55 protein-coding genes, 2 tRNA genes, 1 other RNA gene, 2 riboswitches and 2 other annotated features (1 of these 62 running past the window's edge) are annotated in these 57671 nt (G+C 42.1%); of the genes, 35 read left to right on the top strand and 23 right to left on the bottom strand.

All coding sequences use genetic code 11. The annotated features are described in order from the left end of the window. The 5 genes from rpsF to VK080_RS07685 all read right to left on the bottom strand — a co-directional run. Positions 1-182, bottom strand: a 182-nt coding sequence (rpsF, locus tag VK080_RS07665) for a 30S ribosomal protein S6 (RefSeq protein ID WP_324224182.1), incomplete at its 3' end; no start/stop codon positions are given. Positions 183-581: 399 nt separating this feature from the next. Next, positions 582-1682, bottom strand: a complete 1101-nt coding sequence (gene ychF, locus VK080_RS07670; protein ID WP_324224183.1) for a redox-regulated ATPase YchF — start codon at positions 1680-1682, stop codon at positions 582-584. A gap of 332 nt (positions 1683-2014) precedes the next feature. After that, positions 2015-2212, bottom strand: a complete 198-nt coding sequence (locus tag VK080_RS07675) for a DUF951 domain-containing protein (RefSeq protein ID WP_324224184.1) — start codon at positions 2210-2212, stop codon at positions 2015-2017. Positions 2213-2226: 14 nt separating this feature from the next. Beyond that, a complete protein-coding gene (locus VK080_RS07680; RefSeq protein WP_324224185.1) occupies positions 2227-3129 on the bottom strand; it encodes a mechanosensitive ion channel family protein in 903 nt (300 codons plus the stop codon). Between the two features lie 336 nt (positions 3130-3465). Next, positions 3466-4491, bottom strand: coding sequence for a hypothetical protein (locus VK080_RS07685; RefSeq protein WP_324224186.1), 1026 nt, complete (start codon positions 4489-4491; stop codon positions 3466-3468). Positions 4492-4576: 85 nt separating this feature from the next. Between VK080_RS07685 and yyaC the strand changes: the two genes are divergently transcribed. Continuing rightward, positions 4577-5170, top strand: a complete 594-nt coding sequence (yyaC, locus tag VK080_RS07690; protein WP_324224187.1) for a spore protease YyaC — start codon at positions 4577-4579, stop codon at positions 5168-5170. 260 nt (positions 5171-5430) lie between these two features. On the opposite strand, the gene VK080_RS07695 is transcribed toward yyaC, so the two are convergent. The 12 genes from VK080_RS07695 to rpmH form a co-directional block, all read right to left on the bottom strand. Beyond that, a complete protein-coding gene (locus VK080_RS07695) occupies positions 5431-6135 on the bottom strand; it encodes a DUF554 domain-containing protein (protein WP_324224188.1) in 705 nt (234 codons plus the stop codon). A gap of 282 nt (positions 6136-6417) precedes the next feature. Continuing rightward, positions 6418-7572: an aminotransferase class V-fold PLP-dependent enzyme gene (locus VK080_RS07700; RefSeq protein ID WP_324224189.1), complete on the bottom strand. Its 1155-nt coding sequence runs from the start codon at positions 7570-7572 to the stop codon at positions 6418-6420. 86 nt (positions 7573-7658) lie between these two features. Continuing rightward, positions 7659-8498 carry a ParB/RepB/Spo0J family partition protein gene (locus tag VK080_RS07705; protein WP_324224190.1) on the bottom strand — a complete coding sequence of 280 codons (840 nt, stop codon included), beginning with the start codon at positions 8496-8498 and terminating at the stop codon, positions 7659-7661. Beyond that, a complete protein-coding gene (locus VK080_RS07710; RefSeq protein WP_324224191.1) occupies positions 8479-9252 on the bottom strand; it encodes an AAA family ATPase in 774 nt (257 codons plus the stop codon). The genes VK080_RS07705 and VK080_RS07710 overlap by 20 nt, the downstream gene beginning before the upstream one ends. 282 nt (positions 9253-9534) lie before the next feature. After that, complete coding sequence (gene noc / locus VK080_RS07715) at positions 9535-10395, bottom strand: nucleoid occlusion protein (protein WP_324224192.1); 861 nt, start codon at positions 10393-10395, stop codon at positions 9535-9537. A 459-nt stretch (positions 10396-10854) separates the two neighbouring features. Continuing rightward, positions 10855-11571, bottom strand: coding sequence for a 16S rRNA (guanine(527)-N(7))-methyltransferase RsmG (gene rsmG / locus VK080_RS07720; protein ID WP_324224193.1), 717 nt, complete (start codon positions 11569-11571; stop codon positions 10855-10857). A 23-nt stretch (positions 11572-11594) separates the two neighbouring features. Beyond that, complete coding sequence (gene mnmG / locus VK080_RS07725; RefSeq protein ID WP_324224194.1) at positions 11595-13481, bottom strand: tRNA uridine-5-carboxymethylaminomethyl(34) synthesis enzyme MnmG; 1887 nt, start codon at positions 13479-13481, stop codon at positions 11595-11597. 76 nt (positions 13482-13557) lie between these two features. Further along, positions 13558-14934, bottom strand: coding sequence for a tRNA uridine-5-carboxymethylaminomethyl(34) synthesis GTPase MnmE (mnmE, locus tag VK080_RS07730; RefSeq protein ID WP_324224195.1), 1377 nt, complete (start codon positions 14932-14934; stop codon positions 13558-13560). Between the two features lie 504 nt (positions 14935-15438). Then, positions 15439-16053 carry an RNA-binding cell elongation regulator Jag/EloR gene (gene jag, locus VK080_RS07735; RefSeq protein ID WP_324224196.1) on the bottom strand — a complete coding sequence of 205 codons (615 nt, stop codon included), beginning with the start codon at positions 16051-16053 and terminating at the stop codon, positions 15439-15441. Further along, positions 16050-16814: a YidC family membrane integrase SpoIIIJ gene (gene spoIIIJ, locus VK080_RS07740; protein WP_324224197.1), complete on the bottom strand. Its 765-nt coding sequence runs from the start codon at positions 16812-16814 to the stop codon at positions 16050-16052. The genes jag and spoIIIJ overlap by 4 nt, the downstream gene beginning before the upstream one ends. Positions 16815-17010: 196 nt before the next feature. Next, entirely contained in the window at positions 17011-17355 is a 345-nt protein-coding gene (rnpA, locus tag VK080_RS07745; protein ID WP_324224198.1) for a ribonuclease P protein component, read from the bottom strand. A 65-nt stretch (positions 17356-17420) separates the two neighbouring features. Next, a complete protein-coding gene (rpmH, locus tag VK080_RS07750) occupies positions 17421-17555 on the bottom strand; it encodes a 50S ribosomal protein L34 (protein ID WP_324224199.1) in 135 nt (44 codons plus the stop codon). Positions 17556-18118: 563 nt separating this feature from the next. Between rpmH and dnaA the strand changes: the two genes are divergently transcribed. From dnaA to gyrA, 7 genes are all read left to right on the top strand, one after another. After that, positions 18119-19471 (top strand): chromosomal replication initiator protein DnaA, encoded by a 1353-nt coding sequence (gene dnaA, locus VK080_RS07755; protein ID WP_324224200.1) that lies wholly within the window; start codon positions 18119-18121, stop codon positions 19469-19471. A gap of 184 nt (positions 19472-19655) precedes the next feature. Further along, positions 19656-20792: a DNA polymerase III subunit beta gene (gene dnaN, locus VK080_RS07760; RefSeq protein ID WP_324224201.1), complete on the top strand. Its 1137-nt coding sequence runs from the start codon at positions 19656-19658 to the stop codon at positions 20790-20792. Positions 20793-21223: 431 nt separating this feature from the next. After that, a complete protein-coding gene (gene yaaA / locus VK080_RS07765; RefSeq protein ID WP_324224202.1) occupies positions 21224-21448 on the top strand; it encodes a S4 domain-containing protein YaaA in 225 nt (74 codons plus the stop codon). Positions 21449-21463: 15 nt separating this feature from the next. Then, positions 21464-22576, top strand: a complete 1113-nt coding sequence (gene recF, locus VK080_RS07770; protein WP_324224203.1) for a DNA replication/repair protein RecF — start codon at positions 21464-21466, stop codon at positions 22574-22576. Positions 22577-22591: 15 nt separating this feature from the next. Continuing rightward, positions 22592-22870, top strand: coding sequence for an extracellular matrix regulator RemB (gene remB, locus VK080_RS07775; protein ID WP_324224204.1), 279 nt, complete (start codon positions 22592-22594; stop codon positions 22868-22870). Between the two features lie 131 nt (positions 22871-23001). Further along, positions 23002-24909 (top strand): DNA topoisomerase (ATP-hydrolyzing) subunit B, encoded by a 1908-nt coding sequence (gene gyrB / locus VK080_RS07780; protein WP_324224205.1) that lies wholly within the window; start codon positions 23002-23004, stop codon positions 24907-24909. A gap of 318 nt (positions 24910-25227) precedes the next feature. Continuing rightward, the gene (gene gyrA, locus VK080_RS07785) at positions 25228-27717 is read left to right on the top strand and encodes a DNA gyrase subunit A (RefSeq protein WP_324224206.1); all 2490 of its coding nucleotides are present in this window, start codon (positions 25228-25230) and stop codon (positions 27715-27717) included. Positions 27718-27894: 177 nt separating this feature from the next. Here gyrA and VK080_RS07790 read toward each other — a convergent pair whose 3' ends face one another. Then, the gene (locus tag VK080_RS07790; protein ID WP_324224207.1) at positions 27895-28878 is read right to left on the bottom strand and encodes a YaaC family protein; all 984 of its coding nucleotides are present in this window, start codon (positions 28876-28878) and stop codon (positions 27895-27897) included. A 223-nt stretch (positions 28879-29101) separates the two neighbouring features. Between VK080_RS07790 and guaB the strand changes: the two genes are divergently transcribed. The 13 genes from guaB (at position 29102) to proC (ending at position 42616) form a co-directional block, all read left to right on the top strand. Beyond that, complete coding sequence (gene guaB, locus VK080_RS07795; RefSeq protein WP_324224208.1) at positions 29102-30568, top strand: IMP dehydrogenase; 1467 nt, start codon at positions 29102-29104, stop codon at positions 30566-30568. A gap of 159 nt (positions 30569-30727) precedes the next feature. Continuing rightward, the gene (locus VK080_RS07800; RefSeq protein ID WP_324224209.1) at positions 30728-32071 is read left to right on the top strand and encodes a D-alanyl-D-alanine carboxypeptidase family protein; all 1344 of its coding nucleotides are present in this window, start codon (positions 30728-30730) and stop codon (positions 32069-32071) included. 74 nt (positions 32072-32145) lie between these two features. Further along, positions 32146-33030 carry a pyridoxal 5'-phosphate synthase lyase subunit PdxS gene (gene pdxS, locus VK080_RS07805; protein ID WP_324224210.1) on the top strand — a complete coding sequence of 295 codons (885 nt, stop codon included), beginning with the start codon at positions 32146-32148 and terminating at the stop codon, positions 33028-33030. A gap of 15 nt (positions 33031-33045) precedes the next feature. Continuing rightward, a complete protein-coding gene (gene pdxT, locus VK080_RS07810) occupies positions 33046-33636 on the top strand; it encodes a pyridoxal 5'-phosphate synthase glutaminase subunit PdxT (protein ID WP_324224243.1) in 591 nt (196 codons plus the stop codon). A gap of 32 nt (positions 33637-33668) precedes the next feature. Then, positions 33669-33887: a binding site (T-box leader), on the top strand. 52 nt (positions 33888-33939) lie between these two features. Then, positions 33940-35214 (top strand): serine--tRNA ligase, encoded by a 1275-nt coding sequence (gene serS / locus VK080_RS07815; RefSeq protein ID WP_324224211.1) that lies wholly within the window; start codon positions 33940-33942, stop codon positions 35212-35214. 192 nt (positions 35215-35406) lie between these two features. Further along, positions 35407-35513, top strand: a riboswitch (SAM riboswitch). An 80-nt stretch (positions 35514-35593) separates the two neighbouring features. Further along, a riboswitch (SAM riboswitch) is annotated at positions 35594-35700 on the top strand. Positions 35701-35771: 71 nt separating this feature from the next. Then, positions 35772-36803: a methionine ABC transporter ATP-binding protein gene (locus VK080_RS07820; RefSeq protein ID WP_324224212.1), complete on the top strand. Its 1032-nt coding sequence runs from the start codon at positions 35772-35774 to the stop codon at positions 36801-36803. After that, a complete protein-coding gene (locus VK080_RS07825; RefSeq protein WP_324224213.1) occupies positions 36793-37443 on the top strand; it encodes a methionine ABC transporter permease in 651 nt (216 codons plus the stop codon). The genes VK080_RS07820 and VK080_RS07825 overlap by 11 nt, the downstream gene beginning before the upstream one ends. A gap of 52 nt (positions 37444-37495) precedes the next feature. Next, a complete protein-coding gene (locus VK080_RS07830) occupies positions 37496-38311 on the top strand; it encodes a MetQ/NlpA family ABC transporter substrate-binding protein (RefSeq protein WP_324224214.1) in 816 nt (271 codons plus the stop codon). A 57-nt stretch (positions 38312-38368) separates the two neighbouring features. Next, positions 38369-39583, top strand: coding sequence for a M20 family metallopeptidase (locus VK080_RS07835; protein WP_324224215.1), 1215 nt, complete (start codon positions 38369-38371; stop codon positions 39581-39583). A 56-nt stretch (positions 39584-39639) separates the two neighbouring features. Further along, positions 39640-39732, top strand: a tRNA-Ser gene (locus VK080_RS07840). Positions 39733-39957: 225 nt separating this feature from the next. Next, positions 39958-40464, top strand: coding sequence for an RNA polymerase sigma factor (locus VK080_RS07845; protein ID WP_324224216.1), 507 nt, complete (start codon positions 39958-39960; stop codon positions 40462-40464). Next, positions 40451-41266 carry a hypothetical protein gene (locus tag VK080_RS07850; RefSeq protein WP_324224217.1) on the top strand — a complete coding sequence of 272 codons (816 nt, stop codon included), beginning with the start codon at positions 40451-40453 and terminating at the stop codon, positions 41264-41266. The genes VK080_RS07845 and VK080_RS07850 overlap by 14 nt, the downstream gene beginning before the upstream one ends. Positions 41267-41501: 235 nt before the next feature. Then, positions 41502-41717, top strand: a binding site (T-box leader). Positions 41718-41800: 83 nt separating this feature from the next. Further along, positions 41801-42616 (top strand): pyrroline-5-carboxylate reductase, encoded by an 816-nt coding sequence (gene proC / locus VK080_RS07855; RefSeq protein WP_324224218.1) that lies wholly within the window; start codon positions 41801-41803, stop codon positions 42614-42616. A gap of 131 nt (positions 42617-42747) precedes the next feature. Here the strand turns inward: proC and VK080_RS07860 are convergent, their stop codons facing one another. The 3 genes from VK080_RS07860 to VK080_RS07870 form a co-directional block, all read right to left on the bottom strand. Then, the gene (locus tag VK080_RS07860; RefSeq protein WP_324224219.1) at positions 42748-43086 is read right to left on the bottom strand and encodes a hypothetical protein; all 339 of its coding nucleotides are present in this window, start codon (positions 43084-43086) and stop codon (positions 42748-42750) included. Between the two features lie 178 nt (positions 43087-43264). After that, a complete protein-coding gene (locus VK080_RS07865; protein ID WP_324224220.1) occupies positions 43265-43948 on the bottom strand; it encodes a deoxynucleoside kinase in 684 nt (227 codons plus the stop codon). A 12-nt stretch (positions 43949-43960) separates the two neighbouring features. Further along, positions 43961-44608 carry a deoxynucleoside kinase gene (locus VK080_RS07870; protein ID WP_324224221.1) on the bottom strand — a complete coding sequence of 216 codons (648 nt, stop codon included), beginning with the start codon at positions 44606-44608 and terminating at the stop codon, positions 43961-43963. A gap of 189 nt (positions 44609-44797) precedes the next feature. Between VK080_RS07870 and VK080_RS07875 the strand changes: the two genes are divergently transcribed. The 4 genes from VK080_RS07875 to VK080_RS07890 all read left to right on the top strand — a co-directional run bounded on the left by VK080_RS07875 (position 44798) and on the right by VK080_RS07890 (position 48801). Next, positions 44798-44869 (top strand) — tRNA-Arg (locus VK080_RS07875). A gap of 88 nt (positions 44870-44957) precedes the next feature. Then, a complete protein-coding gene (locus VK080_RS07880; protein WP_324224222.1) occupies positions 44958-46184 on the top strand; it encodes a dicarboxylate/amino acid:cation symporter in 1227 nt (408 codons plus the stop codon). Between the two features lie 221 nt (positions 46185-46405). Next, on the top strand, positions 46406-48121 hold the full coding sequence (gene acsA, locus VK080_RS07885; RefSeq protein ID WP_324224223.1) for an acetate--CoA ligase: 1716 nt from the start codon (positions 46406-46408) through the stop codon (positions 48119-48121). A gap of 164 nt (positions 48122-48285) precedes the next feature. Then, positions 48286-48801, top strand: coding sequence for a type 1 glutamine amidotransferase domain-containing protein (locus VK080_RS07890; protein WP_324224224.1), 516 nt, complete (start codon positions 48286-48288; stop codon positions 48799-48801). Positions 48802-48845: 44 nt separating this feature from the next. On the opposite strand, the gene VK080_RS07895 is transcribed toward VK080_RS07890, so the two are convergent. Together VK080_RS07895 and VK080_RS07900 are read right to left on the bottom strand one after the other, a co-directional pair. Then, positions 48846-50135: a glycoside hydrolase family 18 protein gene (locus VK080_RS07895; RefSeq protein ID WP_324224225.1), complete on the bottom strand. Its 1290-nt coding sequence runs from the start codon at positions 50133-50135 to the stop codon at positions 48846-48848. A gap of 63 nt (positions 50136-50198) precedes the next feature. After that, a complete protein-coding gene (locus VK080_RS07900; protein WP_324224226.1) occupies positions 50199-50732 on the bottom strand; it encodes an isochorismatase family cysteine hydrolase in 534 nt (177 codons plus the stop codon). Between the two features lie 66 nt (positions 50733-50798). On the opposite strand from VK080_RS07900, the gene tadA reads away from it, so the two are divergent. The 10 genes from tadA to tmk all read left to right on the top strand — a co-directional run. After that, the gene (gene tadA / locus VK080_RS07905) at positions 50799-51260 is read left to right on the top strand and encodes a tRNA adenosine(34) deaminase TadA (RefSeq protein WP_324224227.1); all 462 of its coding nucleotides are present in this window, start codon (positions 50799-50801) and stop codon (positions 51258-51260) included. Positions 51261-51422: 162 nt separating this feature from the next. Next, positions 51423-51688: signal recognition particle sRNA large type (ffs, locus tag VK080_RS07910), an RNA gene on the top strand. A 303-nt stretch (positions 51689-51991) separates the two neighbouring features. Continuing rightward, complete coding sequence (gene dnaX / locus VK080_RS07915) at positions 51992-53683, top strand: DNA polymerase III subunit gamma/tau (protein ID WP_324224228.1); 1692 nt, start codon at positions 51992-51994, stop codon at positions 53681-53683. 26 nt (positions 53684-53709) lie between these two features. Next, positions 53710-54027: a YbaB/EbfC family nucleoid-associated protein gene (locus VK080_RS07920; protein ID WP_324224229.1), complete on the top strand. Its 318-nt coding sequence runs from the start codon at positions 53710-53712 to the stop codon at positions 54025-54027. Positions 54028-54111: 84 nt separating this feature from the next. After that, the gene (recR, locus tag VK080_RS07925; protein ID WP_324224230.1) at positions 54112-54708 is read left to right on the top strand and encodes a recombination mediator RecR; all 597 of its coding nucleotides are present in this window, start codon (positions 54112-54114) and stop codon (positions 54706-54708) included. Between the two features lie 15 nt (positions 54709-54723). Continuing rightward, the gene (locus VK080_RS07930) at positions 54724-54942 is read left to right on the top strand and encodes a YaaL family protein (RefSeq protein ID WP_324224231.1); all 219 of its coding nucleotides are present in this window, start codon (positions 54724-54726) and stop codon (positions 54940-54942) included. A 70-nt stretch (positions 54943-55012) separates the two neighbouring features. Then, positions 55013-55279, top strand: a complete 267-nt coding sequence (locus VK080_RS07935) for a pro-sigmaK processing inhibitor BofA family protein (protein WP_324224232.1) — start codon at positions 55013-55015, stop codon at positions 55277-55279. Between the two features lie 199 nt (positions 55280-55478). Then, a complete protein-coding gene (locus VK080_RS07940; protein ID WP_324224233.1) occupies positions 55479-55670 on the top strand; it encodes a sigma factor G inhibitor Gin in 192 nt (63 codons plus the stop codon). A 448-nt stretch (positions 55671-56118) separates the two neighbouring features. Beyond that, positions 56119-57558 (top strand): aminotransferase class I/II-fold pyridoxal phosphate-dependent enzyme, encoded by a 1440-nt coding sequence (locus VK080_RS07945; protein ID WP_324224234.1) that lies wholly within the window; start codon positions 56119-56121, stop codon positions 57556-57558. A gap of 14 nt (positions 57559-57572) precedes the next feature. Next, a protein-coding gene (gene tmk / locus VK080_RS07950) for a dTMP kinase (RefSeq protein ID WP_324224235.1) crosses the window boundary here: on the top strand, positions 57573-57671 show its beginning. It continues 534 nt past the right edge of the window; 99 of the gene's 633 nt are visible here — the first part of the coding sequence; the start codon lies at positions 57573-57575; its stop codon lies off the right edge, out of view.

Here is a 57671-nt window from a genome sequence, read left to right on the forward strand (position 1 = left end):
ACATAGTAGCCATCACGATAGTCGTTGATTTCATATGCAAGGCGTCGCTTGCCCATTTCATCAACTTTTTCAATTTCCGCCCCGTTATCTGTCAGCACTTTGCTGAAACGCTCAATTAAGCTGTTTTGAGCTTCCTCTTCCATGTCCGGGCGGATGATATACATGATTTCGTATTTTCTCATCCGTTACACCTCCTTTTGGTCTTAGCGGCCCTTTTACTGTGAAAAGAGCAAGGAGTAATATTGTTTTCATTACTCACAGTGCTGTATTATATCAAAATACACCCTGAAAAACAAGCATTCGAGAGATCCTGATTTGTTATACACATTCATATTTACATACCTTGATGCTTTTTCCCTTGCAGTTGACATACATGTGCTTTCCGCGGGTAACGGTTCAGCCTCGGCCAATACGAAACTGATACAAAGCTGTTGCAACAGGACGTGACCCTTATTAGTCTTTGTTCGTTAACGTTCGCTGTAGGGTCTTCACACTGTTGCTTTCCCCCGGAATCTACGTATGCGCCGCCCCGCCAGCCAAATAAAAACCTAACGCTGTATATGTTGGAAAAACAGCCTGATTTAAACATTAAACCTAAAATGAATGACATCACCGTCCTGAACGACGTAATCCTTGCCTTCCAGACGGACTTTGCCTTTATCCCGTGCATTGGCCATTGATCCGGTTTCCATCAGATCTTCATAGGAAACAGTTTCTGCCCGGATAAAACCACGTTCAAAGTCCGAATGGATGATACCTGCTGCCTGTGGTGCTTTTATCCCTTTTTGGAATGTCCAGGCACGCACTTCCGGTTCACCTGCTGTAAAATAGGTTCCGAGCCCCAATAACTGATAGGAAGCTTTGATAAGCTGATCAAGACCAGATTCTGCTATCCCTAAATCATCCAGAAACATTTCCTTTTCTTCCGGATCCAGTTCAGCAATCTCCTCTTCTATTTTAGCGCAGACCACAATCACTTCCGCATTTTCTTTAACTGCATATTCCCTTACTTTTTGTAAGTCTTCATTTTTATCCGGATCCGCCACATCGTTTTCACCCACATTTGCAGCATACAATGCAGGCTTGCTCGTCAAGAGGTGTAAGTTTTTCACCATTTTCCATTGATCATCGGAAAATTCCAACGCCCGGACTGGTTTCTCAGCCTCCAGTCCGTCTTTCAATTTTTCAAGCAGATTATACTCCGCCACAGCTTCTTTTTCCTTCTGTCTGGCCATTTTTTCAACCCGCTGCAGACGTTTGTTGACCGTTTCCAGGTCTGCCAGAATCAATTCAAGGTTAATCGTTTCAATATCATCAATCGGATTAATTTTACCTGAAACATGGGTAATATTATCATCCTGGAAACAGCGGACCACCTGGACAATGGCATCCACCTGGCGAATATGGGATAAAAACTGATTGCCCAGTCCTTCTCCCTTACTTGCTCCTTTCACTATTCCTGCGATATCTGTAAATTCAAATGTTGTTGGAATTGTTTTTTTCGGTTTAACCAATTCACTTAATTTATTTAAGCGTTCGTCGGGAACTTCCACAATGCCCACATTCGGATCAATCGTGGCAAACGGATAATTTGCCGCTTCAGCACCCGCCTGTGTAATGGCATTAAACAATGTTGATTTTCCAACATTGGGAAGTCCGACAATTCCTGCTGTCAAAGACATTGCAACTTTCACTCCTTAAGGATTCCCATTCATATGACGCGTCAGTCATAACAATTATAGATACAAGGCGTTGAAATGACAAGCCATGAAAATACAAAAATAAGCATTCAAAAATGCTTATTTTTGCGGCATAAGTGATTAAAATTTAATTTTTATAAAAAAACCTCAGCCAAAATTGGTGATTGAGACCATCACATAACTTTTTGGACAAATTTATCCCGCATTTAAGGTCAGTCATCCCCTCAAAAACAGGGGATGACTGACCTTAAATGCCCGATTCTGTTCTACTGATATTCAGCGGAGAAGAACACTCCGCTGAATGAAGTTTCACTTTAATCATCTGCTTTAACGAGAATTTTTTTCATTTTTTTCGTGAACCGTTTACGGGGGATCATCACACTATGACTGCAACCCATGCATTTTATCCGGATATCCATCCCCATTCGAATAATTTTCCACCGGTTTTCGCCGCATGGATGTGGTTTTTTCATTTGAACGATGTCATTCAAATTGAATTCCTTATCTGCCATACGTTTTTCCTCCCTTACATATCCCGTTCAGGATCTATCTGCAGTGAGTTTGGTTCCTGATTTCTTGAATACATGACAAGACGAGGTGCCGGAATCTGAATGCCTTCTTTATAAAGTACTTCTTTGACCTCTTTCCGGATAATCCGCGCTCCGGCCCATTGGTAGGATGGCAGTGTTTCGGCAATGACTCGGATCGTATAGTGAGATGTTTCCAATGACTGAACACCGATAATTTCCGGGACCCGTACAATCGCCTCATATTGATCAGGCAATGTCTTGGCGACGTCATCAATTATCTGTTCTGCAGCGACAACATCATTTTCGTATGGCACATTGATGTCCACAACGGCAAGACCATTATGAATCGAATAGTTGGTTACCTGTGTCACACTTCCATTCGGCAGGACATGCTGCTCACCAGTCCAGCTTTCAATTTTAGTAGTGCGCATGCCGATTTCCTCAACATAACCTTCTACACCTGCTGTCCTAATGTAATCGCCAACTGAAAATTGATCCTCAAATATAATGAAAAAACCTGAAATAATATCCCGTACCAGATTCTGAGCCCCAAAGCCAATGGCCAGACCTGCTACACCGGCACCTGCCAGCAAAGCACGAATCTCAAGCCCAAATGCGCCATCCAGAACCATAATAAAAGCAATGAAATAAACAGTATATTTCATTGTGTTTTGGATCAGCTTCTTTATGGTGATTTCACGTCTTTCCGTAATGCGTATTGGCCCCCTGGATCTGTTTTCAAAAAGTCTCCAAATGACCTTGTTCCCCAACCGGACAACAATGATGGCAATCACGATGATCGCAATTGCCTGTAATAGCGCCTCGCCAATTTCAAGCCAAAGGTCGGGACCTGTTATATATTCCCATAGATCTGTTACCTCTTTATTTAAAAATTCCACAATTAAACCTCCGACAACACAATATATAAAGTGAAACTTCATTTTAGTGGGGATGCTTTATTTCCCACTAGAGGCAGTACATAGGCTAAGTACTCGGGCGTTCTCGAAAAAGAAAAACACTTTTTCTTCGTGCGATGTATCGCTGCCGCAGCTTCCCTTATCCTGTTGCAACACCTTTGTGACCTGCATCGTGCAGGCCCGAACAGAATCGGACCTTTAGTTGTACTCCACTTGTTTGGTTATTTTCCACTCCTATTTATGTGAGGACTTACTGCCTGTTAAGGCGGGTTAAATAGATTTTACAATATCCACTCCCTTATGAAAAGTGATGTGGCATCATGTATGTCTGTTTCCTGTTTTATTCCACAATGGGTACAGAAGTAATCGTGTTAATACATACAAATTTAAAATCCCATAAATTGGATAACTATAATTGATCAGCGTGGAAAATCCGACTGTCGTTAATGGGACCATAGCGAGAATGACAATTGCTGACAATAGCCAAACTGGTGCATTCCAGCGGCTTTGAATTCTTGATACGATACCCAGCACACCTGATGCAGCCGTTGTAAAAATAGCAAACCATAATAGAATGGACATAAAAATAAGTATTTCAACCGGATAATGCTTTAATATCGCAAATAAGGGAATTTCATATAATAATAATTCGTCAGCGATCTGAATTAAACTACTATTATAAATAAATGAGAGTGTTCCCAATATCAGTCCGCTCCCAATTGCCGCAACATATATTTCCTGCTTCGATCTGACCTTATTGCCGATCGCACCCAATACAGCAATCAGGGGCAATATATTCAGCGCGGTAAATGGAAAAGCAGCTGTCCAATTCCGTTGTTCATGCAAATGTGACCAAACATTAAGCTCCTGATCATTTATAAAAAATAATAGAATATATAACAACCCGCCAAGCAATAATGGCAAAACGATTTGATTCACGGCGAGCAATCCGTTGATATCTTTCAAAAATAATACGATTAAACCGACCGTTATAATGAGTACACCCCACCAATAGGAAAAATCAAATGCTTGTCCGGTCGCGCCGCTTCCCGCAATCATAACAACCGTTGTCGTCGTTAAATATAAAAATATCATGACATCATAGACATTTGTCAGTTTTTTTCCCACAATATCACGGAGAACCGGCAAGTAGTCACTTGATTTTTTTTGATAGCTTACATGCATAATGACAAAGCAAGATATTGAAAAAAACACAGCAAATAACAGGATGGCCAGTCCACTTTCATGCCCGAAAAATTGCCATAATTCCCTCCCGGAAGCATACCCGGCCCCTATTGTCGTCCCAATGATTAAAAACATCCATTTCAGACCACTTCGCAGCATCGCTTCTCCTCCATTATATTGATCGATGTATAGTTTGATAATTTTTTCCGTATACTAATACCAATATGTTTGTGGAGGAGAAGCTATGAATCTAATCAACCGTTTCGTCACAAAAAATGATAAACTGCAAATGAATTATTCAGACCCTAATCTGCTGGATAAAATGAATAAACAGATTACGTCCTGGCTGCCGACAGTTCCAAAAGAATACGTTATTGTCTGTATTGGGACAGATCGGTCGACCGGTGATGCACTTGGACCTTTAACAGGCTCTTATCTTTCAGAGTTGAATCCAAAACATTTGCACATATATGGCACTTTGCCTGAACCGGTCCATGCAACAAATATACCCGATTATATAAAACACATTTATAAGCAGCACCGGAATGCATACACTATTGCTGTCGACGCATCTCTCGGGAAATCAAATTCCGTAGGCTCCATTATTGCTGATATCGGCTCATTGGCTCCTGGAGCAGCATTAAATAAAAATCTCCCTGCGATTGGTGATATTCACATCACTGGCGTCGTTAATATCAGCGGATTTATGGAATTCACTACCCTGCAAAACACTAGACTTTCCCTTGTCGTTAATATGGCAAAACATATTGCTGCCCTATTGGAAAAAATCGATCAACAATTGACACACACCATCATTTCCGGCTATTGCTGCAACTGAAAAGCAAACATTAAAAGAAGAAATATAAAACTTCATTTTTGATTATAGCATAGGCTATTCGATATTAAAGTTCCTATTCAATGAGGAGAATAAAAAAGGACCTGCCGGCTAAGTTTATAACACCCGTGCGTCGGCATTTCGAGGCGGTTCAGTTTCAATCTGGGTTTACATAGGCTGTGGTGACTTCAACAGTCAGAGGCTGACGCATCGATATTTAGTCACAGGTCCCCATTTAACGCCGGGGATTTTGAACAGCCTCTTTAAAATAGCAAATAAACATAATAGACCATTCCGACTGTCAAAATGGCTGGCAGCAGATTACCGACGCGTATTTGAACGACTTTTAATAAGTTGAGTCCAATTGCCATGATTAACAAGCCACCCACCGCTGTCAGTTCAACAATTAGTCCGTTCAAAAAGAATTCAGGGATCCATTGATTAATCTGTGTCGCCAATAATGCAATAGATCCCTGATAAACGACAACCGGAATAACGGACAGAATAACACCAAACCCAAGTGTTGTCGTTAAAACAAGGGCAACAAAACCATCAATGACGCCTTTGGTTACGAGCACTTCATGGTCTCCCCGAAGCCCGCCATCCAATGCGCCAATCACTGACATTGCCCCAATCACAAAAACGAGTGAGGCAGTTATAAATCCTTGTGCAACACTGCCATTGTCATCTGTTGTCGTAACTTTTCTGCCTATCCAATCCCCCAGCCGGTTTAATCCTTCTTCCAGGTGTATAAATTCCCCGATAATGGCACCTGTCAATAAACTTAATAGTACGACAATAATCGCTTCCGTAGATAATGCCATTTGCAGGCCTATTAAGATAACCGCCAGCCCAATACCATGCATAACAGTTTCTTTATATCGCTCCGGTATTCTGGTAAAAAACAAACCAATAAGACTTCCTGCAATAATACAAATCCCGTTAACAATTGTTCCAAGTAAAGCCATTCGTTCATCTCCATTTTATCCAGCCTTAACAGGCAAGTCCACCATTACATATGATCGTCATACTTAAAAGCTGTGTAGGGCAACTGCATGGTAAGGTGCGATTCTGTTCGTAACTGCACAATGCAGGTCACAAAGGCGTTGCAACAGGATAAGAAAAGCTGCGGCAACGATACACCGCACGAAGAAAAAGTGTTTTCCTTTTTCGAGGACGTTGCGAATTTAGCCTTTGTTCCTCTGCTTCAGCAGAGAAAAGCACTCTGCTGAATGAAGTTTCGCTTTATCTTATAAAAGGTTATATGATTCTGTTATTTCCTTTATTGCTTGCAAAAATTGTTCTACTTCGTCTTCTGTATTATACCTGCCGAGGCTGGCCCTAACGATACCCTGTTCAGTGGTGCCCAATGTTTCATGTGTTAACGGACTGCAATGGAGACCTGCGCGAACAGCTATGTCATAGTGTGAATCAAGGACCATCGCTATCTCCTGTGAAGGAATATCCAGAACATTAAATGCTACGATCGGCATTTGTTCGACATGTTCATCCGGTCCATAACACGTAACACCTTCAATTTTTTTCAAGCCTTTAAAAAGCGTTTGAGTCAATAATGTTTCACGTGGAACATTTTCATGATTGCGTGTTTCATAAAATTTCAGTGCAGCGTGCAGACCAGCTATACCTGGCGTATTTAATGTACCGCTCTCCAGCTTTTCAGGCCAATGTGATGGCTGATCAGGGTCTTCTGAAAAACTGCCGGTGCCCCCATGATTTAGTGGTTGAAGGTCCAAATCTCCTTCAACCATAAGCATGCCAATTCCTTGTGGCCCCAATAAGCCTTTATGCCCGGGAAATGCCATCATATTAATCCCCATGTTTTTCATATGTAAATGTTTATGTCCGGCTGTCTGTGAAGCGTCTACAAGCAAAGGTATTTGATGTTGTCTAGCTGCAGACGCTATTCGTTCAATGGGCATTACGGCTCCAGTGACATTGGAAGCATGTGTCATGGCAATTAATTTCGTGTCGTGTGTAATGGCTTGTTTCACATGCTCTATGAAATCATCTTCATGATCATACCAAGGTACATACGTCACGTCTACACCATACTGTTTTTTTAAACTTTCAAGAGGCCTGCGTATCGAATTATGTTCAAACGTCGTCGCAATAACATGATTTCCATTCACCCATGGCATCCCTTTAATTGCTTGATTTAATGCAGCCGTCGCATTTTGATAAAACAATACTTTTTTAGGATCACTGCAGCCAAAAAGACGGGAAGCTATTTTCCTCGTTTCCGAAATAATATCTGCGGCTTCTTTTGCCAGTCTGTGGTCCCCTCTGCCAGGATTTGCTCCCATTTCATTTAAGGCATGGATCATAGCTTCCCCCACTTCCGGTGGTTTAGGATGAGACGACGCAGCCTGATCGAAATATATCATATTTGAACACCCTTTATTGAATGAAATGTCTGCAGCTAAAGAAAAAGACTGACCATCATTCGCTTTTTATGTCAGCCTTTCTTTCTTTAATCTTCAAACGTCTCCAGTATGCGGTCAAGATCTTCATTTGAATAAAATTCTATTTCAATTTTTCCTTTCTGTTTTCCCCGATTAATAGAAACGGCTGTCCCCAAGCGTTCACGCAATACAGATTCACGTTCCTGTAAAAAGATATCCTTTTTCGGTTTTTCCTTTTTTGGTTTAGGCTTTTCATTCATTTGAACGATCAGCTGCTCTACTTGACGTACATTTAATTTTTCTTTCCGAATTTTATTAACCAAAGGAAGCACTTTATCCCTGTCCTTTACGCCGAGCAAGGCCCGGCCATGACCCATTGACAGCTCACCATTATTAATATAGGCAACGACTTGTTCCGGAAGTGAAAGAAGACGGACGATATTGGCGATGTGTGACCTGCTTTTTCCAAGACGTTTCGATAATTCATCCTGTGTGATGCCAAGTTCATCCATTAAGTTCTTGTAAGCATGCGCTTCTTCAATTGCCGTCAGGTCTTCGCGCTGCAGATTTTCCAGCAAGGCAATTTCCATCATTTTCTCATCGGACAAGTCTTTTACCACTGCTGGCAATGTTTTCAAGTCTGCTTCTTTAGCAGCACGGAAACGCCGTTCACCTACTACAATTTCATAGCCCTTGATACTTTTGCGAACAATCAGCGGCTGAACGATGCCATATTCCAGAATTGAATCCTTTAACTCCTCAATTGCATCCGCATGAAACGTTTTGCGCGGCTGATAAGGATTTGGCCGGCACTCATTCACCGGGATTTCCTGAATCGCATCTTCATTATTTTCTTCCAGTTCAGGTGGAAAAAACGCATTGATTCCTTTACCCAACCCTCTCGCCATTACTTACCACTTCCTTTGCTAATTCAAGATATACTTCAGCACCCTTTGATTTGGGATCGTATGTGATAATTGGTTCACCATGGCTCGGAGCTTCCCCTAAACGGATGTTTCTTGGAATGATTGTCTGGTAGACTTTATCCTGAAAGTATTTTTTAACTTCTTCAATCACTTGAATGCCAAGGTTTGTTCTTGCATCAAGCATTGTCAGCAAAACGCCTTCTATCATTAAGGTTTTATTCAAATGTTTTTGCACCAAACGGATTGTATTTAACAATTGACTCAAGCCTTCCAGTGCATAATACTCACATTGGACGGGTATCAGTACCGTATCTGAGGCTGTTAGGGCGTTAATTGTAAGTAATCCCAAAGAAGGCGGACAATCGATCACGATATAATCATACGCTTCTTTGAGTTCCTCCAGTGCCTTTTTCAGACGAATTTCACGTGAAATAGTCGATACTAATTCAATTTCAGCGCCTGAAAGTTGAATAGTGGCAGGTATTGTATCCAATTTTTCAACTTGTGTAGGTACACAAACCTCTTCGGCAGGCAAGTCTTCCACCAAAACATTATATATACACTGATCCATATCGGCTTTGTTAATACCTAAGCCACTGGTAGCATTACCCTGAGGATCAATATCGACAACTAAAACTTTACTTCCCAAACGGGCAAGACCTGCACTCAAGTTTACTGCTGATGTTGTTTTTCCAACGCCACCCTTTTGATTAGCAATGGCCATTATTTTTCCCATGCTGTCACCTACCTAACATCTATAGTTATTATTCTATCACTTTTTGAAAAAATAAGCGCCTTTTAAATGATATTTTATTAGAAAAATGATAATCGGGTGCCAAAGTTTTCTTTACAAGTCTATTGATTTATATATTCCTGACATTCACACGTTTACGATTAAACATGTTATTATGGCTGATAAGAAAGATTTACAGATAACGACTCCATGATTTGTGGATTTAAAAACCACTCATCTTTTTTTGCTAAGATGAATGGTGTTTTAATGCATATAATGGATAAATTATTTCTTCTTTGGTATTTTAATAGTGATCTGGTAGAAATCATCCAGATCTTCCTCATCTGTTTCCACATTAATGCCAGTATCTGAAACCATATTCAACGATTGGCGGATTGTGTTCATGGCTATTCGGACGTCTTTATTGACACCTTTACGCTTAGGGCGTTTTTTAACTGGTTTCTCATCCATTTGCCCCATTTTTTCGATCGCTTCTTCTGTCTGTTTCACATTTAAATCTTTTTTCAGGATTTTCTCAAGCATTTCAACTTGTTTTTTTGGATCATTTATTTTAATAAGCGCTCTGGCATGTCTTTCCGTTATCAGTTTGTCCAAAACCGCGGTTTGTACCTCTTCAGGAAGCTTTAACAGCCTTAATTTATTGGCAATAGTTGATTGGTTCTTCCCAAGACGCTGTGCTAATGCTTCCTGTGTCAAGCCATGAAGCTCCAAAAGTCTTGCATAGGCACTGGCTTCTTCAATAACGGATAATTCCTCACGCTGCAGATTTTCAATTAACGCAACAGAAGCAATTTCAGTATCTGTCATAGTACGAATGATGGCGGGAAGCTTTTCCCAATCCAGCGTTTGCACTGCCCGCCACCTGCGTTCTCCGGCTATGAGCTCATATTTATCTTCATTTTCCAGTTTCCGGACAACTACTGGCTGAATCATACCATGTGTATGTATCGTTTGTGCCAGTTCTTTTATTTTTTCTTCATTGAACATTGACCTTGGCTGGAATCTATTTGGTTCTATCTTGTCAATCGAAAGTTCAGTTACTTCTTCCGGATGGTAGTTTTCTTCAGGTGGTACGGGATCATTTTTATCACCCATACCAAAAATTCGATTTAATGGACTTACCACCACCAAACACCACCTTTACAATCATGTTCTTGCCATCCAATCCCGCTGAACCCTTTATAGTTCTTGAACTGTTTTATAAAGTGAAACATCACTCAGTGGAACAGGTTTATCCACTGAGGTGGTGGAAAAAGGATTAAAATATTGGCCGTCGAGTTGCAACGTCTTTATTATCCGCACCATGCAAGTCCGACAAGATCTCAACGGCAGTCGATTTCCCACTTGACTTTCCTGGTGTCAAAGTGCTGTCTTACTACACATAAGACATGCAGATGAATATGAAAGCAACTATAGCAACCGTCACTTCAAAATGTTCCACGTGAAACATTTTGATAAAATCTATTATAAATAGATAAAACTAATCTATTAAGTACTAATTGCAAACCGTCAAATCTTATCTTCATTTTATCACATATATGTATGAATGAGTATGAAATCATCATATAAACTTACAGGGAGAGGTTAAGTGATTGGACTTTTATTTGGCAGTCCCGGTTTTCTCGGATATTTCCTGGGTGTTTTCCGGTTTTTATGTATCAAAATGATCGAACGCTCACTATTTTCCTCGGGTAATTGAAATGTGTGGATTGTATCTAAATCTCCGCCTAAAATAGTTATGGCATTTTGGGCATCATTTATTTCAGCATCAGCATGTTGCCCTTTCATCGCAAGAAAAACACCATTTTTTCTGGTAAGCGGTAAACATAACTCGCTTAATACAGACATTCGAGCAACAGCTCTTGAAATAACAATATCAAATGTTTCCCTGAATTGTTTATTTTTCCCAAAATTTTCCGCACGATCATGGTGAAAAGTAACATTTTTTAGACTTAGTTGAGCAGCTAATTGATTTAAAAAATGAATCCGTTTCTGCAGTGAATCAACGATGGTAATATTTAAATCAGGAAAGCATATTTTAAGTGGGATGCTGGGGAAACCTGCCCCAGCACCCACATCACAAATCGTCAAATTCCCAGTAAAATTGTGGTAAAATGCCGCCGAAATGGAATCATAAAAGTGTTTCAAATAAACATCATGCTCACTTGTGATAGCAGTCAAATTTATTTTTTGGTTCCACTCCACCAGTATCTGAAAATATTCAGCAAATTGCTCTTTCTGTTTTTCATTCAGGCTAATGCCCTGTTCATTTAAAGCATTTACGAATTGTTCGGGTTTCATGGACCGTTTACTCCTTCAGTTAGTTAGTTCGCTACACGAGCAATTTTTCCCTGTTCAATATACACAAGCAGAATGGACACATCTGATGGATTAACGCCTGCTATCCGTGAAGCCTGGCCTACTGAAAGCGGACGTATCTTCTTAAGTTTTTCCCTGGCCTCATAGGCAATACCATCTATATCATCATAATCAATATTATCCGGAATTTTTTTGTTTTCCATTTTAAGCATCTTGTCTACTTGCTCATTCGCCTTTTTGATATAACCTTCATATTTGATTTGTATTTCGACCTGTTCTTTGACAATAGCCGGCAGCGTATCATCCGTTTCGATCACTTTTTCAAGCATCTCATACGTGACCTCAGGACGTTTCAGTATGTCATACGCTTTGACAGCTTCTTTCAGCGGTGAACCGTTTGCATCCTTCAACATTTGCTGAACAGGTTCTTCCGGTTTGACGACCATTTTATTGAGCCGTTTTTTCTCTTGCTCGACAAGCTCTTTTTTCTCGATGAATTGATTGTAGCGCTCGTCACTGATCAAGCCGTAGTCATGCCCAATTTCAGTCAAACGCATGTCGGCATTATCATGGCGCAATAGTAAGCGATATTCAGCTCTGGACGTCAATAAGCGGTATGGCTCCTTTGTTCCCTTGGTTACCAAATCATCAATCAAAACGCCGATATATGCCTGGGATCTGTCAAGAATCAACGGTTTTTTGCCGACAACTTTTGCACCAGCATTGATGCCGGCCATAATACCTTGAGCAGCTGCTTCTTCATAACCTGACGTCCCATTTATTTGCCCCGCAGTAAAGAGACCCGGAATATTTTTCAATTCCATTGTAGGCCACAGTTGAGTCGGTACTACCGCATCGTATTCAATCGCATAACCGGCGCGCATGATTTCAGCATTTTCGAGTCCCGGCACTGTTTTGACCATTTCATGCTGGACATCTTCCGGTAAAGATGTTGACAGACCCTGAACATATACTTCTTCCGTATCTCTACCTTCTGGTTCAAGAAATACCTGATGACGCGGTTTATCATTAAACCGGACAATTTTATCTTCAATTGAAGGACAGTAGCGCGGTCCCGTTCCCCGTTTCATACCAGAATACATCGCGGATGAAGACAGGTTGTCGTTAATGATCTGGTGTGTAAACTCATTCGTGTATGTCAGCCAGCACGGAATCTGATCCATGATATATTCTGTTGTTTCATATGAAAAGCCTTGTGGTTTCTCATCTCCCGGTTGAATTTCTGCTTTTGAGTAATCAATCGAATGACTGTTTACACGTGGCGGTGTCCCTGTTTTAAACCGGGTGAGCTCAAGTCCAAGATTTTCCATGTTTTCGGAAAGCTTGATGGAAGCCCGTTGGTTATTCGGACCACTTTCATATTCGAGATCCCCCATCAATACTTTACCGCGCATGAATGTGCCAGTTGTCACGATGACATTATGAGCATAATACGCTGCTTTCGTTTCCGTCATGACCCCTTTACATGTGCCGTCTTCCATAATCAGTTCATTGACCATGCCTTGTCTTAGTGTCAGGTTTTCCTGATTTTCCAGGACATGTTTCATTTCTTTAATGTAAAGCGGTTTATCTGCTTGTGCTCTTAGTGCCTGTACAGCTGGTCCTTTACGTGTATTCAGCATGCGCATCTGGATGTAGGTTTTATCAATAACCTTGGCCATGACACCTCCAAGCGCATCCACTTCACGAACAACAATACCTTTGGCAGGACCGCCAAGTGACGGGTTGCACGGCATAAAAGCAACCATATCAAGGTTCAGTGTCAGCATCAACGTTTTCGCGCCCATTTTGGCAGCTGCAACACCTGCTTCCACACCGGCATGACCAGCGCCAACGACAATGACATCATAATGTCCGGCATTATATACCATCGTTTTTCACCCTTTCTGTTTGTAACTGTTCTTGTCAGTATTTCCGAATTTCTGTTCAATTATATAGAGAGCGGCATTATTTTCCTAAGCAAAATTGTGAGAATAACTGATCAATTAAGCTATCACTGGCTGTATCACCGATGATTTCACCCAAAAACTCCCATGTGCGGGTGACATCAATTTGGACAATATCAAGTGGCATTTCCATCTCAAGGCTATTCATTGCATCTTCCAGGGCCGCTTTAGCCTGTTTCAGCAGTTGGATATGGCGGATATTGGAGACATACGTCATATCACCTGTATCGATATCACCGGCAAAGAACGTTTCAGCGATGGCTGATTCCAATTCATCAATACCTTCTTCCTTAATTAAGGAGGCTGATATGACCGGTTTATCCTCAGCCAGTTCATTTACTTTTTCCAGATCAAGCTTTTGCTCCAGATCGGTTTTATTGATGATCACAATATAATCCAATCCCCGGACTGCTTCAAAAAGCTTTTTATCTTCATCCGTCAGCTTTTCATTATAATTTAAAACAAATAAAATAAGATCTGATTCTTCCAGCACTTTCCTTGACCGGTCAACACCGATTTTTTCAACAATATCTTCCGTTTCACGAATCCCTGCTGTGTCCACCAGCTTAAGCGGTACGCCGCGGACATTGACATACTCTTCAATAATATCACGTGTCGTTCCGGGGACTTCCGTTACGATTGCTTTATTTTCCTGGACAAGCGTGTTCATCAGTGAAGACTTGCCCACATTCGGACGCCCGATAATCGCGGTCGATAATCCTTCGCGCAAAATTTTCCCTTGTTTGGCAACTTCCAGCAAATGTTCAATCTCAGCATGGACTTCTTTTGATTTCTTGCGCATCATCTCGTGTGAGATTTCCTCAACATCATCATATTCCGGGTAATCGATATTCACTTCAACATGCGCAACGGTCTCAAGCAGTTCCTGTCTGAGCCGCCCGATCAATTCAGACAATCGGCCATCCATCTGCTTCAGTGCAACTGACATGGCTTTGTCAGTTTTTGACCGGATCAAATCCATGACCGCCTCTGCCTGTGACAAGTCGATTCGTCCATGTAAAAATGCACGCTTGGTGAATTCACCCGGTTCTGCAATCCGTACGCCCTGTTCGAGTATAATTTCAAGGACACGGTTCACTGCCACCATACCGCCATGACAGTTGATTTCAACGACATCTTCGCGTGTAAATGTCTTTGGCGCCCGCATGATCGTGACCATCACTTCTTCAGCTACTTCATTTGTATTGGGATCAATGATTTTCCCGTAATGAATGGTATGTGAATCAGCATCCAGCAAATCTTTACCTTGAAATAATTTCGCCGTAACCGGGATAGCAGCTGATCCACTTAGCCGGACAATTGAAATCGCACCTTCACCGACAGGCGTTGATATCGCCGTTATCGTATCTGTCTCCATTTATCTCACCTCCATCATACGTCGAATGTTATCTATATTAAATGCAATGATTTTTTCTGTCACTAATGTAATAGAATATCATAAAATCCATCAAAAATAAACTTATCCACAATGTTAATATTTATACATTATAAAGCGAAACTTCATTCAATGGGGCCCCCTTTTCCCCACTGAATGTTAGTTGAGCAGAATCAGGCATTTATGGATAGTTATTACCCCGTTTTTGCGAAATGCTGTCCATTACATGCAGGAAAAAAACATCTATTCACATGTGGATAGATGTTTTTTATCGTTATCAACAACTGGATATTTGTCGACAGTCTCTATTAACCTGCTTCGTTGATTGATTCAGTGCCGAACCAGCTTTCCGTTAATTTCATGCCAAGCCTTGGTTGCACATATACAGATAGAAAGGTTTTATTTTTTATCCGCCAAACAATTGCGGAAAATAGCATAAAAAAAATCACCCCAGTTAATGTTTAACGGGATGATTTTTTCTTGAGTTTATGGTTTTATGACGATACGGCGATGCGGTTCAACGCCATCCGAATGGGTGGTCACCTGATCATTCGATTGTAAGGCACTATGGATAATTTTACGCTCAAATGCGGGCATTGCCTCAAGTGTTACCGTTTTATTCAATCTTAATGCTTTATCTGCCATTTTATGTGCCAGTGATTCAAGTGTCTCTTTCCTTCTTCCGCGATATCCTTCCGCATCAACTGTAACAGTGTAATACTGATTACCATCCTTATTCAAAACAAGATGTACCAGATATTGAATGGCGTTCAATGTCTGACCGCGCTTACCGATCAGGACAGCAATTTTATCACCTGATAAATCAAACGTGACATGATTTCCGGAAACTGTCGTCGTCACGTCAACTTCCACATTCATTTGTTCGGTTACATTACGCAGAAATGCTTCAGCTTCTTCAATTTGATTTTTTACCATTGTCACTTTAACAAAAGCACGTTTAGAACCAAATACGCCTAGAAGCCCTTTTTTGCCTTCATCAATAACTTCAACATTAACATGGTCCCTTGTGGTGTCTAACTGCTCTAATGCTGATTGGACCGCATCCTCAACTGTTTGTCCGCTAGCAGTTATTTCTTTCACTTTTTGTCTCCTCCAGTTTTTTGATCATCCATCATCGGTTTACGAATGAAAACCGTCTGAGCAATCATAAACACATTCCCCACTACCCAATACAGTGCTAATGCTGCTGGAAGAATGAAACCCATAACTACAATCATAATCGGCATTACGTAGAGCATCACCGTCATTTGCGGATTTTGGGCAGCCTGACTTCCTGCCATCATCAGTTTTTGCTGCAGAAACGTTGCACCACCGGCAAGCAGCGGCAAAATATAATCCGAGTTTCCCAATTGAAACCACAGAAAGGTATGCTCCTGTACTTCCGGCGTCCGCATAATGGCATGATACATCGCAATCAGAATCGGCATTTGCACAAATATTGGCAAACAACCGGCAAGCGGGTTCACCCCATGTTTCTGGAATAACTGCATCGTTTCCTGCTGTAATTTTTGCTGAGTGTTCGCATCTTTTGATGAATATTTCTGTTGCAGTTCCTTGAGTTCCGGCTGAATATCTTGCATGGCTTTAGAACTTTTTAACTGCTTAACGTTCAACGGCAGAAGAATCAGGCGAACTATGACAGTTACAATAATAATTGCTAATCCATAACTTCCGTTGAACATATCTGCAAAATAAGTAATAACCTGTGATAACGGCCATACAAACCATGAATTCCAAATCCCTTCACTTTCTGAATTGATTGGTTCATTTATTTCCGTACAACCGGAAAGGAGCGCTATTAACCCGGTTAAGGCTAACAGCAACAAAACCTTTTTACGCAATTTACTTCCTCCCAACTGACTTGAAAAACCTGAACCCCGCCTTCATCCAATAGCAAGTACAAGTTTTTCCTTAAAGGTCAAACATCATTTTTCATTTTATGACGTTACAATAAACTAATAAACCTATGTATAAAATCCTAACTGCTATTTTACCATTAAATGAATAGAAGATTCCATATAAAATTAGAAAAGCTGATTATTTTTTCAATAGCAGCCGTTTTTTTGATAATAAATGAACTAAACTCTTTTTTACATCATGAAAATTCATTTGCCGTGTTGGATAACGGGCAATGATAATGATATCCGTTGTTGGACGAATATAACCTTCCAGCTCCAGGAAAGCCTGGCGCAAATACCGTTTTATACGATTCCTCATAACAGCATTACCCAATTTTTTACCAACGGATAAGCCGATGCGAAAATGCTGCTGTCCGGGCTTTTCTATATAATATAAAACTAGCTCCCGATTTGCGAATGAGTTCCCATGTTTAAACACATACTGGAATTCTTTATTGTCTTTTATCCGATACTTTTTTTTCAACACGATCACCTTACCATTCATTTTCCCACTGTAGTGGAAAAAAGACCACTGATAATGTCAGTGGTCTATGCAGATAATACTTTTCTTCCTTTACGGCGACGGCGCTTCAATACTTGGCGCCCGTCTTTTGTACTCATTCGTTTACGGAAGCCATGCACTTTTTTCCGCTTACGTTTATTTGGCTGATAAGTTCGCTTCATTTATCATACACCTCCCTGAGGAATCCAAACAAAATCTACATTTTAAAGGCAGTCTTGAACATTATAATGAAAATCGATTCTGCCTGTCAACTTTTCATACAAAAAGTCTATCCACAGATTACTGTGAAATCATTTCCGGTAAAAAAAATTTATTCACAACGCTTATCGACAATTTACTCACAAAATATAGTGGTGTGGATAAACATTGTCTACAAGTGATGGATATTGTGGATAAGTGTCGAAAAAGCGTTGCATGATGCGCTTTTTTTTGGTATTATATTTGTGCTTTAATATGTGTAAAAGAGTCAAACAGTCTCTCTTTTTCCACAGGTTGTGGATAATATGTGGATAGCCATGCACACCGCTGTTCACCTGACTATCAACAATCATGTGGAAAAAGTACATAACTTAAGCATTATACTGCGGTGACCATGCTCAACCGTCCACAACCAAATACGCATTTATTTTTCAACAGATAACCTTTCCGTCTTTCAATATCACGTTATGAATGACCGCGAAAGGGTTTTTCTATCATCAATCAAAAATTGAAAGGGGTGAATGCGTTGAAAAACATCGATGAATTGTGGAATGCGGTTTTGGAGAAAATAGAGGAAAAAATAAGTAAGCCAAGCTTTGATACCTGGCTGAAAAATACAAAAGCCGAATCCTTAAAAGAAGATACATTAACTGTATTGGCACCAAATGAATTTGCACGCGACTGGCTTGAAGGCAGATATACAAACTTAATAGACGACATCTTGCTGGAACTGACCGGTGCCCGATTATCAACCCGATTCATCATTCCCGATTCACAGGATTCTGCAAATGAAGTGAATTCGACTCCAAAAAAAGTACCTATGGACAATCAAAATAGCAAAACGGGGCAAACCAAAACAATGCTGAATTCCAAATATACGTTTGATACATTCGTCATCGGTTCCGGAAATCGTTTCGCACACGCAGCTTCACTGGCTGTGGCTGAAGCCCCGGCAAAGGCATATAATCCGTTATTCATTTATGGTGGTGTCGGTCTTGGCAAAACACACTTGATGCATGCAATCGGGCATTATGTCCGGGAACACAATCCGGAGGCAAATGTTGTGTATCTGTCATCCGAAAAGTTCACGAATGAATTCATCAACGCCATTATGGATAACAAAGCAACGCAATTCAGAAACAAATATCGCAATGTCGATATTCTATTAATCGATGATATTCAATTCATAGCCGGAAAAGAATCGACACAGGAAGAATTTTTCCATACATTTAATGCACTCCATGAGGATAATAAACAGATTATCATCTCAAGTGATCGTCCGCCGAAAGAGATTCCGACACTTGAAGACCGTTTGCGTTCCAGATTTGAATGGGGGCTGATCACGGATATCACACCACCTGATCTGGAAACACGCATTGCGATTTTATCAAAGAAAGCAAAAGCAGAAGGACTCGATATACCGAATGAAGTGATGCTTTACATTGCCAATCAGATTGACACCAATATCCGGGAACTGGAAGGTGCCTTGATAAGGGTTGTTGCCTACTCGTCACTTGTTAATGAAGATATTGATGCTTCGCTTGCGGCAGATGCATTGAAGGATATCATCCCGAGCAACAAACCGCGTACCATCACGATTCAGGGCATACAGGAAGCTGTCGGTGAAAAATACAATGTCAAACTGGAAGATTTTGCGGCCAAAAAACGTACAAAATCGATTGCTTTTCCACGGCAAATAGCTATGTATTTATCAAGGGAACTGACAGATTTTTCATTACCCAAAATTGGTGAAGAATTCGGCGGCAGAGATCATACAACCGTTATTCATGCCCATGAAAAAGTTGTGAAAATGATGGAAGACGACACGCTCTTACACCGTGATATTGAAGAATTGAAAGAGCAGCTGAAATCATTTTAAGTTATGAACATGTTAACAATGTGTACAACGAATGCACGCTTATAAACAACTTATCCACATGTGAATAACTTCCGTTCAGTGGATTTAAGATGGGTTATCCACATAACAACAAGCACTATTACTGTTATTATTATATTTCTATAACAAATTAATAAATATATGTATCCAAAAGGAGAATAATTTCATGAAATTTATCGTACAGCGTCAGCACTTAATTTCCGGTGTTCAAGATGTCATGAAAGCCATCTCGTCCAGAACAGCCATTCCAATTCTGACCGGCATGAAAATTGAAGCAACTCCCAATGGAATTACGCTAACCGGAAGTGACTCTGATATTTCAATTGAATCATTTATTCCGGCCGAAGAAGACGGTATGGTAAATGTGGAACAAATCGAAGAAGGAAGTGTTGTTCTGCAGGCACGGTATTTCCCGGATATTGTCCGGAAGCTGCCGGAAAGTACAGTTGAAATTGAATCAGATGATCATTTCAATGTAACAATCAAATCAGGAAAAGCCGAATTCAACCTGAACGGCCAGGATGCCAATGAGTATCCGCAACTGCCCATACTCGAGACAGACAGCAGTTTTGAAATACAGTCAGATTTACTGAAAAATATGATCAAACAAACTGTTTTCGCTGTTTCAGCAATGGAAACAAGGCCAATTCTAACTGGTGTTAATATAAAAATTGAAAATGATTCATTGCATTTCACTGCAACAGACAGTCATCGGCTGGCATCACGCCGTATTCCACTGGAAGATATCAACCTGAACTTATCCAGTATTGTCGTGCCTGGAAAGAGCTTGAATGAACTCAATAAAATTCTGGATGATAACGAAGAGAGAGTTGAGATCAGTGTTACCAATAACCAAATTTTATTCAGAACAAAGCATTTGCATTTCTTATCAAGATTACTGGACGGCAATTACCCGGAAACATCCCGGCTCATTCCAGATCAGAGTCAGACAGTACTTCAAGTTAAAACTAAAGAATTAATCAATACGATTGACAGAGCATCACTGCTTGCCAGAGAGGAACGGAATAATGTTGTCAAACTGACGACAAAAGATAACCAACTTTTGCAAATTACCAGCAATTCGCCTGAGATCGGACAGGTTGCCGAAGAGCTTTTTGCCCAGTCAATAGAAGGAGAAGACTTGAAAATATCCTTCAGTTCAAAATATATGCTGGATGCATTGAAGGTCATTGACAAGGATGAAATCATCATTAAATTTACTGGTGCAATGCGTCCGTTTATCATCCAGCCCACAGATGATGATTCGATTTTACAATTGATTCTGCCAGTCAGGACATATTAATAAAAAAGGTGTATGCCGGGGAATCGGCAAATCAGCCGGTTTCCTTCTGTTTTTAACGCTTCATGAATCTGCCAATACCGCTTATTTTACAAGTGCATGTTCAAAAAAGAAGATAAAAAAGGACCGGCAGGCTAAGTTCGCGACGACAATCAAGGGAGAGCGCCTGCACTAGCACGTCAATCGCGTCAACGTTCGAGGCGGCGCTGTTTCGAGCAGCGGGATAGTGCGTGTTGTGGTGACTTCGACGTTCGACACAGGACGTGTCGGTTTTTAGTCGAAGATCCTCTACCTCGATGTGTCATTTTTACCGGACTTTTTGAACATCCTTTACAATATTAGAGCAACTTTCCTTCCCTTAACATCAAATCTTTAGTAAAATAGATAAGAAGTACAATAAACCTCAATCAATAAGTAAAAGTCTGGTGATCAGTATGCATCAACCTGAAAAAATTCAGATAGAAACGGCGTATATCCTGCTTGGACAATTTGTGAAATTGCTGAATATACTTGATTCCGGTGGTATGGTAAAAGCTTTTTTGCAGGATCAGGGAGTGCTTGTTAACAGCGAACCTGAACACCGCAGAGGAAGGAAACTTTATCCGGGTGATGTCGTGGAAGTGGAAGGTATCGGATCCTACATGGTCACGAAAGATTAAACATGGGGAATTTGCATGAACATTGAACAATTACAGTTAAAAAACTATCGGAACTATGAAACACTGGATATTTCCTTTAATAATAAAATAAACGTGATTATTGGTGAAAATGCCCAGGGGAAAACCAATTTGATGGAAGCTATTTATGTACTTGCTTTTTCAAAATCACATCGAACACCAAGAGAAAAAGAGCTTATCCAATGGGAGCATGAGTATGCTAAAATAGAAGGCAGGATCACAAAGCGGAATCAGACAATCCCCCTTGAAATCATTTTGTCAACAAAAGGAAAAAAAGCAAAATTGAACCGGATTGAGCAAAGAAAACTGAGTGACTACATCGGCGCTTTAAACGTTGTTATGTTTGCACCTGAACATTTATCGCTTGTTAAAGGTCCGCCGCAGACTAGAAGACGGTTTATCGATATGGAACTGGGACAGATTCAGCCAACGTATATTTATCATCTTGGCCAGTATCAAAAAATATTGAAACAACGGAATCATTTATTAAAGCAATTGCAGCGTCAGACAATACAAGATAAAACGATGCTTGACGTATTAACGGATCAGCTGATCCAGCATGCAGCGATTCTTCTGGAGCGCCGGTTTGTTTTTCTTGATTTGCTCCGGCAATGGACGCGTCCGGTTCATTATTCAATCAGCCATGGGACAGAAAACCTTGAAATCAAGTATCAGCCGACGATAGAAGTATCAGAATCAGCGAATAAGGAAAAGATAGAAAGTATCTATGCTAATAAATTTCACGAATTGCAGACGAAAGAAATAGAACGCGGTACGACATTAACCGGTCTGCATCGGGACGATATTATTTTTTATGTCAACAATAAAGATGTACAGACCTATGGATCCCAGGGACAGCAGCGTACAGCAGCATTATCGGTGAAATTGGCAGAAATCGAACTTATCTGTAATGAAGTAGGCGAATATCCGGTTTTACTTCTTGATGATGTGCTAAGTGAATTGGATGATCACCGGCAATCCCATTTATTAAACACAATCAAAGACAAAGTTCAAACGTTTGTGTCCACCACAAATATTGATGGCATCAATCATGAAACATTGCGGGAGGCACAATTGCTGCGGGTGGCTAATGGTACGGTTGATACATGATTGTGGAGGTGTTCGATGTTTATTCATATCGGCAGTGATAACGTTATTCGGTCAGAAGATGTCATTTCCATTATTGATTACAGTGTGGTGACATCTTCAGGCATTATGGAAAAGATGGTAGAAAATGTTGCGGAACAGGAAAAAGTTTTTGGTCCAACTGACGAAGTGAAGTCAGTTGTTATTACGACGGACAACATTTATTATAGTTCGCTGTCCGTCGCAACACTGAAAAAACGGGCCAGTATGATTTCAACTATCGACAAACTTGATGACTATTCTGATGAGATTGAATAGATAATCAATCTCATATAGATTTATCTTTTTTAAGCATTAAAGTATAGGAAAACTTTGCTACTCGCTGTCTGATAGTCAAGACATGAGTTTTTCCAGGAAACGTAGGTGAAATAATGTCAGCAGAACAAAATATGTCAGAGAACCAAGCTTATGGTGCCGATCAGATACAAGTGCTGGAAGGGTTGGAAGCCGTTCGAAAAAGGCCAAGTATGTATATCGGCAGCACGAGTGAAAAAGGCTTGCACCACCTTGTATGGGAAATTGTTGATAACAGTATCGATGAGGCACTAGCAGGTTATTGTGATAAAATCCAGGTTATCATTGAAAAAGATAATAGCATCACAGTCACTGACAATGGCCGCGGAATCCCGGTGGACATTCAGAAAAAGACCGGAAAGCCGGCCCTTGAAGTGATTATGACCGTGCTTCATGCCGGGGGTAAGTTCAGTAATGACAGTTACAAAGTTTCCGGCGGATTGCATGGTGTCGGGGCATCTGTTGTGAATGCGTTATCCAGCCATCTGGACGTTTATGTTCACCGTGATGGAAAAATATATTATCTTGGTTTTGAAAAAGGTGTGCCACTGGGAAAAATTGAAACGGTTGGCGAAACAGATATTACTGGAACGAAAACACATTTCAAACCCGATCCGGAGATTTTTACAGAAGTAACGGAATTTGATTTTGATACCCTTTCTCAACGGTTGCGTGAGTTAGCCTTTTTGAATAAAGGTCTCACCATTTCAATTGAGGACAAACGGACTGATGAGGAACCGGTCGAATACTGTTACGAGGGTGGAATCAGTTCATTCGTTGAATTTATTAACCGTAACCGGGAAGTGCTGCACGAACCATTTTATGCTGACAGTGAGGAACAGCAAATTGCTGTAGAGGTTGCTATTCAATATAACGATGGTTTTGTCAGCAATATTTACTCTTATGCAAACAATATCCATACGTATGAAGGCGGCACACATGAATCGGGATTTAAAGCTGGGTTGACGCGTGTCATTAATGATTATGCACGCAGACATAACCTGTTTAAAGAAAATGATCCAAACTTGAGCGGGGAAGATGTAAGGGAAGGGATGACAGCCATCGTTTCCATAAAGCATCCGGATCCGCAGTTTGAAGGACAGACTAAGACAAAACTTGGGAACAGTGAAGTCAAGAGGGTAACGGATTCAGCATTCAGTGAAGCCTTTTCGAAGTTTCTGTTTGAAAATCCTGATGTGGCAAAAATTGTTGTAGAGAAAGGCTTGATGGCATCACGTGCACGGATTGCAGCGAAAAAGGCACGTGAATTAACACGCCGGAAAAGTGCTCTTGAAGTGTCGAATTTACCGGGTAAACTTGCCGACTGCTCATCAAAGGATGCAAGCATCAGTGAGTTGTATATTGTTGAAGGTGATTCTGCCGGTGGTTCCGCCAAACAGGGCCGGGACCGGCACTTTCAGGCTATCCTGCCATTACGCGGAAAAATACTAAACGTTGAAAAGGCTCGTCTTGATAGAATCTTGTCCAACAAGGAAGTCCGGGCCATGATTACGGCAATGGGAACCGGGATTGGCGAAGAATTTGATATTACCAAAGCCCGCTATAATAAAGTTGTCATCATGATCGATGCTGACGTCGATGGTGCACATATCCGTACATTATTATTAACCTTTTTCTATCGTTATATGCGCCCTTTGATTGAAAATGGCTATGTTTATATTGCTCAGCCACCATTGTATAAAATACAGCAAGGAAAAGCTGTGCATTATGCTTATAATGATGAGGCAATGGAACAGATTTTGAACGAATTGCCGAAATCACCAAAACCGGGTCTGCAACGCTACAAAGGCCTTGGTGAGATGAATGCCGATCAGCTATGGGAAACAACCATGGATCCGGACAATCGTACATTGCTTCAAGTCGGGCTCTCCGATGCCATGGATGCTGACCATATTTTAGATATGCTGATGGGTGATAAAGTCGAGCCACGCCGGCATTTTATCGAAGAAAATGCCCAGTATGTCCAGAACTTGGATATTTAGTATTTTGATAAAATAGACTGGAAGTCAGGATGCCTCAATCGGTCATTATACTGGTTTGACATCAGACTTTTTGTTTTTCTGGTAAAGCGATGAATGAACTGTTTATCCTGCATGTAATGGATAGTAATCCGCCAAAAGACAGCGGCCAATTGTCCATAAATGTCCGATTCGGCTCGGGCCTGCACGATGCAGGTCACAAAGGCGTTGCAACACGACGTTGCGTATTTAGCCTTTGTTCCCCTTCTTCAGCGGGAAAAAGCGTCCCGCTGAATGAAGTTTCGCTTTACCTCAGGAAGGAAGATTTGGAGGTATTGTTAAATGGCAGATGAACAACGTCCAAGCGTTCAGGAAGTTAATCTTAATCAGGAAATGCGCACGTCTTTTCTCGATTATGCCATGAGTGTCATTGTATCCCGGGCGCTGCCTGATGTGCGGGATGGCATGAAGCCTGTCCATCGTAGGATTTTATATGCCATGAATGACCTTGGCATGCATGCAGATAAGGCGTACAAAAAATCTGCCCGTATCGTTGGTGAGGTCATCGGTAAGTATCATCCGCACGGGGATTCGGCGGTTTATGAATCAATGGTCCGGATGGCACAGGATTTCAGTTACCGTTATATGCTGGTAGACGGCCATGGCAACTTTGGATCTGTCGACGGTGACTCGGCTGCAGCTATGCGGTATACGGAAGCACGCATGTCAAAAATTTCAATGGAGTTACTACGGGACATCAATAAAGATACCATCGATTATGCGGACAACTATGATGGCACAGAGCGGGAGCCGGTTGTTTTTCCGGCCCGTTTCCCGAACTTGCTCGTCAATGGTGCAGCTGGTATTGCCGTCGGGATGGCAACCAATATTCCGCCGCATAATCTTGGTGAAACGATCGATGCGGTTTTGGCTATCAGTAAGGACCCGGAAATTACGATCAATGAACTGATGGAGGATTATATTCATGGCCCTGATTTCCCGACAGCCGGTGAAATCCTTGGCCGAAGCGGTATACGCAAGGCATATGAGACCGGTAAAGGATCCGTGACCATTCGCGCTAAAGTGCATATTGAAGAACACCCAAATGGCAAATCGTCCATCATTGCGACTGAATTACCGTTTCAGGTTAATAAAGCGAAGTTGATTGAAAAAATCGCTGAACTTGTGCGTGAGAAACGGGTTGACGGCATCACAGACCTGCGTGATGAATCAGACCGGAATGGCTTGCGCGTCGTCATAGAATTGCGACGTGATGCGAATGCGAATATTGTGTTAAACAACTTATATAAATACACGGCTTTGCAGACTACATTCGGTATCAATACCCTGGCATTGGTTGATGGACGACCGCAAGTGTTAACGATCAAACAGTGCCTGGAGCACTATCTGGAACATCAAAGGGAAATTGTCAAACGCCGTACTGCCTTTGAATTGCGAAAGGCTGAAGCACGTGCGCATATTCTGGAAGGTCTGCGCGTGGCACTTGACCATTTGGATGAAGTTATCTCGCTTATCCGTAACTCTAAAACGACTGACATCGCCCGTGACGGCCTGATGACGAATTATGGTTTGAGTGAGAAACAGGCACAGGCAATTCTGGACATGCGCCTGCAGCGTCTGACAGGGCTTGAACGGGAAAAAATCGTAAATGAATACAATGACCTTCTTAAACAGATTGATGAATTGAAAGCTATTTTGGCGGATGACGAAAAAGTACTGGCCATTATCCGTGAAGAGCTGACGGAATTAAAAGAGAAATATAACGATCCGCGCCGGACGGAAATCATCGCCGGCGGAGCGGACTTGATTGAGGATGAGGATTTGATTCCTGAAGAAAATGTTGTTATCACACTGACCCATCAGGGCTACATTAAGCGGCTTCCTGCTTCCACATACCGGACACAAAAACGCGGGGGCCGCGGTATCCAGGGAATGGGGACCAATGAAGATGACTTTGTTGAACATCTGGTTTCAACTTCCACGCATGATACAATCCTTTTCTTTACGAACAAAGGGAAGGTATATCGTGCCAAGGGATATGAAGTTCCCGAGTTCAACCGTACGGCAAAAGGCATACCGATCATCAATCTGCTCCAGGTTGAAAAAGATGAATGGATTAATGCCGTCATATCCGTTTCCGAATACAGTGAAGATTACTTTTTGTTTTTTACGACAAGACACGGTTTATCAAAACGCACGAAACTGTCGCAATTTGCCAATATACGCAAAGGCGGCCTGATTGCAGTCGGCCTGCGTGATGAGGATGAATTGATATCGGTTAGACTGACAGACGGCACGAAAAACATTATGATGGCCACTAAAAATGGCTATCTGATTCGTTTTCCGGAAGATCAGGTCCGTTCAATGGGAAGGAATGCAGCGGGTGTACGCGGCATTTCACTAAGAGATGATGATGAAGTTGTCTCAATGGAAATTTTGGATGAAGGATTACAAGTTTTACATGTGACCAATAAAGGGATCGGAAAACGGACACCGGAAGATCAGTACCGCGTTACGAATCGCGGCGGTAAAGGGATTTTCACTTGTAAACTGTCAGAGGACAATCATGTTGTGGCGGTTAAAGCTGTGACAGGTGAAGAAGATATTATGCTGATTACCGTTGCAGGTGTCTTGATCCGGATTCCGGTTGATGGCATTTCCCAGACCGGACGAAACGCACAAGGCGTCCGTCTGATCCGTCTGCAGGACGATGAAGAAGTGGCAACCGTCGCCAAGGTTGAGAAAGAAGAAGCGGAGCATGAAGAAACGGAAGAAACTGAAAAAGACGCGACAGAAGATCGGGAAGAATAATCAGCTGACATGATGATTTAAAAAGGGTGACCAGTGACGGATTACATTCGCTTTGTATTAATCTGCTGGCCGCCCTTTCTTATTTTTTGGAACTGATACAGCTGTGAGATTAACAGACCTTAGTTTGCGATTGACGTATCGGCATTTAATCGAAGGTCCTCTATTTGATGTGTCATTTTACAGAGATTTTTGAACAACCTTTTGTAAGGGATTATTACTCTCATAATTCATTTGCAGCATGTATTTTCCCAATAAATAAGGGATTTTTTCGGCCGTTATTGTCAGGAAATGTTTGATAAATGGATAATCTTTATCAGGTTTGGCAGCCAGTAAGTCCCCCCACCATTCGGTTTCATAGCGGCACAGCATGCTCAAATTATAAAGAAGCAAATAGTGAATCATGATTTCGGAAATCGGCAAAAAATTTCCCCGTTGCACTGGAAAATAACCTGCCCTGTCGTATGTATCAATAAAAAAAGGACTGTTATGTACCGGATTGAATGGAGCTTCCAATGCCACATGAAGAGAGGCAGCTGTCGCTTCTGTCTGGCTGACCGGTGGCAAATAGGGTTTGATACGCTTAATAAATGCCTTTGCGGTTAAATAAAAATTGTCCAATACAAAGGTTGGAAATTGTAAACGCGTTGCGCCGATATTCCCGACCTTAATCATTTTTTCCATGTGGTGAAACTTGAACATAGAATCCATTTCAGGAATTAAGGAAAACAGCTGCTCCATTTTTATTTTTTCAAACGGTGTTCTGCCAATCGAAAATAAGTGTTCAGAGACATAAGGGAATAGCCCATTATACTGTATTTTCACTTCATCATCCATAAAGGTATAATCTTTCTTTTTACGCTTTCGGCTTGATACACCATGTGCCAGTATCGCTGTTGATTCAGGATAATTCGGTCTTATTGTTAAAAGTGCGGCTTTGAGTAAATGGACCATGCCATAAAAAAACAGCATTGGCTGCATGAGCGTTTCCATTTGTTTGCCATTCTCATAAAATCGGATGCCATGTTCCAGATAATGCATAAATTTATGGCCGTTCTCGAAACTTTTTATAGCGGCGTCAACACCATCTAATTGCTGATAACAACTATGTAAATAATCACGTGCTGTTTGCTGTGACTGCAGATATGTAAAAAAATGAGTCATTTGATGATTCTCCATGGATTACCCCTTCTAACTATGTAAATTTTCCGAATCAATTTTCTTTTATCACATATTGATAATTGTGTTGAAAAAGCATGATGTTTGGCTTATTGTATATAACAATAGAATTTCCCTTGAACTACCCCTTGAAACAAGTTCACCCGTTTAGTTTCACCAATTATAAAGATTCTAATCATATACATTAGTATGGATAGGAGGATAAAAGATGCGTGAAGATAAGTTCGCCAAGGAAGGGCTGACATTTGACGATGTTCTATTAATGCCTGCCAAATCAGAAGTGCTGCCAAAGGATGTCGATGTCAGTACGGTTTTGTCTGAGAAAATCAGACTTAACAGCCCGCTGATCAGTGCCGGAATGGATACGGTCACTGAAGCGGACATGGCGATTGCCATGGCTCGTCAAGGCGGTATGGGTATTATTCATAAAAATATGTCCATTGAGGATCAAGCTGAACAGGTAGATCGTGTCAAGCGGTCGGAAAGCGGTGTGATTACAAACCCCTTTTTTCTCACGCCGGAACATCAGGTTTATGATGCTGAACATTTAATGGGGAAATTCCGGATTTCCGGCGTCCCAATTGTAAATAATATCAATGAACAAAAATTGATTGGGATTTTGACGAATCGCGACTTACGTTTCATCCAGGATTATTCAACCGCGATTAAAGATGTGATGACGAGTGACAATCTGGTTACCGCTCCTGTGGGAACAACGCTTGAAGAGGCTGAACATCTGCTTCAGGCGCATCGGATTGAGAAGCTGCCGTTAGTTGATGAAAATGGGATATTGAAAGGTTTAATAACCATAAAAGATATTGAAAAAGTGATTGAATTCCCAAATGCGGCAAAAGACTCACAAGGCAGGCTGCTTGCTGGCGCTGCTGTTGGTGTAACTGGTGACGCGATGAAGCGGATTGAAAAATTGGTTGAAGCAGGTGTGGATGCTATTGTCATTGATACGGCACACGGCCATTCGGCAGGTGTTTTGGATAAGGTCCGTACGGTACGGGAAGCCTATCCTGATCTTGATATTATCGCAGGAAATGTTGCGACAGCTGAAGCGACGGAAGATTTAATTAAAGCAGGCGCAACCATTGTCAAAGTCGGCATCGGCCCGGGGTCAATTTGTACGACCAGGGTTGTGGCAGGTATTGGTGTTCCCCAGATAACAGCTGTCCATGATTGTGCGGCAAAAGCTTCCGAATATGGTGTACCAGTCATTGCTGATGGCGGCATCAAATATTCCGGCGATATCGTTAAGGCACTCGCTGCCGGTGCTCATGCTGTCATGCTCGGCAGTATGTTCGCTGGCGTCAAGGAAAGTCCGGGTGAAACCGAAATTTTCCAGGGAAGACAATATAAAGTCTATCGCGGCATGGGATCGGTTGGTGCTATGGAAGCCGGCTCCAAGGACCGTTATTTTCAGGAGGCAGAAGACGCCAAAAAATTGGTTCCTGAAGGCATTGAAGGAAGAACCCCTTACAAAGGTCCACTTGCTGATACCGTTCATCAATTGATTGGCGGCCTGCGTGCAGGCATGGGCTACTGCGGAACGGAATCGGTCAATGCATTGCGCCATGATGGGCGGTTTATCCGGATTTCAAATGCCGGATTAAAGGAAAGCCATCCACATGATGTTCAAATTACAAAAGAAGCACCGAATTATTCGTGAATGAAACCAAAAGTTTGGTTTACCACTGATATTAAATATTACCTATTTAATAGATAGGGCATTCCCTATCTATTTTTTCTCTATTTTTTATGGTAAAATAGCTAGGTGCAAAATTATTATAACAACATATGATTTCATATAATGGTGGAGGTAAGGAAAGTGAAACACAGCATGAAGAAAAGTTTGTCATTATTGCTTGTCACACTGGTCATGGCAGCTACAATAACGGTGCAGCCGTTAACTGCACAGGCAGCAGGACCTGATATTCAGGCAGAATCAGCCATATTGGTTGATTTCGAAACAGGTAAGGTTGTTTATGCCAAAAATCCTGATATGGCACTGCCTCCAGCTAGTATGACTAAAATGATGACGGAATACCTTGTCCATGAAGCCATCGCGGAAGGTCAAATTAGCTGGGATACAACAACACAAATCAGTGATTATGCTTACAGTATATCTGCTGATGACTCCTTCTCAGGTGTCGGGTTGAAACAGGATAAAGACTATACGGTGAAACAATTGTACGATGCAATGGCGATTAACTCGGACAATGCAACAACCATCGCACTGGCTGAGTTGATTGCCGGTTCTGAAGGCGAATTTGTCAAGATGATGAATGAAAAGGCAGAAGAAATGGGTTTGCCGGAATATGAATTTGTCAATTCGACAGGCCTTGCTAATTCATCACTTGGGGATAATGTACCAGAGGGAACGGATCCTGACGCTGATAATTTATTATCAGCCCGTTCAGCAGCGTTACTGGCATACTATTTAATCAAGGATTATCCGGAGGCACTTGAGGTCTCCAAGATTCCTTCAGCAGCGTTTGAAGATCAGACTATCCGCAATTGGAATTGGATGCTGCCACACGACGAGGAAGAAGCGAGTTCTTTACAGCAATTCAATTATGAAGGAATAGACGGTTTAAAAACAGGTTATACCGAACAAGCAGGTTATTGTTTTACAGGGACTGCCGAACGTGATGGCAACCGCTATATTTCTGTTGTCATGAAAACAGAAAGCGAAGGAGCACGTTTTCAGGAGACAGCTAAACTGTTGGATTACGGCTTTAATCAATTTGAAAATCAGGAAATCTTCCCGGCTGGATACCAGTTGGAAGGTGAATCAGCCATTCCTGTTTCTAAAGGGAAGGAAGATACTGTACAAGTAGCAACTAAAGAAGCATTCAGTACGCCTGTTAAAGGAGAACAAGCTGAAAATTACAGCATCGAATACCAATTGGACAAAGATAAATTAAATGAAGAAGGAGAATTGACTGCACCAATTGAGAAAGGTGAAAAGATTGGCACGGCTGAAGTTGTCTATAATGGCGAAAGTGACTATGGCTATATTTTTCCGGATGCTGAAAAAGGGTCAATCGATCTGGTTGCCCAGAAAAGTGTTGAAAAAGACAACTGGTTTATGCTGACACTTGGTGCCATCGGAAGCTTCTTTGGAAATATCTTCAACACGGTTGTTGATACAGTAAAAGGCTGGTTTTAAATAAGATAGGGCCGTCTAAGGCATATAAAAAAGCAAAATTTGAAAATGTTTATGGATCTATAGGAGGGAACAACATGGCAAACACAGGAACAGAACGTGTCAAACGTGGAATGGCAGAAATGCAAAAAGGCGGCGTCATCATGGATGTCGTCAATGCTGAACAGGCTAAAATAGCGGAAGAAGCTGGTGCGGTTGCCGTCATGGCGCTTGAGCGTGTTCCTTCCGATATACGTGCTGCCGGTGGTGTGGCCCGGATGGCAAGCCCGGAAATTACCGAAGAGGTCATGAACGCCGTATCGATTCCGGTCATGGCAAAAGCACGGATTGGTCATATTGTCGAAGCACGCGTTTTGGAAGCAATGGGTGTTGACTATATTGATGAAAGTGAAGTACTGACACCAGCAGATGAAGAATATCATTTGAAAAAATCTGATTATACCGTACCGTTTGTCTGCGGCTGCCGTAATTTGGGCGAGGCGGCCCGCCGTATTGGTGAAGGTGCGTCGATGCTGCGCACAAAAGGTGAACCGGGCACAGGCAATATTGTCGAAGCAGTCCGCCACATGCGCCAGGTTCAATCGGAAATTAGAAAGCTGTCATCGATGTCGGATGATGAAGTGATGACGTATGCCAAAGAAATTGGTGCGCCATATGAACTGCTGGTAGAGATTAAACAAGAAGGCCGTCTTCCTGTTGTCAACTTTGCAGCCGGCGGCGTAGCGACACCGGCAGATGCAGCTCTGATGATGGAATTGGGAGCCGATGGTGTATTTGTCGGATCCGGTATTTTCAAATCAAATGAGCCGGAGAAATTTGCCAAAGCAATTGTTGAAGCAACGACACATTATACGAATTACAAGTTGATCAGTGAACTGTCCAAAGACCTTGGCACTGCCATGAAAGGCATTGAAATAGGTACATTGGAAGGACAAGACCGTATGCAAGATCGCAGTGAATAGAAAGAAGGAATCATGATGTGCACTATTGCTGTATTGGCTTTGCAGGGTGCCGTTCGTGAGCATGTTCGTGCCATCGAGGAAGCAGGTGCAGAAGCCGTTGAGATAAAACAAAAAGAGCAGCTGGCAGATATTGACGGTCTGATTCTGCCGGGCGGTGAAAGCACGACAATGGGCCGGCTGATTGACAGCTATGGTTTTTTCGATGCCATTCGCAATTTCGGAAAACAGGGAAAGCCGGTATTCGGAACGTGTGCCGGACTGATTTTAATGGCAAGTGCCATTGAGGGTCAGGAGCAGGCCCATTTAGGATTAATGGGTATGAAGGTGGCACGTAATGCGTTTGGCCGGCAGGTGGCAAGCTTTGAGGCGAATTTGGATGTGACATACATCGGTAAGGCATTTAACGCTGTATTTATCCGGGCGCCGTATATACTTGAAGCCGGGCCTGATGTGGAAGTGCTGGCAACTTACAAGGACAGGGTTGTGGCAGCAAAACAAGGTCATTATTTGTGCACAGCTTTTCATCCCGAATTGACCGACGACAGCCGGTTTATTGAATATTTCGTACAAATGGTGGAACAATCAAAACAGACACTTGCATCATAGGGAAAAATCCGATATGATATAGCATAATATAAATAACAGTCATGAAAGGAAGCAGTAGCAGGTATGCTTTTTCCCCAGAGAGTCGGTGGCAGGTGGAAACCGATGAAAGCAGCTTGTGAATCCGTCCTTAAACTGGTTTGCTGAAACAGCAGTAGGCAGGCCCGGTTAAACACCGTTATCACATTTGAGCCGGAAGCGAATATGTGCTTCAATAAGGGTGGCAACGCGGGAAATACACTCTCGTCCCTGTTTTATCAGGGGCGGGAGTTTTTTATGTAATCATAATAAAGGAGGCATTCACCTATGCTTGATATGAAATTTTTACGTAATCATTTTGCTGAAGTAAAGGAAAAGTTAGCTCATCGGGGTGAAGACTTGTCCGAGCTGGAGCGGTTCGGCGAGCTGGATGAGCGACGCAGATCATTGATTTCTGAAACGGAATCACTGAAAGCTAAGCGTAATGAAGCATCGAAGCAGATTTCCGCCCTGAAAAAGGAAAAGAGGGATGCAGAACCGGCTATTAAAGAAATGCGGGAAGTCGGGGGAAAAATAAAGGAACTTGATTCAGAGCTGAAAGACATTGAAGAAACGTTGGAAACGATCATGCTGTCGATCCCGAACATTCCGCATGAAAGTGTACCAATCGGTGATGATGAAGATGACAATGTCGTGGCACGCAAATGGGGCAACCTGCCAACATTTAATTTTACTGAAAAACCGCATTGGGACATTGCTGCTGATTTGGGTATCCTCGATTTTGAACGGGCAGCCAAAGTAACCGGAAGCCGCTTTGTGTTCTACAAAGGACTTGGCACACGGCTGGAACGGGCATTAATTAATTTCATGATGGATCTGCATGCGGATGAACATGGCTATACCGAAATGATGCCGCCGCAGATTGTTAACCGTGGCAGTCTGACAGGAACAGGACAGCTGCCTAAATTTGAAGAAGATGTCTTTAAACTTGAGGAATGGGATTACTTTCTTATACCAACTGCCGAAGTGCCAGTCACCAATTTTCACCGGGATGAGATTCTGTCAAGTGATGACCTCCCGAAGAAATATGCCGCCTACAGTGCCAATTTCCGGTCTGAAGCAGGATCTGCCGGACGTGATACACGCGGGCTGATCCGGCAACACCAATTCAATAAGGTTGAATTGGTTCATTTCACTAAACCTGAAGATTCTTATGACACATTGGAAACATTGACGGGACATGCTGAAAAGGTATTGCAGCAGCTCAATCTGCCGTACCGTGTCATGAATATGTGTACGGGAGACTTGGGATTCACGGCTGCGAAAAAGTACGACATTGAGGTCTGGATTCCGAGTCAGGAAACGTACCGGGAAATTTCATCGTGCTCCAACTTTGAAGATTTCCAGGCAAGACGTGCCGGCATTCGTTTCCGCCGAGAAGCAACTGGCAAGCCGGAATTTGTCCATACGTTAAATGGATCAGGTCTGGCTGTCGGGCGTACTGTTGCCGCCATCCTGGAAAATTATCAGCAGGAAGACGGTTCGGTAGTGGTACCGGAAGTGCTTCGGCCGTATATGGGCGGCAAGGATGTTATTAAATAATAAATTGATATGTGGCAGCCAAGAAATCTTGAATGGATTTTCAGGTTTCTTGGCTATTAAATAGGCTAAAGCAACTTTTCAGCAATCCTTTGCGCCGTACACAAGAAAAAAATTGAAATTCATATAAATTTGTATTGACAAAATCTTGTAACAGTAGTAAAGTGACAATCATATTAATTTTAATAATTGAACTTCTTATTCAGAGAGGTGGAGGGACTTGGCCCTAAGATACCTCGGCAGCAGACTTTATTGAAAAGTACTGTGCCAATTCCAACAAGTATTCGCTTGAAAAATAAGAAGAGTATGTACACATTTCATTAGTCTCTTCTTATTTGATAAGGAGGGATTTTTTAAATTTTTAAACTGAATACGTATAAACTTCTTATCCAGAGAGGTGGAGGGACTGGCCCTGAGATACCTCGGCAGCGGACTTTATTGAAAAGTACTGTGCTAATTCCAGCAAGCAACACGCTTGATAGATAAGAAGAGGAAACCAAGGAAAAGCCTCTTCTTATTTATGAAGGAGAGGCTTTTTCATATTTTAAGGAGGGAAATCTGTGATTACTTTTGAGAACGTAACGAAGATTTATCAAAGTACAGGAAAGCAAATAAAAGCACTGGATAATGTCAATCTGCATATTGAGGAAGGTGAGATATTTGGTGTTATCGGTTTCAGTGGAGCAGGTAAAAGCTCGTTGGTTCGCTGTGCAAATTTACTCGAACGGCCTACTTTGGGAAAGATTGTTGTAAACAGCCAGGATTTGTTAAAACTTTCCCCTAAAGAATTAAGAGAAGCAAAACGAAATATTGGCATGGTTTTTCAGCACTTTAATTTGCTGAATTCAAAAACAGTTTTTACGAATGTCGCAATGCCTTTATTGCTCATGAACAAATCAAAGAAAGAAGTGGAAAACCGCGTTTACGAGCTATTGGATTTCGTTGGCCTTCGAGATAAAGCGAAAAATTATCCTGATCAGTTATCGGGAGGGCAAAAACAACGCGTTGGAATTGCCCGTGCATTGGCAACAGAGCCAGCGGTATTGCTATGTGATGAAGCAACATCGGCGCTCGACCCGCAAACGACAGAATCCATTTTAAAGCTTTTAAAAAGAATCAATCAGGAATACAACATTACGATTTTATTGATTACACACGAAATGGGCGTTATTCGGGAAATTTGCGATAAAGTGGCAGTACTCGATCAAGGGAAAATAATCGAATCAGGATCTGTTTTCGAGGTATTTGCACAACCAAGAACGGAAATTGCCCATGACTTTGTCAGTACAGTAATGCATGACGAAATCCCGGAATCCGTTCATCAGTTAATTCAAACACAGCAATCAACCAGTCAAATTTACCGCATTGTATTTGTAGGCAATTCCGCTGGTACTCCATTACTTTCTCAAATAGCAAAGCGTTTTGATGTGGAAGTGAATGTATTATTTGGCAGTATAACGGAACTGCAAGAAATTCCATTTGGTAATTTGATCGTTAAATTTGAAGGCGAAGCAAAAGAGATTAATCGGGTTTTAATGTTCATTAACCAACAGGAAGTAACTATAAAGGAGATATTGGCAGATGTTAGTTGACTGGAATCAAATCCTTGTGGCATTAGGGGAAACCATTATAATGGTTGCCATTTCACTGATTTTTGCAACTTTGATTGGCTTACCGTTAGGAATATTGCTGGTTGTGACACGCAAAGGACATATATGGGAGAATGCAGCGGTCTTTAATGTTTTGAATGCAATCGTAAACACATTTCGCTCGATACCATTTATTATTCTTATGGTTGCCGTTATCCCATTTACGAGATTGGTTGTTGGCACTTCAATAGGAACGGCAGCGGCTATTGTACCAATGGTGCTTTTTTCAGGGCCATACATTGCAAGATTAATTGAAAATTCACTGCTCGAGGTTGATCAAGGTGTGATGGAAGCAGCACAGGCAATGGGAGCAACACCATGGCAAATGATTGTCCGGTTCCTGCTGCCAGAAGCATTAAGCTCACTTTTATTAGGAATAACCATTGCTACGATAGGTCTGGTTGGTGCCTCAGCCATGGCCGGTGCGATTGGTGGAGGTGGTCTCGGTGATCTGGCTATTACTTATGGCTATCAGCGCTTTGACACCATCGTGATGATGATTACTGTAGCCATTCTTGTTGTCATGGTCCAAGGATTGCAAACGGCAGGAAATATTTTATCAAGAAAAGTTAGACGGCGTTAAAGCTTTGAGCTGCAATCTATGTGTCACTATAAATAAAAGGGGAGAAGACAACATGAAGAAATTTGGATTTTTAATAATGTTTATCAGTCTGGCGGTTGTTATGGGTGCATGCTCAAGTAATGCTCAAACGACAGTGAAAGTTGGAATCAGCGGTTCTGATACGACGGTTTGGGATTTTGTTGCTGAAAAAGCAAAAGAAAAAGGAATCAACGTTGAGATTGTCCGCTTTTCCGATTACGTACAGCCAAACCTGGCGCTGGCTGAAGGGGAACTTGATGCGAACGCTTTTCAAACGGTGTCCTATTTTGATGCATTCATCGAGGAACATAATTTAGATCTGGTTCCAATTGCCACAACCGTTATAGCGCCAATGGGGCTTTACTCTGAAAAATACGATTCGCCGGAAGAACTGCCAGATGGGGCGACCATTGCATTACCTAAAGAAGCCACCAATATGGGACGCGGGTTATTGCTGCTCCAAGAAGCTGGTCTGATTAAACTGGAGGAACATTTTGATGGAAACGGATCTCTGGACAAAATTATAGAAAACCCGAAAAATTTACAGTTTGAAACACTTGTGGCTGCTCAAACGCCGCGTGTCTTGCCGGATGTGGCAGCATCCATCATTAATAACGGTATCGCAGTTGATGCAGGATTCAGCCCTTTAAATGACTCCATTTTTCATGAAAATGAGACAGCAACACCATATATCAATATCATCGCTGTTAATAAAGAAGACAAAGATAACGAAGTGCTGCAGCAGTTAGCAGATATTTATCAATCAGGTGATGTGAAAGAACTAATTGAAGAGGAATACGATGGAAATCAAATACCAACGTTCGTACCATTGGATAAAATAGGATGGTAACCATTTTAGGATGCGGAAAATAAAAGATTTAAAAAAATAAAATGACGGGGTGATCAGATGACGGTGATAGCAGACAGATTAACGGAAATTAAAAAATCAATATCAGATTACATTGAGGCGAATAAAGAGCAATATATTAAAATAAGTCATATGATTCATGATAATCCGGAAATCGGAAATGAAGAATATTTTGCTTCACAATTGTTAACGGATATTCTTTCTAAAGAAGGTTTCTCTGTTAAAAAAGGTGCTGCAGGTCATGAAACAGCATTTCTGGCACAAAGACAAGGTGAAAAAGAGGGGCTGCGAATTGGATTTTTAGCTGAATATGATGCGTTGCCAGGAATAGGTCATGCATGCGGGCATAATATGATTGGAACAACAAGTGTTGCAGCAGCTGTTGCCTTAAGCCAGGTAATTGATGAAGTTGGCGGAAAACTGGTTATACTTGGGACGCCTGCTGAGGAAGGTGGACCAAACGGCAGTGCAAAAGGAAGTTTTGTTAAGGCACGATTGTTGGATGATATTGACGCCGCCATTATGCTCCATCCCGGAAATGAAACGAATCTGACCAGTCCGACTCTGGCTGTTGACCCCCTTGACTTTGAGTTTTTTGGGAAATCTGCACATGCTTCAGCAAATCCGGAAAAAGGAGTTAATGCATTAGATGGTGTTATTCAATTGTTTAATGGGGTTAATGCGCTACGGCAACATTTACCTTCTGATGTAAGGATTCATGGTGTTATTACTGATGGTGGTGATGCTCCAAATATCGTTCCGGCGTATGCAAAGGCAAGATTTTTTGTACGGGCCGCGACCAGGACTATATTAAAGGACGTTACAGAAAAAGTGAAAAAGATTGCAAATGGCGCTGCTTCAGCAACCGGGGCAACTGTCAAAATAACGGCATTTCAAAATGAAGTCGATAATTTTATTGTGAATGAGCGGTTTGATCATGTGTTTAAAGAGGTCATTGAGGGGTTAGGTGAGACAGTCAATACACAGAAAAAAACAGCTTTAGGATCAACCGATGCAGGGAATGTCAGCCAGGTTGTTCCTGCCATCCATCCCCATATTAAAATAGGCCGCTCAGATCTAGTCGGACATACGGTTGAATTCAAAGAAGCAGCAAGGTCCAAAAAGGGGGATCAGGCACTTATAACGGGAGCAAAGGCAGTTGCTTTGACCATACTGGAACTTTTAACGAATAGAGAAGTTTATGATGAGATTTATCAAGAATTTTTGGAACGGACACAGCCTGCTGATAAATAGGGCGAAAAATATTTTGACAAGATATAATTCGCATGATATATTATATCTTGTCGCATGGAGGTATACCCAAGTCTGGCTGAAGGGATCGGTCTTGAAAACCGACAGGCGGGTCAAACCGCGCGGGGGTTCGAATCCCTCTACCTCCTCCATTAAAATTGAACCGCATGAATTGGAGATTCAAAGAAACCGCCAAACCGTTACATTTGTAGCGGTTTTTTTTATATCAAAGGAATCAGGCACATCCGAACAATCGTGGATGTGCTTTTTTAGTGAAATTGATGACTTTTTACGAATACTGTAATATGTTTAATCAAATAACGTCTAATAAACAGGAGGACATCTGAGGAGAAGTCCGCTTAAAGGAGGCCGCGGGGATGGATGAGGAATTAATTTCGGACTGGTTTGATGCCTATAGTGAGGATATCTATAAGTTTCTTGTCTATTACATGTCCACTCCCGATGTGGAAGATTTGGTGCAGGAAGTCTTTATAAAGGCAATTGATCGGTATGATTCATTCAAAGGTGATTCCAGCCCTAAAACATGGCTCATATCAATTGCCCGAAACCTGGCCATTGATGAAGCACGTAAAAGGAAACGGCAAGATTGGCGGAAATTGATTAAAACGTATGATTATAAAACAGAGACATCACCGGAGGAAAAACAATTGGCCAATGAAACCAAACAGCAATTGCACCAAGCGATTGCCAAGTTGAAACAGGATTATCGGGACGTCGTCATATTGCGGGGAATTGAGGAATTATCGGTCGCCGAAACAGCGAATATTTTAAAATGGCCTGATACAAAAGTGCGGGTCACATTTCACCGGGCACTGAAGGCTTTGAAGGGGAAAGTAAAGGAGGGCTATCATGAATCTCAATGACGACGAATTGCAAAAGGAGCTAAAAGATTTGAAAACATCCGCTTCATTGGACCCTCAAAAAAAAGAATCGATGAAGATGGCAATTATAAAACATGCGAAAAAAAAGCGTAAACGGTCAAAATTAAAGCAGTCAGCCATCTGGTTATCGACGGCAGCCGCTTTGCTGATCTGCGGTGTGCTCGTGACGAATATAATCAACAACAATCAATCAGTATTGCCGACTGAGGAGCATGACACATCGGAATATAACGAAAGCACAAGTGAAAAAGCACAGGAACCTGCTGATAACTCAGATGATACAGCAGAAACTTTTGAAGATTCTCAGGTGCCTGAAGAATTATCGGTAACGGAACAGGCAACAGAAACTCAAACCATTATGAATGAAGGCATGGCGGAAGACGTGACGGTTACAAACTACACAATTGAACCATATGGGATTCGGTACCAAATGGGGGCGTTCCTTGGCAACTATACCACTGAAGACCAAACAGTCAGACATTACAGTGATGCTGATAATGCCTGGATTACAATTGAAGTCATGGAGGATGCCAAACTAAATGATGTCGTTTCTGAAACACAATCCGAATACAGCGGCGATTTCAACTATACGGAAGAGCCAACTGCCACATCAGAGGATGAAAATCCGTATCAAGGGATTCGACAGCATTTTTCAGACCCTCCTCAAGGCTATTATGCCTACCAAATCGGGGAAAATGTACTCGTCATTCAATATGAATATGTGATTGAAGCTGGCGATGGCATGGGACCACGACTGCAAGCTTTACGGGAATCAATCGAATAATAACATCAGAATAGGGCTTTCGCTAACAACAAGTGAAAGCCTTGATTTCCAAATCTTTTTTCCAGCCAATCAGTATATGCCTCTGTTTAAACGTGAAAGCAGAAAAACCTGGGTTTGTTTTGATACATTGGAACTTACAATATACTCTTGACAACCGGTGTGTTAGCAGGTATAGTACATAAAAATACATCCTAATTAATACAGTTGCATTCAATTGACCGCATTTTTTCATAAGTTGAAAATGATGAAGAGGTCAGTAGCAAACAGCTTCCCGCAAGAGATTGGAATTCACCGGCTGAAAGATTCCATCGGTGTCGGCTTTTGTGAAACCTGCCTTGGAGTGTCAGATTAAAACCTGACCGCAGTCTCGCTGCGTTATGAAAACAGAGTGGGCATGCATGGCATGTCAATGAAGGTGGTACCACGGAAAACACCCCAATCCGTCCTTTTACGAGGATCGATTGAGGTGTTTTTTCTAATTTATAAACGGTTATGCAAGATTATCAGAACTTAAAATGTTAAGGAGAGATGAGGATGAGTGAAAAACTCGCATTCATAGGTGCCGGATCCATGGCTGAATCGATTCTGATCGGCATATTAAACAGTGAATTTTATCCAAAAGAGAAGATTATAGTGACGAATAAGTCTGATAAAGAACGTCTGGCATTTTTGGAAAAACAATATGACGTTCAAAACTCAGACAATAAGCAAAAAACCGTAGAGGGTGCTGATATTGTCGTCATCGCCGTCAAGCCTTATGATCTGGAGGCTGCCGTGACGTCGATCAGCCATTACTTAAATGAGACCCAGTTGCTTATTTCAGTTGTAGCGGGTGTTTCAACCGATATGATTTCACGATTAATCGGCAAAGAAGTCCCGGTTATACGGGCAATGCCCAATACTTCATCTGCAGTGGGTCAATCTGCCACAGCTGTTACCCGGGGGAAATTTGCTGGAAAAAAACATCTGCAAACGGCGATGAAGCTGTTCAGTACAATCGGTACAGCAACTGAAGTATCCGAGGAAGATATGCACACCGTTACGGCCATATCGGGAAGCGGGCCGGCATATGTGTATTATTTAGTTGAAGCCATGGAACAAGCTGCCATGGATGCCGGGCTGGATCATGAAACAGCCCGCAAGTTAATCACACAGACAATTGTCGGGGCTGGGGAAATGCTGCAGACATCTGGCCTGAATCCAACCACATTGCGTGAGAATATTACAAGTCCCGGCGGCACCACACAGGCCGGACTGAAATCATTGAGCCGGCATAACTTTCAGGAAGCAGTCATGACATGTGTGGAACGGGCACGGGAACGTTCGATTGAATTGGGAAAGAAACTGTAAAAGAACCCTGTTTTCCCGCATCTAATGGTCAGTAACCCGGCCAAGAACGCCGGGTAACTTCCCCTAAATGCCCGATTCTGTTCAACTACCATTCAATGGGGAAGAGCGTCCCATTGAATTGGAGTTTCACTTTATGCTCCGAGTTCCTTGTTATCTTTTGCCGAAGCTTGAATATGCAGTGTTGCGATCATGCCGTAGAACGCATAGAAAAATTCATCCGGGGCAACCACCCGTATGTGTCCGACATCACTCGTATCAAAATCTAATGTTGCCTCCAGCAGCCGATACGTTGAATAGGCATAGAAGCAAAAGTATATATAATCAAACTTCGGCATCTTGTCATAAATGACGGCAATCTCATCTTTGTATTCATCCAAATTCCGTGTTGCCTCATCAATGAAAGCATGCAGATCAGACAAATCTGCTTCTACGACAAGGTCCCGTTCATTTTCCGTTCGAATGACAGCCAACGCCATGTGCTCCTTTCTGATTCAAAATATGTTTCAATGTTTACTCTACCTGAAATGATAAAAATCAGTGGTGATATAAATCACTGAAGGTGGCGTTTATTAGTCTTGAACCGGTAAATTTCAATATTGAAGTGACGCACTAAAAAAGGTGCTCCAATTCACTTGAGCACCTTTGTTCCTATCTTATGAGTTCCCGGGCTTTCCATTTGCGTGACTGCTGGATAAAATGGCTGATTTTCTTCAGAATTGGTTCAATCGATTCTTCCGCTTCAAGCAAGTCATAATCAGAAATATCGATGCGCAATATTGGGCATGCGTTGAAATTATTGATCCATTCTTCATAGCGGTTATACAATTCTTCCCAATAGGAAATAGGTGTATTCTTTTCCATGTCCCGTCCGCGGTTATGAATCCGCTCCACAATCTTATCAAAAGATCCTTCCAGATAAATTAATAAATCCGGATGTGGGAAATAAGGTGTCATTACCATTGATTCAAACAAGTTTGCATATGTTTCATAATCTGTTTTGGACATCGTTCCATTTTCGTAATGCATTTTAGCGAAAATGCCTGTATCTTCATAAATTGAACGATCCTGGATAAATCCGCCGCCATACTCGAAAATTTTCTTTTGTTCCTTAAAACGTTCAGCCAGAAAATAAATTTGCAGATGAAAGCTCCAGCGTTCAAAGTCATCATAAAATTTTTCAAGGTATGGATTTTTATCAACCTTTTCAAAAGACGTTTTAAAGTCCAGGGCGTTGGCTAACGCTTTCGTCATTGTTGATTTTCCGACACCGACAGTACCAGCAACAGTGATAATGCTGTCATGCGGAATCTTGTATTTATCACGTAAATTCATTTTGGTTCCCCTTTATTGTTTGGATTCTGTTTTATGGTTGCACATTTGCTGTTCCACACGTTCTATAATTTTATCAAGATTTTTCTGATGCTTTACAAAATCCATTTTATCTCCATCAATTCGAATAACCGGTATGTCAGGATGAAGCACCTCAAATTTATTCATATAATCTTCATAATCCTGTATAAGCTGTGCCAAATAGGATGGTTTGATATTCTGTTCAATCTCTCTGCCGCGAAGGTGAATTCGCTTTAAAATCGTGTCAAGACTTGCGTGTAAGTAGATCAACATATTTGGAACCGGCATATCTTTTGTTAATATATGGTAAATTTGTTCATATTTGTCAAACTTGTCCGGCTGCAGTGTACGTTTAGCAAAAATCATGTTTTTAGATATATGATAATCGGCTATGACCGATTTGTTCTTGTTCAGATATTGTTGCTCGATGTCTTCCAGTTGTTTATAACGATTGCAAAGAAAAAACATTTCTGTTTGAAAGCTCCATTCCTCAATATCGTCGTAAAACTTTCCGAGAAATGGGTTTTCCTCAACAATTTCTTTTAATAGATGGAAATCAAAATGGACAGAAAGTTTTTTTGCAAGTGATGTCTTTCCGATTCCGATGGGTCCTTCGATTGCGATGAATGGGACCTCTGGCATAACCTTCCCTCCAATCAGCAGCTGATTTCTTTGACAGATGGTTTACATTTTAGCATATCTAAAAAGGTACTTCCATTTTAAATTAGAATCTGTCTTTTCATTTGGCTTGAAATTTTGTATAATGTTTATTGTGCCTTTTTCTACTTTCGGGACGCTTCTCTTTGCAATGGACTAGTCTCACCAAAACATGCCCCCGTAGCTCAGGGGATAGAGCAACGGCCTCCTAAGCCGTGTGCGCAGGTTCGATTCCTGCCGGGGGCGTGCCTCATAAATTTCAATTTGAATGATACAACATACATTCCACTCAAATAAATCAATTCGAAAATTTGACACGAAAGGAATATGCAGCATGAGTTTGACAAAGAAAATCCTGATTGCGCTTGTATTGGGTGTTATAACCGGTGTTGGTTTAAGTTTTGCACCATCAGATGTCTTTTCTGTTGCTGATCAATACGTGTTAAATCCGGTTGGTCAGCTGTTTTTGAATTTGATTATGATGCTGGTTGTTCCAATTGTATTTGTATCCATCGTACTGGGCGCAGCGGGTCTCAGTGATCCGGTAAAACTTGGTAAGATCGGTGTGCAGACAATAACGTTCTATCTCGTTACGACAGCCATTGCCCTATCGATTGGTATTGGCATGGCCTATTTGCTGGAGCCTGGTGCAGAGGGGCATTTTAATATTGGTGATCAAGAATACGAAGAACAAACACCTCCACCTGTTATGGAGACACTGATTAATATTATTCCGGAAAATCCGATAGAGGCTATGAGCAGTGGTGATATGCTGCAAATTATTGCATTTGCTATTTTTATTGGTATTGCCCTGGCTGTACTGGGTGATAAAACTAAGCGGATTTATCGTTTGTTTGAAGAAGCAAATGAAATACTGTTATTTTTGGTCAATCTAGTCATGAAAACTGCCCCATATGGTGCATTTGCCTTGATTGCATCGGCTCTTGGTGATGCGGGACTTGATGCACTGGGATCGATGGCTATGTACATGGTTGCCGTTATTTTAGCTCTTGTTCTTCATGGAGCCTTTACGTACAGTTTGGCAATCCGGGGGATTGGCAAAGGAAGTCCTTTGACATTCTATAAAGAATTTTTTCCAGCCATGTCGGTTGCATTCAGTACATCCAGTTCCAGTGCCACGCTTCCTGTTTCAATGAGAATGGCCCAGGAAAGGCTTGGTGTCAGAAAATCAGTCAGCAGTTTTGTTCAGCCGCTCGGTGCGACAATAAATATGGACGGAACAGGCATCATGCAGGCTGTGGCGACGGTGTTTATTTCGCAGGTGTACGCGATTGATTTAGGATTAGCCGATATTATGATGGTTATTCTTACTGCTACACTGGCAAGTATTGGGACAGCAGGTGTTCCGGGCGTCGGTCTGGTTATGCTGGCAATGGTGTTAAATCAGGTCGGACTTCCAACAGAAGGCATTGCACTGATTATTGGTGTCGACCGCTTATTGGATATGATGCGGACATCCTTGAATATTACAGGTGACGCAGCGTGCGCTTTTATTATTTCAGAAAGAGAAAAACGAAAGGAAACTACCGGTACAAGCTAATGATGAAACGTTACGAATCCCCTTGCAGGATATTAATGCAGGGGGATTTTTTTAATGCACTTTAAGTAAAATACTTTAAAATTGTCACAAAATGTTCTAAAATAATGGGTGTTCCCGGAATGTTTATAAAATTGATATAATTGTACAATTACTGCAATTAGACGTACTCTGTCCAAGCACTTTGCAACCGGTTACAACAACTTTAAGATGAGGTGATAGGAATGGATATGCAGCACATACCTGCACAAGACGGTAAGTACAACCTGCAAAACTATGAAAACATGCGTGAGACGTTTTCATGGGATGATGTCAAACAACACTTCAGCTGGAATGAGACGGGTAAAGTCAACATAGCGTATGAGGCTGTAGACCGCCATGCAGAAGATCCCAGTAAAAAAGATAAAGCTGCGTTATTATATTCGTCACCCGATCGTGAGGAAAAAGTAACGTTTAGTGAATTAAGCAAGCGGAGCAATCAATTTGCAAACGTGTTGAAAAAATATGGGGTTGAAAAAGGCGATCGTATATTTCTTTTCCTTCCGAGAAGCCCGGAATTTTATGTCACGTTTTTCGGTATTTTAAAAACCGGTGCCATTGCCGGGCCGTTATTTGAAGCGTTTATGGAGCAGGCAGTTCGTGATCGTTTGCATGACAGTGAAGCAAGCATGCTGATTACAACGCCGGATTTACTTGAACGGATTCCGCAAGACGACTTACCTGCTCTTAAAAAAATCATTCTTGTGGGTGAAAATAGTGAAACGTCCGATAAATACCTCGATTATCATCAGGAAATGGCGGATGCATCAATCGATTTTGATATTGAGTGGGTTGATCTTGAGGATGGTATGCTTATTCACTATACATCCGGATCCACTGGTAAGCCAAAAGGTGTCTATCACGTTCACAATGCGATGATCCAACATTATGCCACTGCTGAGTGGGTACTGGATTTACGTGAAGATGATGTTTACTGGTGCACGGCTGACCCGGGCTGGGTAACCGGAACAAGTTACGGCATTTTTGCCCCATGGCTTCACGGTGTCACAAATGTCGTCCGCGGCGGTCGTTTCAGCCCTGACGACTGGTATGGCACGATTGATAAATATAATGTGACAGTTTGGTATACGGCACCAACTGCACTCCGGAAGCTGGTCAGTGCCGGTGAAGATGCTGTGAAAAAACATGATCTTTCATCATTGCGGCATATCATGAGTGTTGGGGAGCCACTGAATCCGGAAGTCATTACGTGGGGCTTGCAGACCTTCAATCTGAGAATTCACGATACATGGTGGATGACGGAAACAGGTGCACAGCTGATCGCTAACCTGCCATCACAGGAAATTCGCCCAGGCTCAATGGGCAAACCGATTCCGGGCATCGAAGCATCAATTGTTGACAACGAAGGAAATGAAGTCCCGCCAAATCAAATGGGTAACCTGGCAATCAAAGCACCATGGCCGGCAATGATGCGTCAGATCTGGAAGCGACCGGAAAAATATGAGAGTTATTTTATCAATGGCTGGTATGTATCCGGCGATAGTGCCTATAAAGATGAGGACGGCTATTTTTGGTTTCAGGGCAGGCTGGATGATGTCATTAATACATCCGGTGAGCGTGTCGGACCATTTGAAGTTGAAAGCAAGCTGATTGAGCATCCTGCTGTTGCCGAAGCCGGTGTCATTGGTAAACCGGATCCTGCGCGCGGAGAAATTGTTAAAGCATTTATCACACTGAATAATGGTTATAAAGATTCAAGTGAACTGCTTGAAGATGTACGCCAATTTGTTAAAACCGGCTTAAGTGCCCATGCTGCACCGCGTGAACTGGAAATTAAAGATTCGATTCCAAAAACGCGCAGTGGTAAAATTATGCGCCGTCTGCTGAAGTCCTGGGAGTTAGGATTGCCAACGGGCGATACGTCAACATTGGAGGAGTAAAATGAGGAGGCTGTCACAATTACGTGACAGTCTCATTTAAGGCAATCATTTTTTAAGTAAGTTACTTGTGGAAAGCGCCTTAATGGTACTAAAATGATAATGAAACAAGTTTTGCCTTTATTAGTAAAATGTTTATATACCAACATCTAAAGGAGTGAATTCAAATGGCTAAAATAGCAACTGTTATGACAGACATGTTTGAGGATGTTGAATATACAGATCCGGCTAAGGCTTTCAAGGATGCCGGACATGAAGTGGTAACAATTGGTCCGGAAAAAGGTAAAGACGTGACAGGTAAAAATAAAGAAGTGACGATCACGGTTGATGAATCAATTGCTGATGTAAAGCCGGAAGCATTTGATGCATTGTTTATTCCCGGTGGTTTTTCACCGGACATGCTGCGTGCAGATGAACGGTTCGTCAAGTTCGCCAAACAATTCATGGACGACAAAAAACCAGTATTCTCGATCTGTCATGGTGCGCAATTGCTGATTACGGCAAAAGCACTGGAAGGACGTAAGGCAACTGGCTTCAAATCCATCCACGTGGATATGGAATATGCAGGAGCGGATGTACTGGATCAGGAAGTCGTCGTGTGCAGCAATCAGCTGGTGACAAGCCGCCAGCCGGATGACATTCCTGCGTTTAACAGGGAAGCATTGAATCTTTTAAGCGGCTGACAAAAATCCCCCGATCGCTTGAACAGCGGTTAAGGGGGATTTTTTCAATCCAATTTCCGGATTGTAAAGTTATCCTGCAGGAGCAGCCAGTTTTGTGGAAATGCCAAACCTAATTTCCAGTAGCTTATTCCCAGCAAATTCAATTCTTTGATCATATCAAATTTCGCCTGAATCGATCGTGCATCCTCAAACCATACTTCATGATTGTTCCCCTGTGTATCTGTATACGTGTAGAAGGGTGCCTGTGCTTCGGTATCATATTGAATGGCCACATTTTGTTCGCGTGCTCGTGTAATCGCTTCCTGGGGACTGATGGCTTCAGCAGGTTCGCCGCCCTCTACAAATGGCAGCGTCCAGTCATAGCCGTATAAATTTTGTCCAAGTAAAATTTTATTTGCCGGCATAACACTCAATGCGAAATTAACGACTTTCCGTACTTCATCGATCGGTGATACAGCTAGTGGTGGTCCATAACTATAGCCCCATTCGTACGTCATGAGCACTACAAAGTCAGCAATTTCACCATGTGCTGCATAATCATGCGCTTCATACCAAGCACCGGTCTGTTCTGTGCTTGTTTTCGGCGCCAGTGCAGTGGACATTAATAAATTCTCTTCTGATAAGCGCTGTTTTGCTTTTCGCAAAAAATTATTGTAAGCTTCACGGTCTTCGGGCGGCAGAAATTCAAAGTCAAAATGGACATCACTGAACCCGACTTCATTCGCCACATTGATGATATTGTCCAGTAATGTATTCTGTACAGCTTGAACAGTCACGATAATATGTCCAAGTTCCTGGCTGAACTCTCCTTCCTCAAGGTTGGTAACCACAAGCATCAGTGAGGTATTTTGACTGGCGGCAATTTGTGCAAAGTTATTCAGCGGCGGAGCTGTCAGCGTGCCATCACGGTTGATCTGATAGCTGAAAGGTGCCAGGTAGGTCAGGTATGGCGTTGTTTTGGTGGCGGCGTTGATTAGCGTTTGGGAAACTTCTTCCCCCGTAGGCTCGATATAGGCATTTGCAGTGATTTCCGGTTTTGGTTGCTCGGGAATATATAATCGTGTCCCCACAGATAGTGTACTTCCAACCGGAATATTGTTACTTTGCGCAAGCTGTTCAGCAGAAAGACCAAATTGCTGGCCAATCGAATATAAGCTGTCTCCCTCTTGGACAAAATAAAATTGCCCAATAATAGGAATGACCAGTGTCTGGCCTGGCACAAGGTTATTTGGAGCGTCGAGTTCGTTTGCATCTATCAAATCCGCTGGCACAGTTCCGTATGTATTAGCAATGTTATAAAGCGTATCGCCTTGCTGTACCACATGAATCTGCAAAAAATCCCCTCCCTTAAATTCATTTCCTCTTATACAATATGAATTAAGCGGAGAGGATATAACTTAAATTGGATCAATGACAGCATCCATAACGGAACGCATGAGATAGAGCGCGTATTCGTTGCCGTCTTTTTCTTCGGATGCCATACAATTTTCCGGAATATGCATCGTATATTTATACATATAAGCATCCTTTGCCGTAAACAAAATGCAAATGTCGCCGGCGATTCCGGCCATGATCAGATGTGTTCTGCCAAGGTCGTTTAACAGGGCATGCAATGGCGTCTGGAAAAAGGCTGAATGCTGTGGTTTAATCAGGAAATAATCCGAATCATCCGGTTTTATTTCATGAATGATATGCCTGTTTCGGCTGTTTTGACAGTGGTTGAGAATTTTCCGGAAGTCTGAGTGCCAAGTGCCGTAATGATCATTGATGTAAATGATGGGAATGTCATTTTCTTTTCCGAACTGCCTCAACCTTTTTAAATCAGGTAAAATAGTTTCTGTATATTTCAGCAGTTTGCCACTGCCGTCAAAGTTAAAATCATTTATAATATCAATAAATAGAATGGCACTGTTATCAATAGACGTATCCATAAAGCGACTCCTTTCTTCTTTCAGTTTTTCCTTTATAATTGATTTCAAACGTTACGAGGTGTTGAAATGGAAAAAGATGCTGTATATATGCGGGAAGCCATCAAACAGGCTGGAAAGGCAAAAGAAGTGCATGAGGTACCGATTGGAGCGGTGATTGTTTATCGGGATGAGATCATCGCAACAGGTTATAATGTCCGTGAAATATCGCAGAAAACATTATCACATGCGGAACTTTTTGCCATTGAGGAGGCAAACCGAAAAATTGGGAGCTGGCGGCTCGAGGACTGTACCTTGTATGTTACGCTTGAACCGTGTCCAATGTGCGCTGGGGCGCTTGTCCAGTCACGCATTAAACGGGTTGTGTTTGGGGCACCGGATCCGAAAGCAGGTTGCGCAAGTACGCTGATGAATCTGCTGCAGTACGAGCGGTTTAATCATCAGGCTGACGTGACGGGCGGTGTATTGGAAGCTGAGTGCAGTGCTATGCTGACGGCGTTTTTCCGGGAGCTTCGGCAAAAGAAATCATAATTTAAGAAAGATTACTAACCCCCGGTTATCAGTGAAATACGTCTATCAACAAGTTTTCTAATTGTATCCTTCTTACCGGCGGGACAGAAAATTGACTGTAAAATGTATCCACTTCCTGATTATGATTGCATTTTACATGAAATATAAGTATAATAATGATTGCCGTGCTAAGCGGGGAGGTAGCGGTGCCCTGTACTCGCAATCCGCTATAGCGAGGTCGAATTCCCATTTGAGGCTGGATGTCTTTAAGGCCTGCCTCAAGGGAGTGGTGTTGACGCCCAGGTCCTGCGCAACAGGAACCCATGAACCCTGTCAGATCCGGAAGGAAGCAGCAGTAAGTGGTCATTCTTGTGTGCCGCGGGGAAGCCTGAGCCGAGCCATGAACTTGGGTAACGCTTAGGGACATCCGGTCAACAATGGGTGCACGGTATACATAATAAAGAAAGACTGTACCAATGTCATCGTGACAGTGGTGCAGTTTTTTTCATATCTATGGAAAATTTATTAACATAGAGCTGTTTATCTTCATTTTTTAGAATCATTAGCAATTTTAAGCAAATTCATCAGTAATTTTACACATTCTATCAGCAACTTTTGGGTGTTCATCAGAATTTGCGTCTTACCTGTCTATATCCTAAGACTAAATTTTAACTAATCATCCGTCAGGGTTCACATTCACCTATAAAATCGAGTATAATTTAGATAGAAATAAAAAAGGGGAAACGTTCATTATGAGCTATCAGGCACTATACCGCGTATGGCGGCCAAAAACCTTCCAGGATGTTGTCGGACAGACCCACATTACGAAAACACTGCAGAATGCGATTGTTCAAGAAAAATTTTCGCATGCCTATATATTCTCCGGGCCACGGGGAACCGGAAAAACGAGTGCCGCGAAGATTTTTGCGAAAACGATCAATTGTGAACATGCCCCTGTCAAAGAACCGTGTAATGAATGTGCATCCTGCCGCGGTATTCAGGATGGTTCGATTAACGATATTATCGAAATGGATGCGGCATCAAATACAAGTGTTGAAGATGTCCGCGAGATACGAGATAAAGTCAAGTATGCCGCCAGCTCAGTTCCATATAAAGTGTACATTATCGACGAAGTGCACATGATTTCCACAAGTGCGTTCAACGCCTTACTGAAAACGCTCGAGGAACCGCCGAAACACGTTGTCTTCATCTTGGCGACGACTGAACCGCATAAAATTCCGCTGACGGTAGCTTCGAGGTGTCAGCGTTTTGACTTCAAACCAATCTCGAACAAGTCCATTGTTGAGCGGATGCGAACAGTTATTGAAGCTGAACAAATAACTGTTTCGGATGAAGCATTGGAAACTGTTGCACTTGCCGCAGAGGGCGGTATGCGGGATGCGCTCAGTATTCTTGATCAGGCGATTTCATATAGTGATGAAGAGGTACAACTGGAAGATGTACTTGCTGTCACGGGTGGTGTGGCACAGGGGATATTGACAGACGTTGTCAAAGCCATGCATGATCAGGACGTACAGAAAGCTCTATCACTGCTTGATGATTTGATTCAGAACGGAAAAGATCCGGCACGTTTTGTGTATGACCTGATTTATTTTTTGCGCGATCTGCTGCTGTACAAAAGTGCGCCAAGCCTTGAGGATATATTGGAACGTGCCATGGTTGATGAATCATTCAGAGAGCTCGCCGGAAATGTTTCAGAAGACTGGACCCAGGAGACAATCACCCACCTGAACCAGTGCCAACAGGAAATCAAATGGTCAACCAGCCCGAAAGTGTTTATCGAGATTGCCATTTTGACGATAACCAATCGAGGCAACCGACAGGACGCACCGGCGAATGTCGCTGATGCTGATACGGTTTCAAAGCTTATGGGAAGAATTGAGCATCTGGAAAAAGAATTGACTGCTTTGAAGGAATCACCGGCAGCTGCAAAGCAGCCAGCACCGGCAAAAGAACCGAGACGATCGAACCCGAGATCGGCGAAAAACCGTTACAATGTGCCGTATGAGAAAATCCGCCGTGTGCTGGATGCAGCGGAAAGATCAATCCTTAAAGAAGTCCAGTCACAATGGGCGTCATTTTTAAGTCAACTGAAATCGACAAGCGCCCCGGCACATGCTACAATACAGGACAGCAAGCCTGCTGCCGCGTCAAGTGATTCCCTGGTCGTCCAATTTAAATACGAAATTCATTGTTCACTGTTTTTGGATAACCGGGAAACTGTGGAGTCGGTGCTGGCAAGAGTGACGGGCAAGAAGTGGACGATTATACCAATACCTGCGAATAATTGGCAGGAGCTGCGCAATGAATATCTGAGCAGACAAGAGCAATCAGCAGCCAAAGAAGAACAGCAGACGGACCCTCTTGTGGAAGAAGCCCGTAAGCTGGTAGGGGATGAGCTGCTTGAAATTCACGATGAATAGATCATTTTTCTAGGAGGCGTTTTTTTATGAAAGGCAATATGAACAATATGATGAAGCAAATGCAAAAGATGCAGAAGAAAATGATGAAGGCGCAGGAAGAGTTGCATGAAATGACATTTGAAGCATCAGCCGGGGGTGGCATGGTTAAAGTGACGGCCAATGGTAAAAAAGAAATAACAGATGTTGAGATTTCTGAAGAAGTGGTCGATCCCGACGATATTGATATGCTTCAGGACCTGATTTTAACAGCTACAAACGATGTCATTCAGCAAATCGAAGACAAAACCAACGAAACGATGGGACAATTCACAAAAGGAATGAATCTGCCCGGCGGAATGTTCTAACGTCAGAAAAGAAATAGGATAGTTGACCTTATAAGAAAAACTTCGGCATTCGAATGCCGAGTTTTTCTAATGGGAGGCATATGCATGTATTATCCGGAACCGATTTCCAAACTGATTGACAGTTTCACAAAATTGCCAGGGATCGGCCCTAAAACCGCTGTCCGTCTGGCATTTTTTGTGTTAAACATGAAAGATGATGATGTGGTGGAGTTTGCCAAATCATTGGTGAATGCTAAACGTGAATTAACACACTGCTCAACTTGCGGTCATATCACAGACCAGGATCCATGTGCGATATGTCAGGATACGTCAAGAGATGGCTCGATTATCTGTGTTGTGCAGGATCCGAAAGATGTGATTGCCATGGAAAAAATGAAAGAATATAACGGAAAATATCATGTGCTGCACGGTGCCATTTCACCGATGGATGGTATTGGTCCTGAAGATATCAATGTGCCGGATCTGATCAATCGGCTAAAAGATGAAGCGGTCGAGGAGCTGATTCTGGCTACGAACCCGAATATTGAAGGGGAAGCGACAGCGATGTATATTTCCCGTCTTGTTAAGCCATCAGGCATTAAAACGAGTCGGATTGCCCACGGATTGCCGGTTGGCGGTGACCTTGAATACGCAGATGAAGTGACGCTGTCTAAAGCACTGGAAGGCAGACGAGATTTATAAAGACAGGTGAGGCGTATGGGAAGAAAAAGACGGAAACGAGAAGTGGACGAGCAATTATTGGATTCATTGTTTTTATTGGAACATGAATGGAAGGTCATGCAATCGATTGTGAAAAAAAGTATCGAACCGACTGAAGAAGGGTTTTATAAAGAGGGTATCGCACAAGCTAAATATTTATATCTATTACGGGAAGCCAGACACCGGAAAATCAGTGCTATCCGCTACAATCAATAGATTTCAGTTCTTTTTCCTTATATCCTTTCATATATAAATAGAAAGGGACAAGGAAAAGGAGTGATTCGGCATGAGCTCGACATTGGTCATTTCGATCATGGTGGTATTAATCGTTATTCTATTATTTGTAGGTGCTCCTGTTAAACCAATACGTTTCATCGCGAACAGTACTGTGAAACTGGGAATCGGCATATTGTTCCTGTTCTTCTTTAACGTATTCGGTGGAACAATAGGCCTGCATATCCCTATAAATCTATTTACAGTGATCGTCTCGGGATTTTTGGGTTTGTTTGGCCTGACTTCGCTTGCCGCCATTCACCTATTTATCCTGCCGTAAAAAATTGTTCTGGCCTGCCTTCGTTCAATTTGTAAAGAGATAAGCTCTCCTCGCATATACTTTCATTGCAGCGTCAGTAAAGTTAAAATCCAGGGTATCACTATAAAACTTGGTGAAAGCCAGGTTTTTCTAAAAAAGTTTCAATGATTCGTATAAAATTCGTTAGATTAGGAGATACTAAGCTAACGGAGGTGGGGACATGGAACGAAAAAAAGAAATGGAACGGTGCGGTATTTGCGAAGAAGAAAAGGAATGGGGCATTCATTTATATAAACTATTCATTTGCTGTGAATGTGAAAAAAACATGATTCATACCGAACCACGCGAAGAAAAATATCGCTATTATCTGCAAAAATTAAAAAATATGAATCAACCAACACTATATTCCTAATCACTCAATAGGTCTCCTGCAAAATCTTTGCAGGAGCCTTTTTTACTGGATTATGATAAATTGAAACTTCATTCAACAAGGCGCTCTGTCCCTGTTGAATGTTAGTTGAACCGAATCGGGCATTTAAGGTCAGTTTTCCCCCGTTTTTTGGGGGATTACTGACCATTATATGCGGGGTAAAGTGAAACTTCATTCAACAAGGCGCTTTTTCCGCTGAAGAAGAGGAACAAAGGTTAAGAAGCAACGTCCTCGAAAAAGGAAAGCACTTTTTCTTCGTGCGATGCATCGCTGCCGCAGCTTTCCTTGTCCTGTTGCAACGCCTTTGTGACCTGCATTGTAAAGGCCCGAAGAGAATCGGACATTTACGGACAGTCAGCCGCCGTTTTCCGGCTGGTTACTGACCATTACATATGGGATGAAAGATAGACATGCAAAAAAGGACGGATGGATGATGAACAGTAATCAGAAAAAAACACCTTTATATGATGCTCTGAAACAGTTTGCTGACAGCAGCCCGGTTTCATTTCATGTTCCCGGCCATGAAAACGGCCGTATTTTCCCGGACCAGGCACGGGAACATTTTGGGTCTTTATTGCCGCTGGATCTGACGGAGCTGTCAGGACTGGATGATTTGCATGCGCCAAATGGTATGATCAATAAAGCACAGGAGCTGGCTGCGGATTTTTTCGGGGCGAACCATACGCATTTTCTGGTTGGCGGCAGTACAGCAGGGAATCTGGCCATGATTTTATCAACAGTTTCCGCAGGTGATAAAATCATTGTGCAGCGCAATAGCCATAAGTCAATTTTCAATGGACTGGAATTGACTGGTGCAAGACCAATTTTTCTTTCGCCGGTGTTTGATGATTCTGTTAATCGTTATACGGCACCGGATATCGAAACAATGAGGAAGGCACTTAAGCAGCACCCCGAGGCCAAAGCGGTTATGTTGACCTATCCGGATTATTTCGGCAAAACATTTGAAATGAGAGAAATCATTAAGCTTTTCCATGAATATGATATACCAGTGCTGGTTGATGAAGCCCATGGGGTCCACTTTCCATCAAGCAGTGCGTTCCCGGATTCTGCACTGGCACTTGGGGCGGATGCAGTAGTTCAGTCAGCGCATAAAATGGCACCGGCGATGACGATGGGGGCTTATTTGCATACACGGACAGGACGGATTTCTGACAGCCGTATTCATCATTATCTGCAAATGCTTCAATCGAGCAGTCCGTCGTATCCTATTATGGCTTCACTGGATTTGGCGCGTTCTTTTTTAGCAAATTTAACAGCGCACAATCTGGCATTAATATTGGAAAGTGCCCATCAGGTCAGTAACATGCTTGATTCAAGCGATTATTGGGACGTCCTATGGGCAGATGATCCGCTGAAAATCACACTGCAGGTGAAACATGGAATGACCGGGAAGAAAATAGCCGATTTATTTGAAGCGCAAGGCATTTACCCGGAACTATCGACCCACACCCAAGTTCTGTTTATTCATGGGCTTGCGCCTTTTGATAAGTTTAATCATCTGAAAAATGCGGTCGGACATATCGGTACTCAATTAAAAAATACACCGAATCATGATATAATAAATACAAACAATCTTTTTACAGAACGTCTGATGGAGCTTGACTTGGATTATACAACAATGCACAAGCTTAGTGTAACGCAAGTTCCGTTTCAGCAATCGGCTGGATATATCGCGGCAGAGGCTGTCACGCCATATCCGCCCGGAATACCTCTTATCCTGAAGGGTGAACGAATTACCCGTCACCATATTCGGATATTGGAAGCTTTCCATCAGCAAGGTGTTCATTTTCAGCATTTGGATATAAACAACGAAATAAATGTTTTTCAAATAAGAAGATGTTCAAAATAAAGGAGCAACAGCACGTGGACGGTTATTTTATTACATTTGAGGGTGGCGAAGGATCCGGTAAGTCATCTATTCTAAAATCAGCTAAAACAAAACTTGCGGATCTAGGGCTTGAT

Source organism: Lentibacillus sp. (assembly GCF_035301925.1).
Classification (GTDB): Bacteria; Bacillota; Bacilli; order Bacillales; family Amphibacillaceae; genus Lentibacillus.

Coding starts and splice junctions, on each gene's coding strand:
- recF (WP_324224203.1), top strand. CDS start 21,464: ATGAACATTGAACAATTACAGTTAAAAAACTATCGGAACTATGAAACA.
- ychF (WP_324224183.1), bottom strand. CDS start 1,682: ATGTCTTTGACAGCAGGAATTGTCGGACTTCCCAATGTTGGAAAATCA.
- VK080_RS07945 (WP_324224234.1), top strand. CDS start 56,119: ATGATGAACAGTAATCAGAAAAAAACACCTTTATATGATGCTCTGAAA.
- VK080_RS07790 (WP_324224207.1), bottom strand. CDS start 28,878: ATGACTCATTTTTTTACATATCTGCAGTCACAGCAAACAGCACGTGAT.
- VK080_RS07825 (WP_324224213.1), top strand. CDS start 36,793: ATGTTAGTTGACTGGAATCAAATCCTTGTGGCATTAGGGGAAACCATT.
- guaB (WP_324224208.1), top strand. CDS start 29,102: ATGCGTGAAGATAAGTTCGCCAAGGAAGGGCTGACATTTGACGATGTT.
- VK080_RS07880 (WP_324224222.1), top strand. CDS start 44,958: ATGAGTTTGACAAAGAAAATCCTGATTGCGCTTGTATTGGGTGTTATA.
- proC (WP_324224218.1), top strand. CDS start 41,801: ATGAGTGAAAAACTCGCATTCATAGGTGCCGGATCCATGGCTGAATCG.
- yaaA (WP_324224202.1), top strand. CDS start 21,224: ATGCATCAACCTGAAAAAATTCAGATAGAAACGGCGTATATCCTGCTT.
- VK080_RS07830 (WP_324224214.1), top strand. CDS start 37,496: ATGAAGAAATTTGGATTTTTAATAATGTTTATCAGTCTGGCGGTTGTT.
- VK080_RS07900 (WP_324224226.1), bottom strand. CDS start 50,732: ATGGATACGTCTATTGATAACAGTGCCATTCTATTTATTGATATTATA.
- VK080_RS07835 (WP_324224215.1), top strand. CDS start 38,369: ATGACGGTGATAGCAGACAGATTAACGGAAATTAAAAAATCAATATCA.
- VK080_RS07865 (WP_324224220.1), bottom strand. CDS start 43,948: ATGAATTTACGTGATAAATACAAGATTCCGCATGACAGCATTATCACT.
- VK080_RS07700 (WP_324224189.1), bottom strand. CDS start 7,572: ATGATATATTTCGATCAGGCTGCGTCGTCTCATCCTAAACCACCGGAA.
- mnmE (WP_324224195.1), bottom strand. CDS start 14,934: ATGGAGACAGATACGATAACGGCGATATCAACGCCTGTCGGTGAAGGT.
- tadA (WP_324224227.1), top strand. CDS start 50,799: ATGGAAAAAGATGCTGTATATATGCGGGAAGCCATCAAACAGGCTGGA.
- VK080_RS07890 (WP_324224224.1), top strand. CDS start 48,286: ATGGCTAAAATAGCAACTGTTATGACAGACATGTTTGAGGATGTTGAA.
- remB (WP_324224204.1), top strand. CDS start 22,592: ATGTTTATTCATATCGGCAGTGATAACGTTATTCGGTCAGAAGATGTC.
- VK080_RS07920 (WP_324224229.1), top strand. CDS start 53,710: ATGAAAGGCAATATGAACAATATGATGAAGCAAATGCAAAAGATGCAG.
- gyrA (WP_324224206.1), top strand. CDS start 25,228: ATGGCAGATGAACAACGTCCAAGCGTTCAGGAAGTTAATCTTAATCAG.
- VK080_RS07870 (WP_324224221.1), bottom strand. CDS start 44,608: ATGCCAGAGGTCCCATTCATCGCAATCGAAGGACCCATCGGAATCGGA.
- VK080_RS07695 (WP_324224188.1), bottom strand. CDS start 6,135: ATGGCTTTACTTGGAACAATTGTTAACGGGATTTGTATTATTGCAGGA.
- VK080_RS07940 (WP_324224233.1), top strand. CDS start 55,479: ATGGAACGAAAAAAAGAAATGGAACGGTGCGGTATTTGCGAAGAAGAA.
- VK080_RS07850 (WP_324224217.1), top strand. CDS start 40,451: ATGAATCTCAATGACGACGAATTGCAAAAGGAGCTAAAAGATTTGAAA.
- yyaC (WP_324224187.1), top strand. CDS start 4,577: ATGAATCTAATCAACCGTTTCGTCACAAAAAATGATAAACTGCAAATG.
- mnmG (WP_324224194.1), bottom strand. CDS start 13,481: ATGGTATATAATGCCGGACATTATGATGTCATTGTCGTTGGCGCTGGT.
- VK080_RS07675 (WP_324224184.1), bottom strand. CDS start 2,212: ATGGCAGATAAGGAATTCAATTTGAATGACATCGTTCAAATGAAAAAA.
- VK080_RS07685 (WP_324224186.1), bottom strand. CDS start 4,491: ATGCTGCGAAGTGGTCTGAAATGGATGTTTTTAATCATTGGGACGACA.
- VK080_RS07935 (WP_324224232.1), top strand. CDS start 55,013: ATGAGCTCGACATTGGTCATTTCGATCATGGTGGTATTAATCGTTATT.
- dnaX (WP_324224228.1), top strand. CDS start 51,992: ATGAGCTATCAGGCACTATACCGCGTATGGCGGCCAAAAACCTTCCAG.
- VK080_RS07710 (WP_324224191.1), bottom strand. CDS start 9,252: ATGGGAAAAATAATGGCCATTGCTAATCAAAAGGGTGGCGTTGGAAAA.
- pdxT (WP_324224243.1), top strand. CDS start 33,046: ATGTGCACTATTGCTGTATTGGCTTTGCAGGGTGCCGTTCGTGAGCAT.
- VK080_RS07705 (WP_324224190.1), bottom strand. CDS start 8,498: ATGGCGAGAGGGTTGGGTAAAGGAATCAATGCGTTTTTTCCACCTGAA.
- gyrB (WP_324224205.1), top strand. CDS start 23,002: ATGTCAGAGAACCAAGCTTATGGTGCCGATCAGATACAAGTGCTGGAA.
- VK080_RS07845 (WP_324224216.1), top strand. CDS start 39,958: ATGGATGAGGAATTAATTTCGGACTGGTTTGATGCCTATAGTGAGGAT.
- dnaN (WP_324224201.1), top strand. CDS start 19,656: ATGAAATTTATCGTACAGCGTCAGCACTTAATTTCCGGTGTTCAAGAT.
- acsA (WP_324224223.1), top strand. CDS start 46,406: ATGGATATGCAGCACATACCTGCACAAGACGGTAAGTACAACCTGCAA.
- rpmH (WP_324224199.1), bottom strand. CDS start 17,555: ATGAAGCGAACTTATCAGCCAAATAAACGTAAGCGGAAAAAAGTGCAT.
- recR (WP_324224230.1), top strand. CDS start 54,112: ATGTATTATCCGGAACCGATTTCCAAACTGATTGACAGTTTCACAAAA.
- pdxS (WP_324224210.1), top strand. CDS start 32,146: ATGGCAAACACAGGAACAGAACGTGTCAAACGTGGAATGGCAGAAATG.
- VK080_RS07930 (WP_324224231.1), top strand. CDS start 54,724: ATGGGAAGAAAAAGACGGAAACGAGAAGTGGACGAGCAATTATTGGAT.
- serS (WP_324224211.1), top strand. CDS start 33,940: ATGCTTGATATGAAATTTTTACGTAATCATTTTGCTGAAGTAAAGGAA.
- rsmG (WP_324224193.1), bottom strand. CDS start 11,571: ATGAAACCCGAACAATTCGTAAATGCTTTAAATGAACAGGGCATTAGC.